We start from the raw sequence: 48,691 nt of genomic DNA, 5'->3' as shown, positions 1-48,691 counted from the left end.
ATGTTGGTTAAGTTCTTGTTGTTGCTCTGGAGTCATTTTTGTCTTTTCCCTACTCTTTTCTCTATCCCATACCCAATTGATGCTTTTGTCAAGTAGTTTATTTGTTCTTCAGCTTTGACTTGCTCCCGTAACAAACTTTTTGCCGCAAACTCTAATTCAACCTTTTGCTCCTGTACTTTTAGCAGCACAGGAGCAAAGCTGAAAATAAAAATTAATAACTGTCCTCATCGATGATAACTTCCACGGGAATCACTTCTTCTAACACTTTTTCCTGCATTTCTTGGCGACGAATTGGTATTTTAGTTTTTTCCAATTCTGGTAAAGCGACTAATTCCCGTTGTTTTTCCCGGACAGTATTGGGTAACAACATCGGTAAAGGTTCGGGAGTTTCTAACCAGTAGCTGGCCACCGGTAGGGTATGTTCTAAATCTTCCAATAAACGGGGAATAATCATCACCGCGTGCAGTTCACCGATTTTCTCTGCTTCCCGCATTCCTGCATCAATTGCCACGGCCACATTAGCGACGGAACCCCGGATAATGGCCGTACACAAACCATCCCCAATTGTTTCGTAGGAAGCTAACTGCACATCGGCCGATTTTAACATAGCATCGGCAGCCCCTACCATAGCAGGAAAACCCCTGGTTTCCAAGAGACCGATCGACATATTGCTCAGTTTGCTGAAACCCCGTTGACTTTGGGCAATTTCGGCTAAACGGCTACCAATTGGGAAAATTACCTCTAAATTGGGCATCGGTCGGGGAATAACCGATTTAGATACCAATTGTCCGAACTGTGCGGCGGTTTTTGCCCCTTCTTCCACTGCTAAACGCACATCGGCAATATTACCACGCACGATCGCCGTACAGTGACCACCGCCAATTTTTTCGTAACCCACGAGGGTAACTTCTGCGGATTTTAGCATCATATCCGCCGTCCCGACGATCGCTGGAAAGCTGAGGGTAGAGACTAAACCCAAGGCGCTATCTTTGGGGTGACGCTTGGTTTTCATCGTCCTTTGACTGGGGTTAGTTGTGGACGAGGGGGGAATGCTTCCATTAACTCTTAATCTAGACATTGAAGATAAACTTGCCCTAACAGGTACGAAGGGGGTGATTGTCAGCTATCCTGTTACTATCTAGTCTATCCTGTTAACCTTAATTGCTATTGAAGATTTTTGAGGGATTAGATAAATTTTAGTTATTGTAGCTTGACCAAGTTGTCTATGACAGAACAGCCTCGCAGTACAGATGATCGAATCAGCGAAACGGAAGCGACCGAATTAATGCGATCGCTGCTTCATAAGGAAGGAAATTGGGTGAATTGGGGGCAAAAATGTCAAAAACTGCAAAAAGCTGGCTACGATTCCCAGTTAATTTTTGAACAAACCGGGTTTCAAAATGCCCAACAAAATTTAATTATTGTCGCTGCCCAAGTTTTTGAGAGTTTAATCAAAGCGGGGGCAGATGAAGATTTATTAAGTTACTACATCGGGCCGCGCAGTGATGTGCTATACGAATTACGGATTCTCAACCAAGAACAAAGACTGGGAGCAGCGAAATTAGCGGCAGAAAAAAGGATTGAGGTGGCTGAAGCACACGATATCGCCAAAGCTATCCAAGATTTTTCCCGTTTATCCCAGATTCCCAGTGAATTTACCCGTCATCCTGGAGATGCGATCGCTTACCAATGTTGGAAACGGGGCAAACAAAAGCGAGATTTAGCCGAAAGAGCGAAATTAATCGCTAAAGGTTTGAGATTTGCCCATTCTGACTCGGCCAGACAGGCGATCGAGTCTTTACTACAAGATTTTACCGTTACTCCCACCCGTAGCGCACCGTTGCTGCCCGTCCATCGTTTACAGGATGAGGACGAATTAGCCAGAATTATTCCTTTAGTAGGAAGATTTCCGGTGACGGTAACTGATATAAAATGCACAGAAAGTTTGAGCGTCGAGGAACCTTTTAGATTGGTAACGGTGGGGGATAAACAAACGATTGTGCCTCTCCCCGGTTGGCAAGCAATTCTCAAGGCGATCGATCCTGTAGCTATTTTATGGCCTAGTGATCAATTACCTCGATCGATTGCCACCAGATCCGAGGAAGTGTTATTAGTGATCGATCGAGTTTTTGCCGAATGGGATGTGAACAATTATTATCTAGTGGAGAGAGATAATTCTGTCTTTTTACAATGGTTTGATAGTTCCCCCGATGTCACCATACTAGGTGAATTGATCTTGATTTTAAGAGCCAAAAATATCCTTGATGAAAAAAACATCACCGAACCCTGGCAAATGGACGACTAGGGACAAGTAAAAAGTAAGAAAGCGGACAAAGGAGACAGGAGACAAATTCAACCTACTTTTGCCTTTTGCCTTTTGCCTTTTGCCTTTTTCTAGCTAATAACTGACAACTGATAACTGAATATATGCGTGCAGTAATTTGTGGATATTATGGGAGAGGAAACGGAGGAGATGAGGCATTATTAGTGTCTCTATTGCAGATGTTGCCGTCAGAAATTAAACCTATTGTTTTGTCAAATAATCCCAGAGAAACCAGTCAACGTTATGGAGTGGAAACCTGTCCTAGTCGGGATTGGTGGCAAGTTTTTCAAACTCTTAAAAAAGCCGATATATTTATCTGGGGTGGTGGCAGTTTAATGCAGGATGTCACCAGTTTTGCCAGTCCAATGTACTACGGTGGGTTAATGGCTCTTGCTCAATTATTGGGCTTAAAAACTATTGCTTGGGGGCAAGGAATAGGACCATTAAATAGACCTTTTACCCGTTGGTTAACCAAAAAAGTCTTACAACAATGTAGTTTAGTTACTGTGCGCGATGATATATCGGCTCATTTAGTTGCTGATTGGGGTATTAGTCCCATTGTTGCCCCCGATCCAGTATGGGCTTTAGACGCTCAATCAGTCAAGGGATTATCGGATTTACCCGCCCCAAGAATCGCCGTCAATTTACGTCCCCATCCCCTATTAACCCCGGCAAAATTAGATAAATTAACCCAAGCTTTAATTGATTTACAAACCAGTACGGGGGCGTTTATTCTCCTAGTCCCTTTTCAAAAGTCGCGGGATTTGCCCCTCTGTGAAGCTGTAGCACGTCAATTGAGGGAAAATTATCAAATCATTAGTTTAGAGGATCCGAGACAGTTAAAAGGCTTATTTCGCGGGGTAGAAATGGTGATCGGAATGCGCTTTCATAGTTTGATTATGGCCGCAGCAGAAGATTGTCGTTGCTTTGCCCTTAGTTATGATCCGAAAGTGTCGCGATTAATTGCCGAAGTCCCGATGCCGGGTTGGGAATTAGATCAGTTACCAGAGGCAGTTAATGATATTAGTAACACTTGGATTAATTTTTATGCCAATGGAGATGGATTAACCAGCGATCGCAAACATTTTTTAATCGATCGAGCTTTAATTCATCGAGAAGTTTTATCTAGATTGGTGAGCTAATTTTTATGTCGAGTGCTATTACTGATGCTATCACGACTATTGCCCTAGCTGAGACAAGATTTAATCTCTCCTTAACAGAAGATAGGGCATTTTTTCCCGAATGGCAAAGTGATTTACTAGCCCTATCTAGCCATGAAAAAAAGAGTTTAGATGAACTAAGACAAAGGTATTTATACCAAAGATCGGCGGGACAGTTATTAGAAGGAACCGTGACCTTATTGTTAGTTTCTCCCTTACTAGCGATTGCGGGTTTTTACGATCCGCCTTTTCGAGTATGCGCAGAGGAATCGGTAAGCTTAACCATCGATGATGGGGAAGAAATACTATCGGGTAGAATTGATGTGTTAGTCTGGTTAAATCAGTTTTGGGTGGTAATTCTAGAATCCAAAAAAACCGCCTTATCGGTTTGGACTGCCTTACCGCAAACTTTAGCCTATTTGATGGCTAATCCCCGGACGGAAAAACCTAGCTTTGCCCTTGTCACCAATGGAGATGATATTTTATTGGTCAAATTGAGAGCTAATGTCCATCATTATGCCCTATCTAGGGTATTTGCTCCCTTTATTTCCAGAGAAGAACTATATAGGGTTTTGCAGATTTTAAAACATATCGCTGAGGCGATCAAATAAAATCAAGATTAGAGCTTATTAGCGAGAAAAAACCTAACCAGAAGAATTTTTGGGTAAATCCTAATTGAGATGGGAGTCTTTGGGAATAACATCCAAACCGAGGAGAACCTTTTGAGTATTGGACATATCGCCGATAATTCTTTGTAGGGGTGGGGGAAGTTGTTTGACTAAAGTAGGAGTTACGAGAATTTTATCCTGTTCCGCTAATTGGGGCTGTTCGAGAACATCAATTATTTCTACCGTATAAAGATCCGACAACTCCTCGCGACAGATACGAAAAATATTGGCGATCGCCCTCTGGGATTTACTGGAATCACCCATAATGTAGAGTTTGAGAAGATATTGACTCATGATTGCGTGTTATTGAACAGTTTAATGTTGCTGAGACCGATATAGTATTTACGATAGAAAGAGACGAGATAACCCATCAATTCCAAAACCATGAGACGACCTTCGCTAACGTAGGCCTGCGCTTTGGCCAGGGTGACATCCTGATTTTTTTGGCGTAGGGTGGTAGTATGAATGTCCACCACATCGCGAGGACTAGCTTTTAAGAATCCTAACTTATCGGCCAAGCTTCGCAGTCGTTCCGATAGATTATGTTCCACTTTGTATACTTGTTCTTCTAAAGCTAAATCTAATAAATCTCCGTAATTTTGGACTAATTCTTGAAAAATATCGGGAATACTCTGCCTTATTGCCTCAGAACCGAACATTTTCGCCGTGATGCTAGTTTGTCCTCCCTTGATTAACTGTTCCAGTTCGCGAAATTCCTCTTCCTGTTGTTGATGTTTAAGATTGAGAATATATTGCTGACGCTCGATCGCCACACGAATTTGATAGACTAAAAGACTACTATCGATATTATTTAACTGAATATAACCGTCAGCACCCAGTTGAAAGGCTTTAACGACTAATTTCTCATCATTGCTAGTAGTTTGAACCACTATCGGTATAGTAGAGGCTAATTCTCTGGTTTTGACTAGGATATTTAAACCGGGGGGGACAGAGATTTCCAAGCTTAAGAGGATGAGATCGAATTTCTCCCCTGCCAGTTTTTCAGCAGTTTCCTGTAGATCCTGAGCTTGGGTGAGGGTAAAAGTCAACCCCCCAGCCAGGGAACATTGGGGGGCCTTTAACAGCAATCTCTGGATTAATTTAACAGTCGTCGGCTCATCCTCTATCAATAAAATTCTACAGAGATCCCTGGTCATTGTTAATCGATCGCTAAAATTATCTTTTTTTCCCCTACTCTCATAGTAAGCCCATCTTTGGAAAACTCAAGGAAAGCTGCCCGCGCACTTAAATTGCTTGATGAGGCAAGGGGCAAGGGGTAACAATAAAAGGATAGGTGGTTAAAATGCGTCTTAGCTTATCTCCTGCAAAAGTCAGAGCCTAAGGGCGAAATCGCTCTTAAAGTCCTTAATTTAACGATTTTTCTGGAAAAATCGCTTTTATACCTGAAGAAAATAATCTATTTCTTTCTTATTCCCGCTCCCATTTCCCTTCTCCTATTTTGACTCAATTCGGCGAATTGCCACCACTGCCGGCCGGGGAGGTTGATTAACTTGACCACTGGGCCAATTCGACCCTAGGGGTACTTGTCGTATTTGTTCAAATTCCTGCCCATGAGTGGTTTTAATGGCAAATTTACGGTTTTCAAAGGCCAAATCCCGACGAATTCCCCCCGCTTCCCCCGGATGTTGTACTGCCAAAAATAACGTCTCTTGGTCGGGAGTAAAGTACAATCCCGTTAATTCCGCATCCATGGGAGCGATAGCAAAAGGATAGGGATGCTCTTGACCCTTGGCAAACACCCAAGCGCTATTATTGCCAAAAATCCCCAATAAATCCCGTTGACTAACTGGAACCCCTTGGGGATAACGAGTTTTCATCTCTCGATTTAACCCACCCGTGGAAATATCGCTAACCATCCAGAGATTTCCCTGTTGATCGAAAGCGAGGTTATCGGGATTAGAAAAACCCGCACCCTTCTCTGTCGGTTCCCCTCCGTAAGCGACCACATCCCAACGAAAACTTAAGGAAGCAGCATCGTTATTATCTTCCCTTAAGCTGATAATCCAACCAAATTCGTAGGGGATTTCACCATTTGGTCCATTAAATATCTCTTTATCAGCCCCTCCCTCCGTTTCACTGGGACTACCAGAGGTAAAGGTTATATATAAAGTGCCATTCTCGTCCACTTCCGTATCTTCCGGACGACCAGTACAAGTGACACCAACGGCGTTAGCGGCAAAATGAGCATCGATGAGAATTGCCCCCTGTTTTTCCGTCCCATTACCTTCATACAGGTCTGCGAGGGTCTTATATTTAGCTTTGTAGGCTAGAATCTCCTCATCGTCCTTAAATAGCAGTAATTTAGTCTCATTGACCGTTCTTTCGGGATTCGGTAAAGCTACTACCCCATCCCCGCGACTAGCGGCAATTTGACTCGGTAGGACGGGATTTATCTGCGTGTCGGGATTTAAAGGTATCCAATAACCGGTTTTATCGGGGTTGAATTTCGCCCCGTAGAGCATTCCTTTTTCTAGGAGTTTTGAGTTATTTTTGTCTTTAATATCGCTAATTTTGCCCTCGGAAACGAATTTATAGACATGACCGCCTCTGCGATCGCATCCTGAATAAACCGTCAAGGGTTGCCCCGTTTGAGCGAGAAAAGCGACCGCTTCATGGCGAAAACGCCCTAACCAAGTGTGTTTTGTGCCATAATCGTCAGGATTGGCCGGATCCACCTCCACCATCCAACCGTATTTATTTCCCGCTAACCCGAAAACGTTACCCCGGCCATCCACTTCCCAACTATTGAGAATAAAGGGAGTAGTATCTGGATGCAAAGAGGAACCATCTTTTAACACTACCTCGGTCACTTGGTCTTGAAAGTTTTCCTCGGCACTAAATACTGTCCCCCAAGGCGTTGTTCCCCCAGCACAATTTTGAAACGTTCCGATAATTTTTGCCCCTAATCCGTCATCGTAGCCAAGTTTATCGGTTTTGGTAAAAATTGCTACAGCAGGGCCGGTCGCTTTCAGGTAATGACCGTCCTTTAGTCCAGAAATACCAGTAATGCGGCGATCGGCTTTACTATGGGTACGTTGCCATTTTCCCGTTGCATCTTTCCCCAGGGAAATTACGCCAATTCCCTGATCAATTAAGCCTTCTAGGGATATTTCCTCAATTTTTGCCCTTAAGCTGGCATCTTGCAGGCGATAGGCGGCAATTTCACCCTTTTCGTTGGTTTTTTCCCGTAATTCCTTGACGGGTAGGGTTTTACCAATCACTTGTTCAAAGGTTTGTAGCCAAGTACGACCACTGATATATTCAAAATTAACGGTTAGATAACCTTGACCCGGACTGGTTTCGATAAAAGATAGATAATCATTGTTATAACCGAAACGGGAATCACCCACTTTATCCCCCCACTGTGCCAGCACATCATAGGTGAATCCTGGAGGAAGGACGAGATCATCTAGGACTTTATAGGTTTGATAGGCATTTTTTTGGCTTTCATCGCTCATACCGTCAATTTTTAAGGGAATCGGCAGTTTGACTGGGGCAAAGTTTAAGCCGAAACTATTAGCAGCGATCGCAGGACTGCTAATCAGAGAGGAATATTTTTTCTCTTGCAGACTGAAAAAAGAGACACCGGCAGTGGCAGTTAAAAAGGTGAGGAAATTACGGCGAGAAATACTCATATTTTCAGGAATAAAGTCAAAACTGCTGTTCTGACCTTGATTAGGTTAAATTTTATTACGGATACTTGACATAGGGATTATAAAGTATCCAAGTTATGACTAAGTTAACAGCCAGTTAAAAGTAATCAACCTCAGTTCGGGATAAGCTAAAACCCTGATGCTACCGTAGCCTGAAACTCCTATTCTTTCGTGGAAGTTATGGCAAAATTACCTTAAACCGAACTGGCGTTAATCAGTAAACAGTAAACAGTAAACAGTGCAAAGACAGCAGAAAACTGCCATTTAATACTGCTCACTTAATCCATACTGCACAATTAAAAATAAAATCTGATAACTGATAACTGAATAATCGCTTTGTTTGTCGCTATTTTTAGGAGGTGCGGCTAAACTTTTTGGGTTTTTCTCTCTTATTAATCTTTTGATAAAATTCCTTGTAAAAAAGCGGTAGTTTTTAAATCAATCCCTGTAATTGCCGTGCCAACAACTACGGAATATGCGCCAACTTCTAGTGCTTTTTTTGCTTCTTTTGGAGTCGATATTCCTCCTTCACAGATAACAGGAACTGATAACTTATTAACCAATTCTTCTAGGAAAGAAAAACTCGGCGGATGCAGATTTTTAGTGGCTTCTGTGTAACCGTAAAGAGTTGTACCGACAATATCAGCACCAGCTGCCACGGCATAAATAGCACTTTCGATCGAGTCTATATCTGCCATGACTAATTTACCAGTTTCCCGATGAATGTGATCGATAATTGTGGCTAAATTTTCATCATTAGGACGCTTTCTTGGGGTAGCATCCAAGGCAATTATATCGGCACCCGCATCGGCAATGGCGAGAGCATCTTGATATTTGGGAGTAATATATACCAAACAATCGCGATAATTGCGTTTCCAGAGTCCAATTATCGGTATATCCGGCAATTGTTGACGGGTAGCTTTCAGATGAGCGGGACTATCAATTCTTACCCCACAAGCACCCCTATCCACGCAAGCATGAGCCATGGCAGCAATAATTATAGGATCGTGCAGAGATGACTCTACTGGTGCTTGACAGGAGACGATTAAACCCGATTTTAAGGTTTCTATTCTCATAAATTGGGGTGTGGGGAGTATTGTCAGTGAACAGTGAATAGTAAACAGTAATCAGTGAAAAAACTCAAATCTAATCACTGATTACTGATAACTGATTTTGGACTTAGATTACTTATAGGCAGCAATACACTGTTCAACTAAAGCATTTACTGCGTCCACATCTTTCCAACCGAGAATTTCTGTGACTTTTTTCTCTAGATTTTTATAGGTTTTGAAAAACTCGGCGATTTCCTCCAAGCGATGGGGAGAGACATCTTTGAGAGATTTTACCTCTGCATAACGGGGATCTTTGGCGGGAACACAGAGAATTTTTTCATCGCGATCACCACCATCGATCATTTCTAACATACCAATGGGACGCGCCGTAATCACACAGCCGGGAAAAGTAGGCTGATCCATGATCACCATACCATCTAAAGGATCGCCGTCATCGGCGAGGGTATTGGGAACAAAACCATAATCACAGGGATATTGTACCGAAGAATAGAGAACGCGATCGAGAGCAAAGGCGTTTAAATCCTTATCAAACTCGTACTTATTCTTACTGCCGGCGGGAATTTCCACTAAAACGTTAATTAAACCGGGTTTCGGTTGAGCAGGAATGCGCGATAAATCCACAAGCTTTCTCCAAATACAAGACAATAGCGCCTTTAGAGTCACCTAAAAGCGCAAGCAAAATTAAAACACACTTTGATTGACTCCGATCCAAATTCTACCCATAAGGGGGATCGGGACGAAGAAAAAAAATTTTATCTTGGCAATCGCCTATCTCAATTCTGTCACCTCATTTGCCTCGTTAGGGAGTAGGATGTGTTACCGGTAAGGGGTTCTTCGGTATAGTTAGGCGTGGAGTTGTATCCAATCGCTAACAAGGGTAACGTTAGGGTCAGAATTGCGATCATGGTTCCGAGTAAATTGGCCCACCTATGACTAGGAGGTTCGGAAGTCTTCCCTGACGGGTTGCTTGATTCCATAAAGGGGTCGTGTTGAACTCGACAAGTAAAGAATACGAGAGATATATAGAGCAGTCAGCTATCTGCCTTGAGCTTTTAGCAAATTACTGCTATTTTTTGCCCTTGGGCTTGCTTAATGTCCCGTTAGAAAGCGAAACATTAACAGCAATATTCTCTCTGAGTAAGTGGTTCTAATCAAATAGAAGATAGATTTTGCCTTTGAGCCCCCACCTATCGGCGGGGGATTCTGACAATTTTTAACACCTACCTACTTACTAATTATATTTTACCCATTTTTTTCCAGGAGTTCACTCTGATACTTTTCTTGAGGCTCTCTCCAGATCATGGTCTGTTGATGTTCATCCCTGTTACATTGTGGGTGCAAGCACAGCTTCCTTGTCCGATCGCGAAATCAGGTTGTTTACTAATCAATCCACAAAAAAAATGTCTGAAAGGCTTAAATATTAAGCGATCCAAACATTTTTTCATTGCAATCGGAGGGTGATATTGACTTTATGTCTTAACTTCGAGCTTACGATAGAAAGCAGCCCGTTAATGTAGCCTATTTAACCAAAATATCGATTTTTTGCTTATTTATCCCAATAGACAATGACCTGTTCTTAAAATTATCTGAGTTTAGAGACAATTGGTTAGCTAATCTCCCCATAAGCCGGGCTCCAGAGACCAGCAAGGTATCCTCAAGCCTTGATTTGTCCTTCCCAGTCAGAGAGGGCGATCAGCGCAAGTGGGGTTAATCTATCACCAATATATAGCGTTTCTCACACCTATGTGGCACAGTTAAACCTTCGTTGATTAAGCTTTTAATCACCGGTCATGTACCTCTTGCAAACAGGAAACGCTATAGATGCACGCAACAAAATCGCTGAAAAATTGACGGATTTCCTGACCATTGCGATCGCAATGGTCAGGAAATCCACTGATGACGGGGGACAAAACCGCGCCAATTGGGGACACTGAGCCAACCTTCCCAACCCTTGACCATTTCCTCGCTGACCCGCAAAATACGCGGATTAATCATGGCAGTAGGTGGCATGATCGGAGCGTCGGGATAACGAGGATTGGGGAGAGAAGCAAGGATAAACAGAGGCAGAGACTGGACAAATTGGGGTGCGGCGATTCCCACCTTGTGAGCAGCTGGCACGGTGGTAATCAGGGAATCGATCAAATTTTGACGGTCAGAATCGAGAAGATTATCGATCGCTGGTGCTTTTTGCTGTAGAATTAGATTTCCTAATTGGGTAATTGTTAAAACTTGTGTCATCTGTCTAAAGATTAATTGTTTCCCTCTGAAAATCATTTTATCTTCAGGGGAAAAATCTCGCTAAACTGATAAGGTTTCCCCGCAGCAGCACTAGAGCAACTTTGTTAATCAAAATTAACCGTGGATAGCAGCACCCAACAACTTTGGCATAATCTCCTAGATCGTCTAAAATTACTATTAACCCGTCCCGCTTTTGAGACTTGGTTTCAAACAGCGACGGTTAAAGAATGGCACAATGATCGCTTAGTAATTCAGGCTGCCAATCCTTTTATTCTTAACCATCTTCAGAAAAATTATCTGTCAACAATTGCCGAAGTGGTGGAGGATATCGTCGGTTATCCCGTCGAGATTCAACTAACGGCACAACAGGGCGATTCGATCGCTATTTTCCAGCCTCACACTAGCTTAGAATCAGAATTATCACCCAGTAATCAACTTAACCCTAAATATAATTTTTCCCGTTTTGTTGTCGGGCCAACTAATCGCATGGCCCACGCGGCTGCTTTAGCGGTGGCGGAATTACCCGGACGCGAATTTAACCCGCTTTTTCTCTGTGGTGGGGTGGGATTAGGTAAAACCCATTTAATGCAAGCGATCGGTCATTATCGTCTAGAATTATATCCTCAATCCAGGGTTTTTTATGTATCGACGGAACAATTTACGAATGATTTAATCACCGCTATCCGTCAAGATAGTATGGAAAGTTTTCGTAATCATTATCGCCATGCCGATATATTATTAGTGGATGATCTGCAATTTATTGAAGGAAAAGAATACACTCAAGAAGAATTTTTTCATACCTTTAATACCCTGCACGAAGCGGGAAAACAGGTGGTTTTAGCCTCCGATCGCCTCCCTAAACAGATTCCCAGTTTACAGGATCGTTTAATTTCTCGCTTTTCTATGGGATTAGTCGCCGATATCCAAGCACCGGATATCGAAACTCGCATGGCAATTTTACAAAAAAAGGCCGAGTATGAAAATCTGCGTCTCCCAAGAGAAGTTATCGAATATATTGCCGTTAATTATACTTCTAATATTCGCGAATTAGAGGGGGCATTAATCCGGGCTACTACTTATATTTCTATCTCCGGATTGCCGATGACGGTAGAAAATATTGCGCCGGTTTTAAATCCACCAATGGCCAAAATTGCCACTTCTCCTGAGATTATTATGGCGGTAGTAGCGGAAAAATTTCAACTCTCGATCGCTGATCTAAAGGGAAATTCCCGCCGACGAGAAATTAGTTTTGCCCGACAGATTGGGATGTATTTGATGCGTCAACACACGGATTTAAGCTTACCGCGCATTGGCGAAGAATTTGGCGGTAAAGATCACACCACCGTTATTTATAGCTGTGATAAAATCAACCTTTCCCAACATCAAGACCGACAATTACAAGAAATCTTAGCCCAACTAATCGAGCGAATTAACTCCCTCAGTCGCAATCAGTAGTCGGGGGGAATGATGAATAATGAATTATGAATTGGGAAGTGGTGAGCAGGGGAGATGGGGAGACGGGAAGTATTTTCAGTGAACTGAAAACTCACATCTGAAAACTCACATCTGAAAACTCACATCTGATAACTCACATCTGATAACTGATAACTGAAAACTCACATCTGATAACTGATAACTGATAACTGATAACTGAGATTAACTACAGGGGAATAAACTGGCAATTGTAGCGAGGATACGAGAGGTCATGGGTAAACTATCGATCACCATAGCTGTACATAATAACATCATGTAAAGAATGGAATATTTAAACAGCGATCGAGCCATGTCCCGATCAAAAGGATTCTGTTTTAATTGCCAAGCTTTTTTCAGGAAAACAAACCCTAAAAATAAAGCCGCTACACCATAAACCACACCACAGGCAGCCAAGGGATAAATCAGGAGGAAAGTGAAAGGAACGACGATTAAAGTATAGAGCCAAATCTGATCGCTAGTGGCTTCTTCCCCTTTAACTACGGGCATCATCGGGATATCCACTTCCGCATAATCATCCTTGATCATTAAAGCCAAAGCCCAAAAATGAGGAGGAGTCCAGAGGAAAATAATGGCGAATAAAATCCAGGGAATCCAACCGAGATCACCCGTTACTGCCGCCCAACCGACGAGGGGAGGAATCGAGCCGGCTGCGCCACCGATAACAATATTTTGGATACTATGACGCTTGAGCAGATGGGTATAAATCAGCATATAAAATGCGATGCCGGTCATTGCTAAAAATCCGCTCAAAGTATTGACAAAAAAGACAAAAAGTGCTAGGGAAAGGGAGGCTAAAACGAGGGCAAAAATGAGGGCGTGGAGGGGTTGCACGCGACCGGAGGGAATAGGACGGGCGCGGGTGCGAAGCATGGTGTGATCGATGTCGCGATCATAGATGCAGTTTAAAGTTTGAGCGGCGGCGGCGGCGAGAGTGCCACCGAGGAGGGTAAGAAAGAGTAAGAGAGGGGAAACCTGACCTTTAGAGGCGATTTCCATAGAAGCGGCCGTGGTAATCAGCAGTAGAGGAATAATTCGGGGTTTAGTGAGTTGATAATAACTTTTAGCGACTTGTAAAAAATTATCGTGGTGGCGAAGGGCTTGAGTTCCAGTCATCGTGATTAAATCCTTAGAGATGGCTTATAAGTAATGGGACAAAATTAACTTCTTGGTTAGGATGGGCAATAGGCAATAGGTGGTTAGATATGTGCAATTAATTGTGTCTAGTTACTTAGGAGCGAAAGAACGATCGCGAAGGGCGAAAGTGGTAAAAGCGACGAGGGTTCCCACCAATAGCGCACCGATGCTGTGGTGGGTAATAGTTAAGGGTTCCACCTGGAGATGCAGTTTCAGGGTGGCAACGCCTAAAAACACCTGTAGGGCGACTAATCCGCCGGCGCTAAAAGCTAGTTTTTTGAGGAGAGGATGGATAGCGGCAGCTCGCCAAGCGAAGAAAACTAGGGTGAAAACCGAGATAGTGGCGGGAAAAACCCCGATAATGTGGCTATTCATCACCGTGCAGAGTTGCGAAACCGTTAAACACTGATGGGCAGCCCAACGGGAACCGACAAGACCGCCGAGAAGACATTGCAGATAAACTAGACCAGTGGCGACCATTCCCATCCCGGTTAGTTTCCCGACTGTACCTGTGCCACGGTAGGGAGTCAGACCGATAGCAATGACGATTAGGGTGGCAAAAAAGAGCAAAGCTGTGGCTAAATGGGCGGTTACGATGTCAAATCGCAGTAATTGGGTGACGGTTAATCCTCCCAGTACTCCTTGCAGGAGAATTAAAGCCAAGGCAGCGATCGCAGAGGGGAACAGCCAAGTAGGAAGATGGCGACGATACCACCAAGACAGACCGACGAGAGCGATCGTACTAAACCCGATCAAAGAGGCATCGAGACGGTGAAACCACTCCAGAAATACCTGTAGATTCATCTGCTGACTGGGAATCCATTGACCGTAACAGAGAGGCCAATCGGGACAAGCTAAACCGGCGTTCATAACTCTGGTGGCAGCGCCCACCACCATGAGGGCGAAAGTTGCGATCACAATTTTCCAGACTAAGCGGCGCATCCACACCTGAATATTGCCGGTTTCTCTTAGGGGTGTCGGGTTAAAAACAGATTCGGTCATCGGTTTGCCTGTTCTCAAGGAGTCTGTCATCAAAGATCATGGCTTTGTTTGCCAGTTAGTTATCACTGTGAATGAGTTTTTTTACGACAGGTAAAACCTTTTAGATATTCTTTAGATTTCTGTCCATTTCCGTTACATTTGTTTACATAAACTCAGAATAAGATATAAAAATTAGTTATTTAAAATACTTTCCCTGAAAACGATCCCAAAGAAAAGATGAAATTCTCAGAAGATGCTGGTTAAATTTCCCATCTATAGGGGAATCATGTTTTAGCCTTGAATAAGTAGCCACTATTAAAAATATTGAAAAGACCGTGAAAATTCCCAGCAGTATCCTGACGCTCGTACTCGGGATCACCTTAACCTTAATTAGTCTCTGGTATGGCCAAAATCATGGCTTAATGCCTGTGGCCGCTTCCGAAGATGCTCAGGAGATAGATAATATCTTTAATCTGATGATGACCATCGCCACGGGACTATTTTTAATAGTTGAAGGCGTGATTGTCTATATAGTGATTCGCTTTCGCCGCAAACCGGGGGATCAAACCGACGGGCCAGCAGTGGAGGGCAATGTCCCCCTAGAAATCTTCTGGACAGCCATCCCGACGGTAATCGTTTTTATCCTTGCCGTCTATAGCTTCGAGATTTATAACAATATTGGCGGTCTCGATCCCTTGATTTCCAAGGGTGGCAAAGGAGAAATCGCCCACCACGGTCATCACCACGGCACGATGATGGCCCTAGGCGGCGATCGCAGAGTAGCCCTAGGTATCGGCAATTCCTACGATGGTGAAGGAGTTCCCCCCCTAGTGGTCAATGTTAAAGGTATTCAATACGCTTGGATCTTCACCTATCCCGAAACTGGCATTGTTTCTGGGGAACTCCACGCCCCCGTCAATCGCCCCGTGCAACTGAATATGGAAGCGGGAGATGTGATCCATGCTTTCTGGGTTCCCCAATTGCGTCTAAAACAGGATGTTATCCCCGGACAGGAAACGGTGTTATCGTTCACATCCAACCAAATTGGTCAATATCCGATCATTTGTGCGGAACTTTGCGGGGCCTATCACGGCGGTATGAAATCTAGCTTTGTGGTTCACTCCCAAGCCGATTACGACCAATGGGTGCAGGACAACACGATCGCCGAAGTTGACAGCGATCGAACTGTAGCCATGACCACTAAAGATCGCTCTGATAGTCAATATTTGACCCCCTACACCGAAGAAATGGGCATCGACGCTGAAATCCTCGCCCAAGTTGCCCATCAGTAGCAAATGTAATTTTTCTTGTCATCTAAAATCTTGGTATTATGACAGCATCAACGGAAATAACCACCCCAGCAACCGTTCCCGAGGTGATCCATCACCGCAAGTGGACCGATTACTTTACTTTCTGCACCGATCATAAAGTCATCGGTATTCAATATCTGGTGACTGCCTTTCTTTTCTTCTTTATTGGCGGTGCTTTCGCGGAAGTGCTGCGGACAGAATTAGCCACTCCCGACCCCGATTTCGTCTCCCCAGAACTATATAACCAATTCATGACCATGCACGGAACGATCATGATCTTTCTTTGGATCGTTCCGGTTGGGGCGGGTTTTGCCAATTATCTGATTCCCCTGATGATTGGGGCCGAAGATATGGCTTTTCCTCGTCTTAACGCTGTGGCTTTCTGGCTTAATCCCCCCGGCGGGCTGCTATTATTATCCAGTTTCTTTGTCGGCGCACCCCAGTCCGGTTGGACTTCCTATCCACCTTTGAGCTTAATTAGCGGCAAATGGGGCGAAGAATTGTGGATTTTGAGCCTTTTATTGATCGGGACTTCTTCGATTTTAGGCTCGATTAATTTCATCACCACGATCCTGAAAATGCGGATTCCTGAGATGGATTTGTACAGTATGCCGCTATTTTGTTGGGCAATGCTGGCCACCTCGACTCTGGTACTGCTTTCCACCCCCGTTCTCGCTTCTGCTCTCGTTCTCTTGTCCTTTGATTTAATCGCTGGCACGAGCTTTTTTAACCCTGCCGGCGGCGGCGATCCGGTGGTTTATCAGCATATGTTCTGGTTTTACTCCCATCCTGCCGTTTATATCATGATTTTGCCCTTTTTCGGCACGATCTCGGAGATATTACCGGTTCACGCCCGCAAACCGATTTTTGGTTATCGAGCGATCGCCTATTCTAGTCTCACCATCTGTTTCTTGGGTTTAATCGTTTGGGCCCACCATATGTTCACCAGCGGCACCCCCGGCTGGTTACGGATGTTTTTCATGGCGGCAACTATGTTAATCGCCGTTCCCACGGGCATTAAAATCTTTAGTTGGTGTGCCACTCTTTGGGGGGGTAAACTGAGTCTCAATACGTCTTTATTATTTGGGATCGGTTTCCTGTCTTCTTTCCTCATCGGTGGTTTGACTGGGATTATGTTGGCTTCCGTTCCCTTCGATATTCATGTCCACGATACCTATTTTGTCGTCGGTCACTTCCATTATGTACTATTTGGTGGTACGGCAATGGCCCTATTTTCTGCCGTTTACCATTGGTTCCCGAAAATGACCGGACGGATGTATAACGAAACTCTCGGTCGTATCCACTTTGTTCTCACTTTTATCGGTTTGAATTTAACTTTCATGCCGATGCACGAATTGGGATTATTGGGTATGAACCGTCGTATTGCCCTGTATGATGTGCAGTTTCAGGATTTAAATGTTCTTAGTACCGCAGGGGCTTATATTCTCGGTATATCGAGTATTCCCTTCGCTATTAATATGGTCTGGAGTGCCTTTAAAGGTCAACCCGCCGGCCGTAATCCTTGGCGCGCTTTAACCCTAGAATGGCAAACCTCCTCTCCCCCAATTATCGAGAATTTCGAGGAAATGCCGATTCTTTGGTCCGGCCCCTACGATTACGGTATTGATATGGAAGAATCAGAAGCAGCGGAATCAGTACAAGATCTCCTCGCTGAAGTGGGCGCTGAATCCCAATAATTAGGGAGGATTAGCCCTGGGGTTAGGTGTTGGGGTAGTGGGGTAGTGAGGAATTTAGCTGAAATTTCCCTATCACCCTATCCCCCTAAATCCCTATCCCCCCATCTCCTCACTCCCCGTCTCCCGTGTAAACTAAGGATATTCAATTATGCAAGGTTCAACGCTCGAAGATTCTCAACTCTCTGTCAATTATCATCAGGAAACGGTGGAACACGGACATCATGGCCACCCAGATCATCGCTTATTCGGTGTGGTTTTGTTTCTAGTGGCGGAAAGTTCCATCTTTTTAGGCTTATTTGCCGCTTTCTTGTTCTATCGTACCATGTTACCCGTTTGGCCCCCCGCCGGCACGCCAGAATTAGAGTTAACTCTACCGACAATTAACACGATTATTCTGGTGTCCAGTAGTTTTGTTATGCACATAGGACAAAAGGCGATTAAACAAAACAATAATGCTGGTTTACAATTGTGGTTTGGCATTACTGCCCTGATGGGAATTATCTTCCTTTGTGGTCAAGGATACGAATATTATCACGCTGAATTCGGTCTGACAACTAATGTTTTCACCAGCGCTTTTTATGCCTTAACCGGATTCCACGGTCTCCACGTTACTTTTGGTTTAGTGCTAATTCTATCTGTCCTCTGGCGTTCTCGTCAAAAAGACCACTATTCTAGTCAATCTCATTTTGGTGTGGAAGCAGCAGAATTATACTGGCATTTCGTCGATGTGGTCTGGATTATCCTGTTTTTACTGGTGTATCTCTTGAGATAATTTTTGTTATTTAGTAGGAGAAAAGGGCGATCGCTTGATCGCCCTTTTTTGTATATTTCAATTTACCGCAGTTATCCCATAGATTATACTTCATCTTTATGAGAAAAGCTTTAACCGATAATTAACGACGACCGAATAAACTCCAACCTTTGCCACCACTAACGGCTGGTTCGGCTTTTTCAGCGACGGGGGCAACTTCTGCGGGGGTTTCCTCACAAGAAAGATTAGAAAGATCGTAGTTTTCTACTAGGAAAAGAGACGCTTTTTCAATAGTGGAATGATCCCAGAAAAGGGTAGAAGGTAACTCTTGACCAACCCAATCTTCTAGATCACCCACCATCGTTACCGCATCGATCGAATCTAAACCATAACGGGTTAAAGGTTCAGTCACATTAATCGTTTTTGCATCTAAAGACAACTGATCGGCTAACTGTTTGACTAACCAATTTTGTACGAGATTATTAAGATTGGAGCTGGAGTTCATGGGTTTTTTCCTCGGTAGTTTGTGAAGGGGCTAATTGAAAAGGTGCGATCGAAAAATGTTGATTTTCTCGATATAATTTCAGCAATTCTTGGGCAACATTTTCTACATATACCTCAGACAGAGTGTAAGGCAGCGGCCGGAGAGTTCGCAGTAATCGGTGTAAACTCAACACCAACCATTCCCCCCGGGCAAAAAATTCACCCAAGATGGAACGATTATAAAGCCAAGTGTGTAAACAAGCAGAAGCGGCGTGTAAAGTACAGTATTTCTTGGCAATCTCGAACAATTCGGGTGATTGGTCGTGACCATACTCGAATTTCGATTGACTAATCTGTTCATCGTGAGCATTTAGTTCCTCTAAAACTAAATTACTCAACATCAATAGATTTTCTAATACTTCCGGGTCCACCTCCTGAGAATCTTTCAATCCCTCCAGCATATCAAGGGCAATCTCTAAACCTTGCAGCGAATCATCCATTCCCCGGCCAAATAATTGTAAATTATTGGGTTCAAAGGGAGGAACCGACTTTTCTAGGCTAAAAATCGCCTCTAAACGGCTTTTTAACGCCGACATGGTGCGCGAGTTGCGTTTAGCCCGATATTTGGTTAAAGGACGCAATTGTAGGATTAAAGCATGAAGATTGACGATCGAACTGCCGTCAAACATACTGATAATCGAATTATCCCGCAGTAACTTCTGGAAGATGCCGAATTCGTGTTCTTCTCGCATATAAAAACGCGATCCCAAGACCACATAAACACTATTAACCATCTCCTCCAGACGGACGGTAACAAAATATTTTACCACCGAAGCCCAGACGCTAAACTGTTCGGGGATAATATGAAAACCTCTCGCGGCCGGAATCGTCTCGCAATCACAAATGAGGATGTCAAGGAAAGCATCCACGAGAGTGCGCCGGGGTTGGGGCAAATCCATCACAGTTTTGTTATAAATTACCCGATTAACGGCAAAACTGAGGGTAGTTCTTACAGCGGTATCGGCTGCCCCGTGGGAAAAAGCAGCGCACAACATTCGGGTAATCTGGAAACCTTTCAGGGCTAATTCTAAACCGTCTCCCTCCTCCCGTAAACGCATGGAATCGGGGACGAAACAATCCTTAAAACCAATGCCACTCATATCCGAGGCGCGCACGCCATGGGTGTATATTTTCGGCAAATTATAGTATTTTTCGGGGTCTAATTGCCGTTTATCGACCATAAATAGGGTTAAACACTTCGGCCCGCCGTTAGCATCGGTTTTCGCCAAAATAAAGGAAACTCCAGAGATAGTCGCCCGGTTAATCGGCCATTTCTCCCCATTGAGAATATAACCTCCTTCTACCTTCGTCGCAGTCAGATCACCATTGATCAGATCGCTGCCGTGTTCCTTTTCCGAGTAACCCAGACACATCGCTCCATAGTCATCCATGATAAAACGGGCGAGCTTCTGTTTCTGTTCTGGGGTTCCCGCCATCCAGTTTAAAAACGACCAGAATAGGGTAGTAAAAGCGATGCCGATAGTTTGATCCCGTCGGGAAAGTACCCGCACAAAAGCGACAAATTCCTCAAAAGAGGTAAATTCACCGCCGCAATCCGTGGGAATGTAGTAGTGTTGGAGTTTCCAGTCGTATAACCAGCGAATTTCCTCGTGGGGAAATTCTTCGCTCTCATCAATTTCGATCACCCGCTTGTAGGATAGAGGGTTATCGGGATTGAGAGGATCGCCTAAGTCTTTTTCCAGTGCTTCAGCAGTCCAGTATTGCTTAAGCTTTTTCATAGTGCCTCTAGGACAGATACAATGTGTTTTTTGTCAATGCCTTCGGTTAGAAGACCCGACCATGCACAAAAATTAATGACCATTCTAGACGTTTGGCCGTACAATGGCAACAATTCTTAATTTACCCTTTACCTTAAATGTGCTACAACCCACTTGGGTAGGGCGCTAGACTACCCTCTGCGGTAATTATGCCCCAATTGAGGTGATTAAACCGCCTGAGTTAAGGGGGTGTGAGACCTATGCAGGTGGGATAGTAGGATGGAGGCGGCTGCTAGACTGCGGGGAGGGGTATGATTAATATTTAAATGCCGCCATGGCTAACTTGAAGTGAGAGTATATGTTTACAGAAACTACTTATTTGCATAAGTTCAATTATTTTCTTGGATTGGTTCGAGAGATTGGTGGCTGGGATTTCCTATACCGCTATGTAGTACGAGCATTTTATAAAATAACCAAGCTCAATCAGAAAATGGTTCTATTTAATAATGTAGAAATGATTCTGCCCTACGATAGTCGATTCGGAACAGAAATTTTCCTTAAGGGAAGCAAGTTAGATTGGGGCTCTGAAATTATCCTTCATCGTTTCTTAGATATTAATAAAGACTTTATTGATGTTGGAGCTAATATTGGTTATTACAGTTTACTGGCTGCTCCTTTATCTAATCAGGTTTATGCCTTTGAACCCGATCCGAGAATGGTTGAACACTTAAAGAGAAATCTTTCCCAGTTTCAAAATTGTCATGTTCTAGAAGAAGCACTTTTTTCTGAGCCTGGCACTATGGATCTTAATTTGAACTCAATGCCTGAACTAAATTCCCTGGTCAGGCATAGTCCCCAAGAGAACAAGGTGACAGTCAAGGTAAATACTTTAGACCAATTGATGTCTGATTATCCATTACTAAGTGTTTCCTGTATCAAAACAGATGCTGAGGGAGCAGACTTCGATATACTAATAGGCGGTAAAAATCTTCTAATTCGAGATCAACCTTTGGTCTTGTCGGAAATTTATCCAACAAATAAGCTTCTTGAATTTATTAAATCTATTGAATTTACCTGTTTTGCTTTCGTCAAATCTAAGGATGAGGGGGGAGATAATTTGCGACCAAAATTCATGAAGATTGAAACAAAACCGACAAACTGTCATATTAAAATGATTTTCTTGGTTCCTAATAGGCTCTTGTCGAGGTTTGAAGAGCTAAAAGATGTCTAGGGGGCATCTCAGTGAAAGCAAAAATACTGAGTGTGGAAAGCTGACAATAGCTAAAATACTTATCTGTAGGGATTTACTGTAATGATTTGGTAGTATTGGTGAGCCTTGTTGCTTGTGTGGTATGAATTGAGTCAAATATTTATTAATAAAAATAATTGGATCAAATCAGTCCTTAAACCTCTAGCTTGATCATGACTTTTTCGATAAATATCTTGATTCTGGCTTACTCAAATATCAGCCTAGCACAGAACAAAATCACCCCCTCGCCTGTATTTACTTGTCTGGGGTTGTGGTTCTCACCATACTATCAAGAATGGTTCTATTCATAATGGTAAACCCAAAGGTCAATGTCAAGAATTTGGTCAACCGTTTGTGATCAATCCCACTAATAAAACTATCTCTCCCGATACCAAACAATTAATTGATCAACTCTTACTCGGTTGGTCATGGTTAGAAAATTACGTCAACGTCGAGCGAAGTCGAGACGTTAACCCTTCGACGTAGCTCAGGGTTAACAATAAATTGGCGGCTGTCCCGCATCAAGTAAAAGTTGGCTGAAAAATCAAAAGGCCAATTAATTATAGAGTGTGGTGAAATGTGGTCTTTGGTTTTTTATAAGACGATAAAGCTGTATATTTGGCTGGCAATTGATAGAAGAACAAGGGGAAATTATTGGCTTCTATTAATGCCCAATTAGCCAAGGTTTGAGCTATCAACACTACAATAAAATCACTACCCATTCTCGACCCCTAATAACTGAAGTTACCGACGCGGAACCAGATTTATCCGGCCTTCATCCATTTCATCCATGAGTAACTCTAGGGCCTCATAATCCACATCCGAAACATAGCCAAGACGACCGAGTAGTTCATTAATTCCGTTCTCGATTTCTGGCGTGATTTGACGATAATATAGGGCTTGTTCCACTAATTGGCGGATAGTCGGCTGGGTATCCACAATTTTCTTACTCTAGTTCAATAAATCTATTTTCTGTATCTTGCTTTACTTTATTCTAGCAAAAATACCAGTAGGATTTTGGGTCATCATCAGTCATTCGGGATTAGAGCTTAAACCTAACGACTTTTCCCTAGTGTTCGCCCTAGTAAGCCTTGATGACTGTTCCTCTTTACTGCCCAGACTACAAGGTTAACCTAAAAGTGGTTCCTTCCTACAGGGGGAAAGATTTAAAAAAGATTAATCTTGCTCGGGAGAGAGAAAATTGGTCAAGACCAAGGTTACAAAATCAGAAAGTTAGGACATAATAGCGGTATCTGATTTCCAGTTAAAAAGTACATTTTATGAATTTCAAAGCCCAGCCATGAAAAGTCCTGTAAAAGTCCCGGAAATTGCTCTATTTGAGCCAAACGGCTATATTACCGCCGCTAACGTCCTAGAATTTCAAGAGCAGCTCACCAATCTGGTTAACCAGAGTAGCTCTATCACTTTTCTCGTGGATATGAGTAGGGTGGAATTCCTCGACAGCGCTGGATTAATGGCTTTAGTTGCCGCCTTTCGTCTGGCTCAAAGTCAAGAAAAATCCTTCAATATCTGTTCTATTCCACCTTCAGTCAAGATTATCTTTGAATTAACCCAACTCGACCGGGTTCTCTCGATTTTCCCTAGCCGTGCTGACTTTGATACTGTCATCAACATCCCCCAAGCGGCGTAAGCCGACAAAATAGCGTTTCTCGCCCTAATTTCTTGGCTATAATCTGAATTCTACCCGTAAATCACCTCTTGACTGGGAAGATTCCCATTTACAAGATCGATTCTTCAGGACAACAATTTTTCTCAAGGAGAGCTATTATAATGTTGAGATGGCTCTCCTCCTTTTTGGATATTATTTCTAGGGACAAACTACCATACACCTGTTCCGAGCAGATAACAAAAGACTGTCTGTTAAGAAATTCCATGACTTTAGTGATGACAGAGGGGAAGGGGGGCAAGATGGTAGATAGGCAATGAGTAGTAATTTCCTAGAATCCATGACAGTCAACAATCTCCAGTATGCTTATTTTCCCGGTTGTGTCGCCCAAGGTGCCTGTCGGGAACTATATTTATCCACGGCAGCCCTGACGGAAGCTTTGGGGATTAATTTAGTCGAACTCAAAAAAGCTGCCTGTTGTGGTTCGGGAACCTATAAGGAAGATTCGCAACTGTTGGAAGATGCCGTCAATGCGCGCAATATTGCCCTAGCGGAAGCCCTCAATTTACCCCTGTTGACTCACTGTAGCACCTGTCAAGGGGTGATCGGTCATGTGGATGAGCGCTTGAAGGAAGCAAAGCATAATAATCCCAATTATGTCGAGGAAGTTAATAATTATTTACAGAAAGAACATTGTTCCCCCTACCAAGGTACGACGACGGTTAAGCACCTACTCTGGGCAATTGTCGGCGATTATGGCCTAGATAATCTGGCGGCCAAGGTGGTTCGTCCCTTATCAGGCTTAAATTGTGCCGGTTTTTATGGTTGTTATCTCCTTCGGGCCCAGGATACTCTCCCCTACGATAATCCTTTTCAGCCGGAATCCCTAGAAAATGTCTTTCGGACCGTGGGGGCCAATCCGATTTATTATCAAGGACGCACTCAATGCTGTGGTTGGCCCCTGTCCAGTTATGCCACCACCCAATCGTTCCAAATGGCAGGAAAACACATTTTAGAGGCCATGGCAGCGGGGGCCGATTGTTTAGTCACCCCTTGTCCTTTATGCCATCTTAATCTTGATTCCCGACAACCGGAAGTGGCAAAAGTGATCGATCGAAGTTTAGGTTTACCTGTATTACATTTTTCCCAATTAGTCGCCTTAGCGGTGGGAGTGAGTCCCGATCGTTTAGGATTAGATCGACACATCGTTTCAACGAAATCCCTTTTAAAGAAATTGGGGTTTTAGAACTCAATCAGGAGTGTTAGCAATGGATTGGTTAAAAAGAATTTTTGGCTTAGATAAACCGGCAGATGCCGCTAGTGCGATCACAGGGAAGGCCGCTGCTGCCGGTATTCCCCCCGAAAGAGTCGGATTAGATGGAAAATACGACGAAAGCGGCCTAGCTAAACGAGTAGTTTTAGCTTTTGACGAGACACCGGATTTAGCTGATGAAGACAAATTGTGGGTCGCTCAAACTGGTAGTAAAATTGTACTAAAAGGCAAGGTTTCCAATCAGGCGACTTTAAATAAAATGGTGGCCATTGCCGGTAAAGTCCATGGGGCAACCAGCGTCGATACCAGTCAAGTAACTATTGGGTGAAGTCGAACGGCTATATTCCCCGTGCAAATTAACCACTAAAACCCTATGGGTGAGTAAAACCCAGAGGGTTTTTGCTAGGGTAGATAACCCCAAGACTGGCAATCGCCCCCAGCCGGCTGCTGTAAAATGGGAGGGATAGATACAACTCAGGAGAAAAGACCCCAGTGCCGTACAACCCCGCAGAAATCGAACAGAAATGGCAGAAGATTTGGCAGCAAATGGGATTGGACAAAACCCCAGAAAACACCGATAAACCGAAATTTTACGCACTCTCCATGTTCCCCTATCCATCGGGCAACCTGCACATGGGTCACGTTCGCAACTATACTATCACCGATGTGATTGCCCGTCTGAAAAGAATGCAGGGTTATCGCGTGCTGCATCCCATGGGGTGGGATGCTTTCGGATTACCGGCAGAAAATGCCGCCATTGAAAGGGGAGTTCCTCCGGCAAAATGGACTGATCAAAATATTGCCCAGATGAAACGGCAATTACAACAGTTAGGATTATCTATCGATTGGGAAAGAGAAGTTGCCACCTGTTCCCCAGAATATTATCGTTGGACCCAATGGCTATTTTTACAGTTTTTTGAATCGGGATTGGCCTACCAAAAAGAAGCGGCAGTGAATTGGGATCCTATCGATCAAACTGTGTTGGCAAATGAACAGGTGGATAGTGAAGGAAAATCTTGGCGATCGGGTGCTAAAGTAGAAAGAAAATTACTCCGGCAATGGTTCCTAAAAATCACCGATTATGCCGAACAATTACTCACTGATTTAGATAAACTTACCGGTTGGCCGGAACGGGTTAAAACCATGCAGGCCAACTGGATTGGTAAATCGGTAGGTGCTTATTTAGAATTTCCTCTTGTTAACTCCACAGAAAAAGTTGCCGTTTTTACCACTCGTCCCGATACGGTTTATGGAGTCACTTATGTGGTAGTTGCTCCCGAACATCCCTTAACTTTACAAGTTACCACTCCCGAACAGAAATCGGCCGTAGAAACTTTTATTAAAGAGATAGCCAGCGAAAGCGAATTAGAAAGAACCGCCGAAGATAAACCCAAACGCGGTATTAAAACCGGAGGAATGGCAATTAATCCTTTTACTGGTGAAGAAATTCCGATTTTAATTGCTGATTATGTCCTCTACGAATACGGGACGGGGGCAGTGATGGGAGTCCCGGCTCACGATAGTCGCGATTTTAAATTTGCTCGGGAAAATAACCTGCCAATTAAGATAGTTATTACTCCAGAAAGTGGCGAAATTGAGTTAAAAGAGGCCTATACGGAAGCGGGAATTATGATTAATTCCGCTCAATTTAATGGACTAAATTCTACAGCAGGAAAAACCGCTATTATTGATTATGCCACTGCCCAAGGTTACGGCAAAGCTAGAATACAATATCGCCTCCGGGATTGGTTAATTTCCCGTCAAAGATATTGGGGTTGTCCGATTCCAGTTATCCACTGTCCCCACTGTGGAACCGTGCCAGTGCCTATCGATAATTTACCCGTTACTTTACCAGAAAATGTCGAATTTAGCGGTCGAGGTGCTTCTCCTTTAGCTAAATTAGAAGACTGGGTAAATGTGGATTGTCCTCGCTGTGGCACTCCCGCAAAACGGGAAACGGACACCATGGATACTTTCATCGATTCTAGTTGGTATTTCCTCCGTTATACCGATGCTAAAAATGAAGATATACCCTTTCAATTCGAGAAGGTTAATGATTGGATGCCCGTGGATCAATACGTCGGAGGAATCGAACACGCTATCCTACATTTACTCTATTCTCGTTTCTTTACCAAAGTTTTAAGAGACCGAGGTTTAGTTAATGTCGATGAACCTTTTAACCGTCTATTAACCCAGGGAATGGTACAGGGATTAACCTACAAAAATCCCGAAACTGGCAAATATGTCCCCGCAGAAAATGTTATCTATAAAGAGGATAAATATTGGGATAAAGACACGGGAGAAGTTCTTTCTTTCTTCTTTGAAAAAATGTCCAAGTCGAAATATAACGGCGTTGATCCTCTGAAAGTCCTTGAAAAATATGGGGCCGATACTGCCCGAATGTTTATACTTTTTACTGCACCCCCAGAAAAAGATTTACAGTGGGAAGATGCGGGGGTAGAAGGACAATTTCGCTTTCTTAATCGGGTGTGGCGTTTAGTCAGCGAATATATTGAAAATAAACCCAAGCAAGTCAAAAAAATAGAGACTTTCTCGAAAACTGACAAGGATTTAAGACGGGCAATTCACACCGCTATTAAAGAAATCTCCGACGATTTAGAAGGAGATTATCAATTTAATACCGCCATTTCCGAATTGATGAAACTCAGTAACGCTTTAGGGGATAATAAGTGTTTTGCATCCCCCATTTATCGGGAAGGAATCGAAACCTTATTAATCTTACTTTCCCTTTTTGCTCCCCATCTTAGCGAAGAATTATGGCAAGCTTTAGGTCATAGCCAATCAATTCACCTGCAACCCTGGCCAAAAGTTGATTCTACTGCCCTGATTGTGGACGAGATTACCCTTGTCATCCAAATTTTGGGAAAAACCAGAGGCACGATACAAGTTCCCGCTAGTGCCGATAAAAGCACCCTAGAAACCCTCGCCCTGGAATCGGAAATCGCCCAACGTTATTTAGAGGGTAAGGAAATCAAAAAAGTGATTGTTGTCCCGGGCAAATTAGTTAATTTTGTCGTGGGTTAATTGGCTTGGTTTCGGCTAATCCTTGAGCGATAGTGCGTCTTGGCATCTAACTTAAGAGGGAAATTTCGAGAAATCAATAAAATTAAAGTGATGGAGGGCTTCGAGAATACCACCAGCACAGGGGGATTTTGCCAGATAATGCCAAGGACGATCGCCATTGTAATACCACTGGAGGAGTTCCGACTGGGCATTTCTGACGATCACACCTCTGGCTGGCTGTTGGAACAAACTGATGTCATTGCCAGAGTCACCGCAAACGAGAGTTTTCTCTGGCGGAATCCCCAGCCATTCCCGTAGGTAGGTTGCCGCTTGTCCTTTGTTACTGCGACAGGGAAGGATATCCACATCTCGCCCACTGCTAAAAATAATCTGGGCATTGAGTCGAGCTTGCTGGAATTCTCTTTTTAACCGCTCGATCGCCTTGATATCCGCCGTTTCCTCCAGCCAAAAGCTGACTTTCCATGGATTTTGTTCGCTCTCGGGCTGGGGCAACAAGAATGGCAGCTGCTGTGCGATCGCTACAACCGCCTCCCGATTCCAATCTTGGGAGAGGTGTTTAGCCCATTGGGGATCGACTTCACCCCGATAATAGATTTCGCTGCCGACGGAGGTAATCCAGTAATCCGGTTCTAAAAGTCCCGCTTGCTGCTGCAAGCGACGGGCGGAAAGGTAAGAGCGCCCCGTGGCATAAACGAGATAAAATTGCTGCCGTTGAGCCATTAAGGATCGATTGAGTCGTTCCGTCGCCGGAGCGTCTCCCACTAGAGTATTATCCAGATCGGTAATCAGCAGAAATTTACTCATGGTCGTTTATCTTTGTCCGTGGAGTTCTAGGAGATGTTGCGCCCTGGGTTTAAAGAGGAGATAGAACAGGGTTTCGATATAGCGCAATAGTTCCTCGCGATTTTCTTGGGAAGTATGATTCCAGAAGCCGTAGATACGGGCGAGGGAAAGTAGACGCGTGGTGTGAATTTTCCAAGTATAGTGGCTGTAGACCCTTTGGATCGCCCGTTCAGAAATTTCTTGCCAGTAATCGGGATATTGCTGGCATTTAGCCAGAAAATCGAGGATCATAGTGGCGGTTTCTTCCGGATGAGTGGGATTAATCAGAAAACCGTTGGCCCCGTGTTGAATGATTTCCCGCGGCCCCCCGAATTCGGTGGCGAAGATCGGCAGTCCCGTGATCATTGCCTCCAAAACGGTTAAACCGAAGGCTTCAAATAGGGCGGGTTGGACGAAGATACCCTGGCGATCGGCAATAATACGATAGATTTCCCCGGCATCGGCTTTGGGCAACATTATCCCCAACCAGCGAATTTTGCCCTCTAGGTTGTACTGGTCGATGAGGTGGTACAGTTTATTGATCTCACTAATTTCCTCCCGATCCGTACTATCTTCGGCTCGCACCTTGCCCGCCACTAAAATCAGGTTGCACTGTTCCTGAAGTGCCTCGCTTTTGCCAAAACACTCCGCCAATCCCGTCAGGTTTTTGATTCGGTCGAGTCTGGCAAGGGAAAAAAGCGGGCGCTTGTCGGGGTTGTCCAGATGACCGAATACCCGTCTGGGAGCTTCTAGGGTAAAAAGCAGTTCTTCCAGACGCTCCCCTTCTCCCAGCAGACGTTCTTCCCGGTTGGTATAGGGGAAAAAGTAACTTTCATTCACCCCTGGGGGGACGACATTGAACTTGGGACTAAATAGCTCGATGCCACTGACCACATGGTACAGTTCAGGCATGGTAAAACACTGATAGGATTCGTACTGACCGACGCTATCGCTGGTTCCCACGATCTCCTGATAGGTGCTACTGACAATAAAGTTAGCGGCGTTCATGGAAATTAAATCCGCCGTAAATTGCAGGGAAAAGTGATATTGTTCCTCTAAGTCCTGCCAGTAGAGGTTACTGAACAGATATTTCGACTTTTCCAGGGCGTGGGCGATATTACACTGAGTCACCTTCAATTTGCGGGCAAGGAGAAAGGCGACGAGATTGCCGTCGGAATAGTTACCGATGATCAGGTCTGGTCGTCCCTGAAATTCCGCTAATATTTCCCTTTCAGCATCAAGGGCAAAGGTTTCTAAATAGGGCCAGATTTCAAAGCGAGAAATCCAGTGTTGGGTGAGTTTGGGATTAAATTCCCGGAAGGGAACCCGCAGGATCCAGGCATTATCCGTCCCGTAGACCTTTTCTAGTCTTTGATCGCAGCGAGTCCCCTCACTGTTAGGGAGCAATCGGGTCAGAATAATAATCTTCGGCTCGATGCCTAAGCCCTCCAATCCCGCCAAAAAGATATCTTCTCGCAATTGTTGCTCCAAGCTGCGAGCTTGGTCGAGGACGTAAACCACCTGACCGCCAGTATCTGGCCGTCCTAATACCCCCTCCTGTCCGAACCAACCGTGGACGGATACCAGAACAATACGGAAAAGCATAGGAATACGAGAGAGGAAGGCTTCTAGGGATTGGTGGTCGGGGGCATCGATCAATCCGTCGAGCAGTTCTAGGCTTTCCCGAATTCTGCTGGCTGTATTTCCCCAACCCGGCTCGAACCCCAGGTACTGAAGTTCAAAACGCAAGTTACTATAGGGTTCTTCGCTGGAATAGCTTTCCAACAAGTCTAGGGCTGTCTTAACCTGTTGGGATAGTTGCCGTTGATTAACGATGCGATCATTAATTAGCAGGGGAATACTATTGTATTGGTGCAGTCTCAAGAATTGAAAGGCGGATTCGAGCCACTGTTCTCCTGTTTGTTCGGCTTGAAAAAGCTTACTAGACAGGAACCGGTTCAAGAACTGCACCCCCTTGCCAATATTTTTCGGATCCCGAATGATGGGAGAGTAGTCATAAAAGGGACGGAAATCCAACTCTAGCAAGTCTCCCTCCTCTGGATGGAAGCGGTGGACTAGGCGATCGCGCAAGTCCAGCAGCTCCTGTACGCTTATCGGTTCACAGGTGAGGTCATCCGTCAGGCGAAAGGCTTGGGAGAGGGCAATCTGGGGTCGTACCACCAGACAGAAACTCTCGCTTTCTAGGATCGTTTCTTGGGTATAGTAGATCAGTTTAGCCAAAAGGGAGGACTGCCGAAACGATGCGGGTTTATCTAGACGTTGGCAGTAGTCGGCAAAGGCCGTAAGAAGATCATTTCTGAGCAGGTAAGGTTTTTCCTGTTGTCTGAGTTGGTGCAGAAATTGTTGTAGATCTTTTTTTTCATTGCTGTTGGCGACGGCTTCAATTAATTCAGCCATGGTGACTCCTTAAAAAATCGCTAGTTTGCTGGTTCGCAGAACCAACAGGGATTTTAGTTGGCAGATGCCCTTTATTCAAAAATTATAGAGTTGGTCCCTGGACACCTTTACCCCTTCCTGGAGAACCAAGATTAACTTTTCCATGGCGGCCAGATGCCCCGATTCACCCTCTTTGTTGCCCTTTTTTAATCCTAGCTCTTGCTGTATTCGCTTTTGTAAAGCTGTAATTAAACTTCGAGTCGGCAGAACACCTTCTAGGGCGGATTTTTCTGGGCTTAGAGATTGATAAAGGGAGAGGATTTGTTTGGCTACTGCCCCACTGCTAAAACGGGACTCGACCCACTCGCGGCCTGAGCGACCCAAGGACTGCAGCTTCTCAGGCTGGGCTAGTAGTTCCCCTAGGGCTTTCCCGAGGGCTTCCACATTCCGAGGGGGGACGAGCAGGCCTGTGCGATTATGGACGACCGTATGTCGGAGACCGCCCACATCACTGGCAACCACTGGCGTTCCCGCCGCCATAGCCTCGATGGCCACTAACCCGAAAGGCTCATAGTAGCTAGGCACGACACACACATCGGCGGCGGCGTAGTAGGCGGGTAAGTCGGTTTGGGAGACCCGACCAGTAAAGATAATTTTCGATTCTAAACCGAGAGTTTTCCCTAGGGAACGGATTCGTTGCTGTTCTTGGCAATCACTGCCCCCGTCCCGGCTACCTCCTACCAAGTACAATAGGAAGGGGCCAGATAATCGAGCGCAGGCTTTAACTAAGGTTTCGATGCCCTTGCGAGGATCGAAACGACCCACATAGAGAATGACTGGCATCTCTGGGTCGATGTTTAATTTTTGGCGGGCAATTTCTTGACTTACCGAACCGAAATGAGCAGCATTAATTCCACAGGGAACTATCTCGATTCTGCCTTGAGCCGACACTAATTGACGCAGATTTTCTGCTTCTTGGGGACTGGTGGCCACGACACAATCGGACTGTTCTAAACAGGCCCACTCCACCCCGTGGCGGATGGTGGCGATGGCAGGGGGAGTTTCCATATCCCGATACTTGATCGCCCCGAGGGAATGATAGGTGTGAACTTGCGGTAGTCCCAGCCGGAATTTTAGCTGCAAGCCGACCCAACCGGATAACCAGTAGTTGCTGTGGATCAGACTATAGGAAAGGTGAGAACGACGTTGGAAGTCCAACCAAGCCTCCACGAAGGCTGGTAGATGGTTAAATAACTCGGTTCTGGCAATGAATTGCGCCGGTCCAGCCGTTAGGCGGATTGTGCGGCAACCGGGGGCTAATTCTTCAATTTCAGGTTGATTTGGAGCTTCTCTGCGCGTGAACATATCCACTTGACATCCCTTTTGGGCAAGTCCTAATCCCAATTCGCGCACATAAATATTTTGACCTCCTGCCCCTTCTTGGCCAATTTCGGCGGTGGGATCTCCGTGGACGGATATCAGGGCATAGCGACGGGAACAAGAATTTTCCCTTGTAATCAATTCTCTTTCTGGTTGACTGGAAGATTTAGGTTTCATAAGTGTATTAATCGTGGATTTTCAAGTTTTCCAACGGTAAACACCACTAGAGCCGATAGGTAAAGTCGGTTTCGAGAAGGATGAAGACGGTCTTTTCCGACCCCTAATAGTAAATGAGCTAAGTGTCTTCGGTAAAAATAATACCGATATTTTTTCCTAATCTCAGAAAAGTTATTTTCTGGGTAAAAACGCCTATCTACCAGTGATATTTCCCTTTAGTGGGCTAACCTGACAGCTATTTAAGCTCTAAAGCTTTGCTTTATTGAACCCTCTCGGTCAAGTATGCTTATTCTCCAAAAGATTAAGTATTTTCAGGAATTTCTGGAGGAATATAACATCTTGAGATTAGATTAGGTTTGTGGTGATTGCGTCCATTTAAACATCTATTGAGCGCTTTTGTCAAGTTTCTTTCTCCTGCCAGAGTTCGCTGATCAATTAATCTCAGAGTAATTTCGGGAAAATAAGCAAGATTATTCCTGAATAACGGGGCTTAAATCCTTTAAAATCAAGAATTTATCTCGATAATAGCTATTATTATCTTGAAGAATGCTTGAGATCGATAGATCAAATTGGTTTTCGAGAAGAAAATAAATTGATTTTACCTCAAAACCAAGCTTTATATAGTTTTAATAGGCTGATAAATCTTAATTGCTTTACCTAGCTATCATCTACTACTTATTATTCACTTTTACTATCTAGTTCAGATTAAATACACGTCTCCCAATCCGATGAATTGCATAGAGCAGGTACAACATTTTTCAGTTGATCGCTTCTTTTCTGGGATTCGATCGCCTAGAAAATGGGTGTGAAGGGATTCCCGATTGATTTGCTAATGATGAGCTAACTGAAGGGGATTATTAAGTAACGTCAGTTCAGGCCTGCGGAAAATGTCGAGAACATAGGAGTCTGGGAACCAGAATCCCGAATTCAGGAGAAAGGAGCGACTTCCCCCCGCCGACTGGGACTAGAGACGATTCTCGCTGCGGAAATCAATAATTTTCGCTCTTTGAGTCAGAACTCCGCTCCCTCCCTTGACTCCTGACTCGGAGACTCCCTGACAACTTGAAGAATTCTCTTATCCCGAACTAAGGTTAAATAACTATAGTCTAGGTAATAGTAATTTAGCCCGATAATAAAGAAAAATTGTCCTAATAACTCTTGGTTTGCCTTGTTCTCAAGTCACCATTAATGAGGAAGTGAAACAGACCAAGCAGCAAAGATAAAAAGCGATTAGGCTAATCCTTTCTCAGCTAACCATTGAGGATTATATAAACGGGATTGATAACGCGCCCCGCCATCACAAAGAACAGTAACTATGGTGTGGCCCGGTCCCATTTGTTTAGCTAAAGCTACGGCAGCACCGACATTAATGCCCACAGAACCCCCCATAAATAAACCATCTTTTTGTAATAACTGATAGACCACTTTTATCGCTGTGGGATCATCAATTTGAATTGCATCATCAATCGGCACACCTTCCATATTAGCCGTAATACGACTATTACCAATTCCCTCAGTAATTGAACTACCTTCGAGGGTAATTGTCCCAGTTTTCACATAACTATATAAACCGCTACCCATCGGATCTGCCACCACACAGCGCAGGTTCGGATTTTGGTCTTTTAAAAACATCGCCACTCCCGCATAGGTTCCCCCAGTTCCCGTGGCAGCCACCCAAGCGTCAATTTTACCGTCGGTTTGTTCCCAGATTTCCCGGCCTGTGGTTTCGTAGTGAGCGCAACGATTAGCCAGATTATCAAATTGATTAGCCCAAATGGCATTTTCCATCTCGCTGGCCACTCGACCCGATAATTTAACGTAATTATTGGGATCCCGGTAGGGAACGGCGGGAACAGTACGCACTTCAGCCCCTAGGGTTCTCAATAGGTCGATTTTCTCTTGGGATTGGGTATCTGGGATAATAATCAGGCATTTATAACCTTTAGCATTGCAGATATGGGCTAAACCGATGCCCGTATTGCCAGCAGTTCCTTCTACCACTGTTCCTCCCGGTTGGAGAGTCCCAGCTTTTTCCGCTTCTTGAATAATATATAAAGCGGCGCGATCCTTGACCGAACCACCGGGGTTAAGAAATTCGGCCTTACCGAGAATCTCGCAGCCAGTCTCCTCACTAAAACTATTGAGACGAATTAGAGGAGTATTACCCACCGCATCGACGAAACCATTTTTAATATCCATAATCTTTTATTTTTCGTGCTGTTCGTAAGCTGAAACGATTTTTTGTACTAAGGGATGACGCACCACATCCGCTCGCGATAGGTAACAAAAAGCGATCCCTTCTACTGATTTTAGGATTTTTTGCGCCGCCATTAACCCCGATTCCTGTTGTGGCGGTAAATCGGTTTGGGTGACATCGCCGGTTACTACCATGCGCGAACCGAATCCCAAGCGCGTCAAGACCATTTTTAACTGTGCTGGGGTGGTATTCTGGGCCTCATCAACGATGACAAAAGCGTTGGTTAAGGTTCGTCCCCGCATATAAGCTAAGGGGGCAATTTCGATTTTACCCCGTTCCATTAAATCGGGAATTTTGGCCGCTTCGATAAATTCGTATAAAGCATCGTAGAGAGGACGCAGAAAAGGATCGACTTTTTGCTGGAGATCTCCCGGTAGAAAGCCGAGTTTTTCCCCCGCTTCCACGGCCGGACGGGTGAGGATAATCCGTTCTACTTTATCTTCTAATAAAGCTTGTACGGCTAAAACGGCGGCTAAAAAGGTTTTACCCGTGCCAGCCGGTCCAATACAAAAGGTGATATCGTGGCTTTGAATGGCTTGGATATATTGACGCTGACGGAAGGTTTTCGCCCGAATTAGCTCCCCGCGACGGGTACGAGCAAGAATATCCTGTTGAAGTTCTTTATACTCGCTAGAACGACCCGTATCGAGGGCATGGATAGCGGTCATAATATCGGCTTCGGCGATTAATTTGGCCTCTTGCCATAAAGTGCTTAAGGAGCGTACAATCGCTGTCGCACGCTCCCTGGGGGTGGGTTGCCCCGAAATCTGTAATTCTAGGCCTCTGAGGACTAAAGTTGCCCCAGTTTGCCGCGCAATCAGTTTTAGGTTAGCCTCTTGATGACCAGCCATTGCGATCGCACTTGCTAAACTGGGGAATTCAATGGTCTGCCAAGTTTCCGTCATGCTGTGGGCTAGATTTATCCTTTGGCTAGTTCTACCACTTTCGCAAAAGCGACGGGATCGAGGACGGCCAATTGGGCTAACATTTTGCGGTTTAATAAGATATTAGCTTTTTTCAGTTGTCCTGTCAGTTGGCTGTAACTAATGCCTTGTTGACGGGCTGCCGCATTAATCCGGGTAATCCAAAGACGGCGAAAATCGCGTTTGCGTTTGCGACGGTCTCTATAGGCATTCCGCAAGGCTTTCATTACTTGCTGATTAGCGGTACGGAATAAGCGGGAGTGGGAACCGCGAAATCCTTTGGCTAGTTTGAGAATTTTTTTGCGTCGCTTGCGGGCGACATTCCCCCGTTTTACTCTAGACATGATAATCCTTTAGACAATTTTTCTGGAAAACTTACAAGTAGGGCAACATTAAGCGCACTTCCTTCTCGTCGCTCTCGTGTACCAGGGTAATCTGGGACAAACGGCGGCGTTTGCGTTCGGCACTTTTATGATCGAGTAGGTGATTTTTGAAGGCTTTGCGACGTTTGATTTTTTTGCCGCTTCCTGTGGCCTCGAATCGTTTGGCCGCCGCCTTTCGCGTTTTTAGCTTGGGCATAAACTCCGTTTTATTAAATCGACACAATCACTAATACTATCACAAATAAAGGACTTTGGGCAAGGAGTGGCCAAAAGATTCCCCGGCTCATCCCGACTTTGGCCAGGTCTGTGCTTGGGAATTAAATCAATCGGGAATTTTTCCCCTTCCTCTCGATCGAATCGCTAAGATCCAGATAAAGTCTTGCGTTAACACGCATCTGGAGAAGTCATGGCTAAAACCCTACTAGAACAATTACGGGAATTTACAGTGGTTGTTGCCGATACCGGCGATATCCAAGCGATCGAAGCTTTTACCCCCCAAGATACCACCACTAACCCCTCCCTGATTACGGCCGCGGCCCAAATGCCCCAATATCAGCCCATTGTCGATCAAACCCTGCAAGCGGCCAGAAAAGAATTAGGAGAACAGGCCACCCCAGAAGATGTGGCCAAATTAGCTTTCGATCGCCTAGCGATCGGTTTTGGCCTACAAATCCTGCAAATCGTCCCCGGCCGCGTCTCCACCGAAGTAGATGCCCGTCTTTCCTACGATACCCAAGCTACCATCCACAAGGCCCGTTATCTCATTTCCCAGTATGAACAAGCAGGTATCTCTAGAGAAAGAGTCTTAATTAAAATTGCCTCGACGTGGGAAGGGATTAAAGCCGCAGAAGTCCTCGAAAAAGAGGGAATTCACTGTAATTTAACCCTATTATTCGGTTTTCATCAGGCGATCGCCTGTGCAGAAGCGGGAGTAACCTTAATTTCTCCCTTTGTCGGTCGGATTCTCGATTGGTATAAAAAAGAAACTGGTAAAGACTACGTTGGCGCTGAAGATCCAGGAGTCCAATCCGTTACCCAGATCTATAACTACTATAAAAAGTTTGGTTATAAAACCGAAGTTATGGGGGCAAGTTTCCGCAATATCGGTGAAATTTGCGAGTTAGCTGGTTGTGATCTTTTAACCATTTCTCCGAAACTTCTGGAACAATTGCAAGGGACAGAAGCCGATTTACCCCGTAAGCTCGATCCGGCACAGGCCGCAACCCTTGATATTGTCAAAATTGCCGTGGATCAAGCCACTTTTGAGAAAATGCACGCCGAAGATGCCATGGCTTCCGAAAAACTAACGGAAGGTATTCAAGGTTTTACCAAAGCTTTAGAATTATTAGAACAATTGCTGATTCAACGTTTAACCCAGTTGGAAGGTCAGTCAACCCTAGAACACGCCGCCGAAGATATTTTCCGAGTCTATGATCATGATGGGGATGGTTTCATCACCCGGGAAGAATGGGCGGGAACCGATGCGGTATTCGATGCGATCGATATTAACCATGATGGGAAAATTTCTCCCGATGAGATCGCTGTCGGTTTGGGTGCGGCTTTTCGTTTAGTGGAAGCTTAGAATTAGTCGTGAGTTGAACTAACCGGCATCAGTCCCCACCCGCACTCACCCACCGGTGGGGAAAATGCAGGGAGTGGGGAGTTTTTTGTTGTGAACAGTCAACAGTAACCAGCAATCAGTAAACAGTAATCAGTGGGGTGTGGGGAAGTGGAGCATTTGGCTGAAATTTCCCTAAACCCCTAAACCCCTATCACCTTATCACCCTATCTCCTGTCTCCTGTCTCCTGCCTCCTGATTAAGCTGTCTCTTGGGCAGCGGCTAATTCCGCCAGTTTTCCCTGTTGATCCTTGGCGATACAGGATTGGATCACCTCTTCGATGTCGCCGTCTAAAATGCGATCGAGGGAAAAATTCTGATTTAAGCGATGATCGGTGAGACGATTATCCTTATAGTTATAGGTGCGAATTTTTTCCGAACGGGAACCAGTTCCCACCTGAGAGCGTCGCATGGAACTGACCGCTTCCTGTTGTTCCTGCAACTTCATATCGTACAGTTTCGCCCGGAGAATCTGCATAGCTCGTTCCCGGTTTTGCAATTGCGATCGCTCTTCGGTGCAGAAAACTCGGATTCCCGTGGGTTTATGGATTAAATCGACGGCAGTTTCCACTTTATTGACATTTTGACCGCCTGCACCCCCGGATCTAGCCGTGGTTAACTCAATGTCCTTGGGATCGATATGCACTTCCACATCGTCCACTTCTGGCATAATTGCCACGGTAGCGGTGGAAGTGTGGACGCGACCACTCGCTTCCGTCAGAGGAACCCGCTGCACCCGATGGACTCCCGCCTCAAATTTCAGCTTACTATAGACGTTATCGCCTTTAATCTCTAAAATTGCCTCTTTAAATCCCCCCATATCCGCCGGAGATTCACTCAAAAGGCTAACTTTCCAGTTTTGAGTTTCGGCATATTTTGAGTACAAGCGAACTAAATCCCCCGCCCAAATACTGGCCTCATCACCTCCAGTCCCGGCGCGAATTTCTAGCATGATATTCTTTTCATCGAGGGGATCCCGGGGCAGCAGCAGGATCGTTAATTGGTCTTCCAATATGGCGATTTTTTCCTCTAACTCTGCCACTTCTAGGGCGGCCATTTCCCGTAATTCGGGATCGCCGGCGGATTCTTTGAAGATTTGTTTCGCACCGATTAAATCCTCTTGACTTTTTTGCCAAATTTCGTAGGTGTTGACCGTTTCCTCTAGGGAAGCGCGGGATTTGGCCAGACGATGCAATTCACCCGGATTACTGGTAACATCGGGATCCGCTAGACGACGGGTTAATTCTTTGTAGGTCTGTTCTACAGATTGCAGTTTGTTTAATAAATAACTTTCAGCCATAATCGATAGCCACCAATAGGGTTAAAGGGGGTGAATTTGAAGATAACCCGCAAATTCACTGGATTGGAAGCGTCTGACAGATAATAGAGACGCAATCCTTTTAATTGTCTTAGTTTTCTTTGTCTGGAGTTCTTCGAGCTAGGAAAAATCCCGCCCAACTGCTGACAGTCAGTCAGTTTTGCTAATACTTAGAAATATTTTTGGGCCAGCAAGCGGCAAGGGAAGACATTTTTTTTCTTAAACAGATTATTCCTATATCTGAAACTATCATTTTTTGGCTGGTTTGAGCAAGTAATCTTAAATTCTGTTTAAAAGTGGGGAAGTGGGGTAGTGGGGTAGTGGCGAGTATTTTCAGTTATCAGTGAGCAGTAACCAGTTATCAGTGGGGTAGTGGGGTAGTGGGGAGACCACTTCGTGCGCGACGTTCGGACGTTCCGCGAAGCTCAGTCGAGCCGTTGCGGGGGAGCAGGGAGAGGGGGAGCTTTTTTGCTGTGATCAGTAAACGTTAAAGAGTAATCAGCGAACTGAAAAGTCAACTCTGATAACTCAACTCTGATAACTGATCACTGATCACTGAATACTAAACCTTTCGGAAAGGGGGACAAAAAATGCTAGGATTGCCACAGCACAGAGAAAAGTGAAAGAAAGGAATATAACTTTACATGGAAGAGTTTGACAAGTCAATATCCTTTGATGGCAGGGATATTCGACTAAAAATAGGGCTTTTAGCCCCCCAAGCTGGCGGTAGTGTTCTGATCCAATCGGGAGAAACGGCAGTTTTAGTGACAGCAACCACCGCCAAAGCCAGAGAAGGAGTAGATTTCCTGCCCTTAACCGTTGATTACGAAGAAAGATTATACGCCGCTGGGCGCATACCGGGAGGATTTTTGCGTCGTGAAGGTCGTCCCCCGGAAAAAGCAATTCTGACGGGTCGTTTGATCGATCGCCCCCTGCGGCCCCTATTCCCCAGTTGGATGCGGGATGATATCCAAGTGGTCGCTACGACCCTCTCGATGGACGAGGAAGTACCCCCAGATGTTTTGGCCGTTACTGGAGCTTCTGTGGCGGTTTTGTTGGCAGGGATTCCCTTCCAAGGACCGATGGCAGCGGTGCGCGTCGGTTTACTAGGGGATGAATTTATCATCAATCCCACCTACAAGGAAATCCATAACGGAGAATTGGATCTAGTGGTGGCTGGTAGTCCCGAAGGGGTGGTGATGATCGAAGCGGGAGCCAATCAGTTACCGGAACGGGATATTATTGAGGCGATCGATTTTGGTTATGAAGCAGTCCGCGACCTGATCACCGCTCAACGGGAATTGATCGATCAGTTGGGTATTCCCCTCGTCACCCGAGAAGCACCAGCAGTAAACGAAACCGTGCAGAATTTCCTGAGAGAACAAGCTAAAGAGGAAATCAAACAGATTCTCTGTCAGTTTACCCTCAGCAAAACCGAACGGGATGAGAAATTAGACGCGATCGAAAATCGGATTAAGGAAACTATAACCGCTCTCCCCGATGAAGATCCCTTAAAATCTCCAACGCTGGAAGAGCCGAAGTTAATCGGTAATCTCTTTAAGGATCTGACCAAAAAACTGATGCGCGCCCAAATTATCGAGGATGGGGTGCGGGTTGATGGTCGCAAACTGGACGAAGTACGGCCGATTTCTTGCCGGGTGGGAGTTTTACCCCGTCGGGTTCACGGTAGCGGTTTGTTTAATCGCGGTTTAACCCAGGTGCTTTCGATCGCCACCCTAGGCACCCCCGGGGATGCTCAGGATTTGGGGGACGATCTCCATCCCGAAGACGAAAAACGCTATCTTCATCACTACAATTTCCCACCCTTTTCCGTCGGTGAAACCCGTCCCATGCGTTCTCCCGGCCGTCGAGAAATCGGTCACGGTGCTTTAGCGGAAAGGGCGATCGTGCCTGTCCTTCCTCCCCAGGAGGAATTTCCCTATGTGCTGCGGGTAGTGTCAGAAGTCCTCTCTTCTAATGGTTCCACCTCCATGGGTTCCGTGTGCGGTTCTACCCTGGCGCTGATGGATGCCGGTGTTCCCCTGAAAAAACCCGTTAGCGGTGCGGCCATGGGTTTAATTAAAGAAGGGGAAGAAGTGCGGATTTTGACCGATATCCAAGGTATCGAGGATTTTCTGGGAGATATGGACTTTAAGGTGGCTGGCACTGATTCCGGCATCACCGCTCTCCAGATGGATATGAAAATCCCCGGTTTAACCATGGAAGTGGTGGCCAAGGCGATCGAACAAGCTTTACCGGCCCGCAAACATATCCTCGAGAAGATGTTAGCGACCCTAGAAAAACCCCGCACGGAATTATCTCCCCACGCACCCCGGTTATTGACGATCAAGATCGATCCAGATCTGATCGGATTAGTAATCGGGCCGGGTGGTAAGACGGTTAAAGGGATTACTGAACAGACCGGCACGAAAATCGATATCGATGACGATGGGACTGTCACCATTTCCTCTACCGATGGGGAACAGGCCGAAAAAGCTAAACGACTGATCTACAATATGACCCGCAAACTCAATGAGGGTGAGGTCTATCTCGGTCGTGTGACTCGCATTATCCAAATCGGTGCTTTTGTGGAAGTTTTGCCGGGGAAAGAGGGAATGATCCATATTTCCCAATTGGCCGAGGGACGCGTCGGTAAGGTGGAGGATGAAGTGGCCGTGGGGGATGAGGTGTTAGTCAAAGTACGGGAGATCGATAGTAAAGGTCGTCTCAATCTCACCCGTCTCGGTATTCATCCCGATGAAGCCGCCGCTGCCCGTAAAGCTGCTACTGTAGTCTAGGTAAATTTTTTGTTGATGGTTAACCCTCGATCGAGCGATCGAGGGTTTTTGTTTGATCCCTAAAATCGCCTGAGTAGGGTTTGCTGAATAAATCTAAAAACCTGGCAGCATTGACTATAAACCTTCTAAAACCTCTTTAGCGGCGGCCAGAGTCCGTTCGATATCAGCCTCTGTGTGAGCTAAAGAGGTAAAACCAGCTTCAAACTGGGAAGGAGCTAGATAAACGCCTCTTTCCAACATTCCTCTGTGAAAACGACCGAATTTAGCCACATCGGCCTTTTTGGCATCTTCATAGTTATGCACGGGGTTGCCAGTGAAAAACATTCCGAACATGGCACTAATATAACCTCCAGAAACGCTATGACCAGCATCTCTAGCCACTTTCAGCAGCCCTTCAGTTAAGGATTTGGTCACTTTATCGAGATATTCGTAGGTGCCAGGGCGCTGGAGTAACTCGAGGGTTTTAATTCCCGCTGTCATGGCCAAAGGGTTGCCAGATAAGGTTCCCGCTTGGTACATCGGGCCGGACGGAGCCACCATCGCCATAATATCGGCCCGACCGCCGTAGGCCCCCACCGGCAGCCCACCACCGATAACTTTGCCGAGGGTGGTTAAATCGGGGGTGATGCCGAATTTTTCCTGAGCGCCACCGTAGGCGATGCGGAATCCGGTCATTACCTCATCAAACATTAATAGAGCCCCGTATTCCTTGGTTAATTCCCGCAATCCTTCCAAAAAGCCGGCATCCGGCACGATAAAGCCGGCATTACCCACCACTGGTTCTAAAATCACCCCGGCGATCGAGTCGGGATTTTCGACAAAGAGGGCTTTTACCGCTTCCAGGTCATTGTAGGGGGCGGTTAAAGTGTTGTTAGTGGTGGTTTTGGGAACCCCCGGCGAGTCGGGTAAGCCCAGGGTGGCTACACCAGAGCCGGCTTTAACCAGGAACATATCGGCGTGACCGTGGTAACAGCCCTCGAATTTGATGATTTTATCCCGGCCGGTAAAAGCCCGCATTAAGCGCAGGACGGACATACAGGCTTCGGTGCCGGAATTGACAAAACGCACCATTTCAATGCTGGGAACGGCATCAATCACCATTTCAGCGAGAATATTTTCCTGGACACAGGGAGCGCCGAAACTGGTCCCTTTGTCTAGGGCCTGGTGCAGGGCGGCAATCACTTCGGGATGGGCATGACCACAGATAGCTGGCCCCCAAGTTCCCACATAGTCGATGTATTCGTTACCGTCCACGTCGCGAATATAGGCCCCTTTGACGCTTTCAAAAACGATGGGTTGACCACCGACGGATTTAAAAGCCCGCACGGGGGAACTTACACCCCCCGGCATTAATTTTTGAGCGGCTGTAAAGATTTCTTTCGATTTTGTTGTTTGATACGAAGATGTGCTAACCAATCCTGTCTCCTTGTCTATTTGAGTCTATTGTTTCCGGGGGATGCCCGGAGTTTTGTTTTGTTAACTTCCTGCTGCTTGTTCCATTTTAAAGATCGCCGGCCTACATTTGACGCAATTTTTTCCCGAAGAACAGCAATGGTCGGCTAAAGTCTCGCTATTCTTGACTTGTAGCTTGATGGTTAACAACCTATGTAATTGGGTGAGAAGGGGCAAAAATTTCACTGTTGACAATTTTTCCACAATCTCTTCAGAATTGCTTAAAAAAACCTAGCAATGGGCGAAGTTATTGCTATTGATAGATTTTAGCCCGGAAAGAGCGCTCAAAAAAAGCTCCGGTTTTCCACAGATTTTCCACAGGGGAATTCTTGCTATTATTTTTTAGCGTACAAAAAAACTATTCCTGCTATGAAATTTACCAGTAGTCAAAGCGAACTCAACAGCAATTTATCCCTAGTTAGTCGGGCGGTTGCCAGTCGTCCTACCCATCCGGTTTTGGGCAATGTTCTCTTTTGCGCCGATGAGGAAAAGGGCGAAATTAGCCTGACTGCTTTTGATTTGAGTTTAGGGATTCGCACCAGTTTTCGGGCCGAGGTGGTGGAAGGGGGTAAAATTACCCTGCCGGCAAAATTGCTTAACGATATTGTCTCTCGTTTGGGAGAAGGGGAAATCACTATCTCTGTGGAAGAAAACGAGGATGATGGGGAGCATAGTCTCGCTTTCCTGAAAACTGCCTCGGCACAGTTCCAAATTCGCGGCATGAAGGCCGATGAGTTCCCAGAATTGCCCACGGTGGCCGATGGAGAAATTGTTAATTTACCTGTGGTTGCCTTGACAGAAGGGCTAAAAGGTGCATTGTTTGCCGCTAGTGGCGATGAAACTAAACAGGTGTTGACGGGGGTACATTTAACTAAAACCGTCGATTGTCTAGAATTTGCCGCTACAGACGGTCATCGTTTAGCGGTGGTACAAACTCCCCTAGAGGAGGTGGAAAGTGCCTCTGGTGGCTTTAATGTCACCATTCCGGCCCGGGCCCTGCGAGAATTGGAAAGAATGATGGCAACAAAACAAAATATCGAGACTATTACTCTGCATGTGGATGATTCTCAAGTCGTCTTTGAAATGGGGGAACAGAGGTTAACCAGTCGTAAGTTAGAAGGGGCCTATCCCACTTATAATCAGTTAATTCCTAAATCCTTCGAGCGCTCTTTAACTTTAGACCGCAAACAATTAATCCGTTGTTTGGAATTGGTGGCGGTTTTATCGGACCAAAAGAATAATTTAGTCAAGTTTAGTCTCGATAGCGAAAACGACCGTTTATCCCTAGCTGTGGAATCTCCCGATTTAGGTAGCGCCAAAGAGTCCATGGCGGCGGAAATTCAGGGAGAAAGTGGCGATATTGCCTTTAATGTTAAATATTTGATGGATGGTTTGAAGGCTTTGCCTAATAATGATATACAAATGCAGTTAAATGCTAATACCCAGCCGGTTATTTTTACTCCCTTGGGAGGTTTAAAGATGACCTATTTGGTAATGCCGGTACAAATTCGTCAGTAATTCTGACTTAATCGAGACCCTGGGATGTGTTTTTAACCTATCCCAAGGACTTGATTGTGTTGACTCAATCTTATTTTCTAGCCAAAGGATTGGGTTTATTCTCTCTATTTTGGCGATATAATTGAGAATATTTTTTGGCAAAATCAACTAGAATCGGACAACGAAATTGAGGAAGAAAATTTTAGATTTATCTCACTTCCGTCACAGCCCAGCTATGCAGCAATTGTCAGCATCGGACAACCAGAAGTTGGGCAATTAGCTGAACTTTATTATCCCTGTCAGGACTGCTTCTAGGGAATAAGTTACGGTTTCGTTAGACATTTTGGTAAACTTTCACTTTTGCTTATTTTATCTCTAAAGGATAACTTTTAGGGATTAGGGAAAAAGACGATTTTTCCCAGAATGCCTAGTATTCCTGTCACCAAAATTCCGACAATGCCAAGAAACCCATTAGTGGTAATATTCACCCGTGCATTCAGGTCGTCAATACGCTTTTCTATTTCCATAACTTTAGAATCTAGGGCTTTAATATCCCCTCTTATTTCTGATTGTCCTATCTCTAGCTTAGTTAGACGCTCATTAACATCTCTTTGTAAAGAGTCGATTTTTCCCTCAATCCTTGTCAGGACCGTTTCAAGGGAATAAGTTACGGTTTCGTTAGACATTTGCTAAACTCCCAGAGTTATGCTGCCGCTATCTTAATTATTAATCTTTTTTCTATTTTAAGATGGCTTACGGTTCACTGCCACGATTGCGCCAGACTTGCCAACCGACGTAACCGAGGAGGAGAGTCGCACCAAAGGCAAAACCCCAACCACTGGGAACATTCGAGAAACCGAGGGCTAAACTGCCCACCCAGAGAGTTAGGGCGTAGATAAATAATACTGTCAGACGGTGAGAGATACCCGCTTTGAGTAAACGATGGTGTAAATGACGTTTATCAGCCACAAAAGGGGATTTTCCGCGTTTGAGACGGGAAATAATCACCGTGGACATATCGAGGAGAGGAACCGCGAGGATGAGATAGGGTAATAGGACGGCGGTAACGGCAACGGTAGTCACAGCAGTGGTTTTAGCCAATCCAATCACCGCCACACCCGCCAGGGTAAAACCCATAAAATAAGCCCCACCATCCCCCATAAAAATTTGGGCGGGGTTAAAATTGTAACGCAGAAAACCCAAGGCCCCACCCGCTAAAGCGGCGGCGATAATAGCGGCGGCCGGTTGTCCCATCACCAAAGTTACAATAAAAATAACCACGGCAGATATCCCGGAACCCCCCGCCGCTAATCCATCTAAACCGTCAATCCAGTTAATCGCATTAGCCATCCCCACTAACCAGAGGAGAGTAACCGGTAAACTTAGCCAATGAATTTGTAATAAATCGCCGAAGGGAATAGAGAGAAAATCGATCCTAACGCCGGCTTGCCAAGCTAGAAAAGCGACGCTAAACTGCATTACCAGACGATTGAGGGGGGAAAGATTAAAAAGATCATCCGCTAGACCGATGAGAAAAAAGCCCAAACCGCCTAGGGTTACGCCCCACACTTCCCATTCTCGATCGCTGTTTAAACCGGCAAACCCTCCCAACCACCAAACGATCAGGAGGGCAGTTAAAGCGCCGATAAAGATCGAAACTCCCCCCAGTCGAACCATGGGCTTTTCATGGACTTTCCTTTCGTTGGGTTTATCGACGTAACCGCTTTTCAGTCCGACGGTTCTGACGAGGGGGGTACTCCAAAGCACCACGGTATGGGCGATCAGAAAAGCAATCAGATAGTATAAATCTCCGGACATGGGAATTGGGGGGGGCGATTTAATTCACAATTGGCAACTGACAGGCAATCAGCAATTATGAATTTTTATTATCTCTCGTTTCAGGCCAAGGCGGGGACGGAAATATGGAGATGGGGATAGAGGGGGAAGCTTTCACAGAGTTTCGCTACCCGTTGACGGCAAGTAGTTCTCAGGGCTTCATCCCCTGGATTAAGGAGAATATCGGCGATAATGTTGCCAATCTCGATAAATTCCGTTTCTCCTAGTCCTCTGGTGGTCATAGCTGGGGAACCCAAGCGCAGACCACTGGTGACAAAGGGAGACTCGGGATCGAAGGGAACGGTGTTTTTATTAGCGGTAATATTGATGGTACTCACCAAGCGATCGGCTTCTTTCCCGGTCATGCCCACGGATCTCAAATCGAGTAACATCAAGTGATTATCCGTACCATCGGTGACAATTTTAATCCCTCTAGCCTTCAACTGACCAGCTAAAGCTTGGGCATTAGCGATTACTTGGCCCGAATAGATTTTAAACTCTGGTTTCAGGGCCTCCCCAAAAGCCACCGCTTTCGCCGCGACCACGTGTTCTAGGGGTCCGCCTTGGGTACCGGGGAAAACGGATTTATCGAATTTTTTGCCTAATTCCTCGTCTTTGGTCATAATTAACCCCCCCCTAGGACCGCGCAGAGTTTTGTGAGTGGTGGTAGTGACCACATCACAGTGGGGTAGGGGGTTAGGATGATGACCAGTGGCCACTAAACCGGCAATATGGGCGATATCTGCCATCAGGTAGGCCCCCACTGCGTCAGCGATGGCGCGGAATTTCTCGAAATCAATCCGGCGCGAGTAGGCAGAATAACCGCAGATAATTAGTTTTGGTTTTTCTTTGCGGGCGATGTCAAGGATGAGATCGTAGTCGAGGAGTTCGCTTTCGGGACTTACTCCATACTGTACCACTCGGAACCATTTCCCGGAAACGTTAACGGGGGAACCGTGGGTAAGATGACCACCGTGGGAGAGATCCATGCCCATAATCGTATCGCCTGGCTGCAAGAGGGTCAGGAAAACGGCGAAATTAGCTTGGGCCCCGGAGTGGGGTTGTACGTTAGCGTGGTTTGCCCCAAATAGTCGTTTAACCCGATCGATCGCTAATTGTTCCGCTTCGTCAACGTATTCGCAACCGCCATAGTAGCGTTTTTTGGGCAGTCCTTCCGCGTATTTGTTGGTTAAAACCGAACCCTGGGCGGCCATGACGGCAGCCGAGGTAAAGTTTTCACTAGCGATTAATTCTAGGTGATCTCTTTGACGTTGCAGTTCTTTTTGCAAAATTCCTGCGATCGCTGGATCCGTCAGGGATAGTATATCTAGGTTGGTATCAGTCACGGTTACTCGATCCTTTTTTTAACAATTTACCTGTAATCATTGGGTCACTTTCTCCATTTTGGCACAATCTCTAATCTTCCGACACACCGGTGAGCTTAATTGCTTCTCTTCGGGATCGATCTTCGATTGTCAACTGTTAGGGGTCAAATCTTCATTTTTAGTCAATAAGTGATAGTAATATTAGCCAATAGGCTCTTCTCGACTTTGTGTGATAATTTTTGCTTATAGAACGCAAAATGCTTACCGGACAAGACTTTTAAGACTATTTTGCGGAAGAAACTATTAGTATAGATTTCGTTTCCACACAGAAACCAGAAGAGCCGCCAATAGAATCCTTCAAGGTGGGGATTGAGTGATAAAATCGGAAGTAATACTAAATCTGGTTATTAAAGACTGATTATTTATAGCGGTATGCACTTGCATGAGGTACAATAGAAGAGGACAATAAATTATAGACCTAGGCAGGAGCCACGACCCGATGAAGCCCTATTCTTTAGACTTGCGACAAAAGATCATCGAGACCTACGAG

Annotated in this window: 39 protein-coding genes and 3 pseudogenes; 17 read left to right on the top strand and 25 right to left on the bottom strand. The window is 45.2% G+C overall.

Features of this window, described 5'->3' with window-relative positions:
• Positions 1-211: 211 nt before the first annotated feature.
• Complete coding sequence (locus MiAbW_RS14625; protein WP_002787918.1) at positions 212-1,012, bottom strand: carbon dioxide-concentrating mechanism protein; 801 nt, start codon at positions 1,010-1,012, stop codon at positions 212-214.
• A gap of 213 nt (positions 1,013-1,225) precedes the next feature.
• On the opposite strand from MiAbW_RS14625, the gene raf1 reads away from it, so the two are divergent.
• The 3 genes from raf1 to MiAbW_RS14610 all read left to right on the top strand — a co-directional run bounded on the left by raf1 (position 1,226) and on the right by MiAbW_RS14610 (position 4,094).
• Complete coding sequence (raf1, locus tag MiAbW_RS14620) at positions 1,226-2,305, top strand: RuBisCO accumulation factor 1 (RefSeq protein ID WP_151696704.1); 1,080 nt, start codon at positions 1,226-1,228, stop codon at positions 2,303-2,305.
• 122 nt (positions 2,306-2,427) lie between these two features.
• Entirely contained in the window at positions 2,428-3,465 is a 1,038-nt protein-coding gene (gene csaB, locus MiAbW_RS14615) for a polysaccharide pyruvyl transferase CsaB (RefSeq protein ID WP_151696703.1), read from the top strand.
• A gap of 5 nt (positions 3,466-3,470) precedes the next feature.
• The gene (locus tag MiAbW_RS14610; RefSeq protein ID WP_151696702.1) at positions 3,471-4,094 is read left to right on the top strand and encodes a type I restriction endonuclease subunit R; all 624 of its coding nucleotides are present in this window, start codon (positions 3,471-3,473) and stop codon (positions 4,092-4,094) included.
• Between the two features lie 60 nt (positions 4,095-4,154).
• Here MiAbW_RS14610 and MiAbW_RS14605 read toward each other — a convergent pair whose 3' ends face one another.
• The 6 genes and pseudogenes from MiAbW_RS14605 to MiAbW_RS14575 all read right to left on the bottom strand — a co-directional run.
• The gene (locus MiAbW_RS14605; protein WP_002752661.1) at positions 4,155-4,445 is read right to left on the bottom strand and encodes a circadian clock KaiB family protein; all 291 of its coding nucleotides are present in this window, start codon (positions 4,443-4,445) and stop codon (positions 4,155-4,157) included.
• Positions 4,442-5,308, bottom strand: coding sequence for a response regulator (locus MiAbW_RS14600; RefSeq protein WP_151696701.1), 867 nt, complete (start codon positions 5,306-5,308; stop codon positions 4,442-4,444). The genes MiAbW_RS14605 and MiAbW_RS14600 overlap by 4 nt, the downstream gene beginning before the upstream one ends.
• 297 nt (positions 5,309-5,605) lie before the next feature.
• On the bottom strand, positions 5,606-7,807 hold the full coding sequence (locus MiAbW_RS14595; RefSeq protein ID WP_151696700.1) for a PhoX family protein: 2,202 nt from the start codon (positions 7,805-7,807) through the stop codon (positions 5,606-5,608).
• Between the two features lie 410 nt (positions 7,808-8,217).
• Positions 8,218-8,901: an N-acetylmannosamine-6-phosphate 2-epimerase gene (locus MiAbW_RS14590; protein ID WP_151696699.1), complete on the bottom strand. Its 684-nt coding sequence runs from the start codon at positions 8,899-8,901 to the stop codon at positions 8,218-8,220.
• 108 nt (positions 8,902-9,009) lie between these two features.
• Positions 9,010-9,519, bottom strand: a complete 510-nt coding sequence (locus MiAbW_RS14585) for an inorganic diphosphatase (protein WP_151696698.1) — start codon at positions 9,517-9,519, stop codon at positions 9,010-9,012.
• Positions 9,520-10,715: 1,196 nt separating this feature from the next.
• A pseudogene (locus tag MiAbW_RS14575) lies at positions 10,716-11,172 on the bottom strand (peptide deformylase); the annotation flags it as partial.
• Between the two features lie 84 nt (positions 11,173-11,256).
• Between MiAbW_RS14575 and dnaA the strand changes: the two are divergent.
• Complete coding sequence (gene dnaA / locus MiAbW_RS14570; RefSeq protein ID WP_151696697.1) at positions 11,257-12,591, top strand: chromosomal replication initiator protein DnaA; 1,335 nt, start codon at positions 11,257-11,259, stop codon at positions 12,589-12,591.
• A 201-nt stretch (positions 12,592-12,792) separates the two neighbouring features.
• On the opposite strand, the gene MiAbW_RS14565 is transcribed toward dnaA, so the two are convergent.
• The gene (locus tag MiAbW_RS14565; RefSeq protein WP_151696696.1) at positions 12,793-13,743 is read right to left on the bottom strand and encodes a heme o synthase; all 951 of its coding nucleotides are present in this window, start codon (positions 13,741-13,743) and stop codon (positions 12,793-12,795) included.
• A gap of 111 nt (positions 13,744-13,854) precedes the next feature.
• Positions 13,855-14,766, bottom strand: coding sequence for a COX15/CtaA family protein (locus MiAbW_RS14560; RefSeq protein ID WP_151696695.1), 912 nt, complete (start codon positions 14,764-14,766; stop codon positions 13,855-13,857).
• 314 nt (positions 14,767-15,080) lie between these two features.
• On the opposite strand from MiAbW_RS14560, the gene MiAbW_RS14555 reads away from it, so the two are divergent.
• The 3 genes from MiAbW_RS14555 to MiAbW_RS14540 all read left to right on the top strand — a co-directional run bounded on the left by MiAbW_RS14555 (position 15,081) and on the right by MiAbW_RS14540 (position 18,524).
• Positions 15,081-16,037, top strand: a complete 957-nt coding sequence (locus tag MiAbW_RS14555; RefSeq protein WP_151696694.1) for a cytochrome c oxidase subunit II — start codon at positions 15,081-15,083, stop codon at positions 16,035-16,037.
• 38 nt (positions 16,038-16,075) lie between these two features.
• A complete protein-coding gene (gene ctaD, locus MiAbW_RS14550; protein WP_151696693.1) occupies positions 16,076-17,752 on the top strand; it encodes a cytochrome c oxidase subunit I in 1,677 nt (558 codons plus the stop codon).
• Positions 17,753-17,900: 148 nt separating this feature from the next.
• Positions 17,901-18,524 (top strand): cytochrome c oxidase subunit 3, encoded by a 624-nt coding sequence (locus MiAbW_RS14540; protein WP_052277060.1) that lies wholly within the window; start codon positions 17,901-17,903, stop codon positions 18,522-18,524.
• A gap of 121 nt (positions 18,525-18,645) precedes the next feature.
• Here MiAbW_RS14540 and MiAbW_RS14535 read toward each other — a convergent pair whose 3' ends face one another.
• Together MiAbW_RS14535 and MiAbW_RS14530 are read right to left on the bottom strand one after the other, a co-directional pair.
• On the bottom strand, positions 18,646-19,008 hold the full coding sequence (locus MiAbW_RS14535; RefSeq protein ID WP_151696692.1) for an acyl carrier protein: 363 nt from the start codon (positions 19,006-19,008) through the stop codon (positions 18,646-18,648).
• Positions 18,986-20,785, bottom strand: coding sequence for an acyl-CoA dehydrogenase family protein (locus MiAbW_RS14530; protein ID WP_151696691.1), 1,800 nt, complete (start codon positions 20,783-20,785; stop codon positions 18,986-18,988). Before MiAbW_RS14530 ends, MiAbW_RS14535 begins: the two co-directional genes overlap by 23 nt.
• Positions 20,786-21,122: 337 nt before the next feature.
• On the opposite strand from MiAbW_RS14530, the gene MiAbW_RS14525 reads away from it, so the two are divergent.
• The 3 genes and pseudogenes from MiAbW_RS14525 to MiAbW_RS20720 all read left to right on the top strand — a co-directional run.
• A complete protein-coding gene (locus MiAbW_RS14525; protein WP_151696690.1) occupies positions 21,123-21,995 on the top strand; it encodes an FkbM family methyltransferase in 873 nt (290 codons plus the stop codon).
• Between the two features lie 208 nt (positions 21,996-22,203).
• Positions 22,204-22,413: pseudogene (locus tag MiAbW_RS20725) on the top strand (ISNCY family transposase); the annotation flags it as partial.
• Between the two features lie 92 nt (positions 22,414-22,505).
• Positions 22,506-22,656 (top strand): annotated as a pseudogene (locus tag MiAbW_RS20720) (ISNCY family transposase); the annotation flags it as partial.
• A 101-nt stretch (positions 22,657-22,757) separates the two neighbouring features.
• On the opposite strand, the gene MiAbW_RS14520 reads toward MiAbW_RS20720, so the two are convergent.
• Entirely contained in the window at positions 22,758-22,952 is a 195-nt protein-coding gene (locus tag MiAbW_RS14520) for a hypothetical protein (protein WP_151696689.1), read from the bottom strand.
• Between the two features lie 361 nt (positions 22,953-23,313).
• On the opposite strand from MiAbW_RS14520, the gene MiAbW_RS14515 reads away from it, so the two are divergent.
• The 4 genes from MiAbW_RS14515 to leuS all read left to right on the top strand — a co-directional run bounded on the left by MiAbW_RS14515 (position 23,314) and on the right by leuS (position 27,958).
• A complete protein-coding gene (locus MiAbW_RS14515; RefSeq protein ID WP_151696688.1) occupies positions 23,314-23,664 on the top strand; it encodes an STAS domain-containing protein in 351 nt (116 codons plus the stop codon).
• A gap of 292 nt (positions 23,665-23,956) precedes the next feature.
• Positions 23,957-24,886: a CoB--CoM heterodisulfide reductase iron-sulfur subunit B family protein gene (locus tag MiAbW_RS14510; RefSeq protein ID WP_151696687.1), complete on the top strand. Its 930-nt coding sequence runs from the start codon at positions 23,957-23,959 to the stop codon at positions 24,884-24,886.
• 22 nt (positions 24,887-24,908) lie between these two features.
• Positions 24,909-25,241 carry a BON domain-containing protein gene (locus MiAbW_RS14505; protein ID WP_151696686.1) on the top strand — a complete coding sequence of 111 codons (333 nt, stop codon included), beginning with the start codon at positions 24,909-24,911 and terminating at the stop codon, positions 25,239-25,241.
• Positions 25,242-25,405: 164 nt separating this feature from the next.
• Positions 25,406-27,958, top strand: a complete 2,553-nt coding sequence (gene leuS / locus MiAbW_RS14500) for a leucine--tRNA ligase (protein ID WP_151696685.1) — start codon at positions 25,406-25,408, stop codon at positions 27,956-27,958.
• Between the two features lie 51 nt (positions 27,959-28,009).
• On the opposite strand, the gene MiAbW_RS14495 is transcribed toward leuS, so the two are convergent.
• The 7 genes from MiAbW_RS14495 to rpmI form a co-directional block, all read right to left on the bottom strand.
• Positions 28,010-28,762 carry a sucrose-phosphate phosphatase gene (locus MiAbW_RS14495; protein ID WP_151696684.1) on the bottom strand — a complete coding sequence of 251 codons (753 nt, stop codon included), beginning with the start codon at positions 28,760-28,762 and terminating at the stop codon, positions 28,010-28,012.
• A 6-nt stretch (positions 28,763-28,768) separates the two neighbouring features.
• The gene (locus MiAbW_RS14490) at positions 28,769-31,198 is read right to left on the bottom strand and encodes a sucrose synthase (protein ID WP_151696683.1); all 2,430 of its coding nucleotides are present in this window, start codon (positions 31,196-31,198) and stop codon (positions 28,769-28,771) included.
• A gap of 75 nt (positions 31,199-31,273) precedes the next feature.
• The gene (locus MiAbW_RS14485) at positions 31,274-32,734 is read right to left on the bottom strand and encodes a glycosyltransferase (RefSeq protein ID WP_151696682.1); all 1,461 of its coding nucleotides are present in this window, start codon (positions 32,732-32,734) and stop codon (positions 31,274-31,276) included.
• A gap of 1,230 nt (positions 32,735-33,964) precedes the next feature.
• Positions 33,965-34,933 (bottom strand): cysteine synthase A, encoded by a 969-nt coding sequence (locus MiAbW_RS14480; RefSeq protein WP_151696681.1) that lies wholly within the window; start codon positions 34,931-34,933, stop codon positions 33,965-33,967.
• 6 nt (positions 34,934-34,939) lie between these two features.
• The gene (locus MiAbW_RS14475) at positions 34,940-35,896 is read right to left on the bottom strand and encodes a PhoH family protein (protein ID WP_151696680.1); all 957 of its coding nucleotides are present in this window, start codon (positions 35,894-35,896) and stop codon (positions 34,940-34,942) included.
• A gap of 14 nt (positions 35,897-35,910) precedes the next feature.
• Positions 35,911-36,258: a 50S ribosomal protein L20 gene (gene rplT / locus MiAbW_RS14470; protein WP_151696679.1), complete on the bottom strand. Its 348-nt coding sequence runs from the start codon at positions 36,256-36,258 to the stop codon at positions 35,911-35,913.
• A 31-nt stretch (positions 36,259-36,289) separates the two neighbouring features.
• Entirely contained in the window at positions 36,290-36,493 is a 204-nt protein-coding gene (rpmI, locus tag MiAbW_RS14465) for a 50S ribosomal protein L35 (protein WP_151696678.1), read from the bottom strand.
• Between the two features lie 210 nt (positions 36,494-36,703).
• Between rpmI and MiAbW_RS14460 the strand changes: the two genes are divergently transcribed.
• On the top strand, positions 36,704-37,879 hold the full coding sequence (locus tag MiAbW_RS14460) for a transaldolase (RefSeq protein WP_151696677.1): 1,176 nt from the start codon (positions 36,704-36,706) through the stop codon (positions 37,877-37,879).
• 235 nt (positions 37,880-38,114) lie between these two features.
• Here MiAbW_RS14460 and prfA read toward each other — a convergent pair whose 3' ends face one another.
• On the bottom strand, positions 38,115-39,215 hold the full coding sequence (gene prfA, locus MiAbW_RS14455; RefSeq protein ID WP_151696676.1) for a peptide chain release factor 1: 1,101 nt from the start codon (positions 39,213-39,215) through the stop codon (positions 38,115-38,117).
• Positions 39,194-39,373: a hypothetical protein gene (locus tag MiAbW_RS20580; protein ID WP_151696675.1), complete on the bottom strand. Its 180-nt coding sequence runs from the start codon at positions 39,371-39,373 to the stop codon at positions 39,194-39,196. The genes prfA and MiAbW_RS20580 overlap by 22 nt, the downstream gene beginning before the upstream one ends.
• Positions 39,374-39,877: 504 nt before the next feature.
• Between MiAbW_RS20580 and MiAbW_RS14445 the strand changes: the two genes are divergently transcribed.
• Positions 39,878-42,031, top strand: a complete 2,154-nt coding sequence (locus MiAbW_RS14445; RefSeq protein WP_151696674.1) for a polyribonucleotide nucleotidyltransferase — start codon at positions 39,878-39,880, stop codon at positions 42,029-42,031.
• Positions 42,032-42,145: 114 nt separating this feature from the next.
• Here MiAbW_RS14445 and hemL read toward each other — a convergent pair whose 3' ends face one another.
• Positions 42,146-43,447: a glutamate-1-semialdehyde 2,1-aminomutase gene (gene hemL, locus MiAbW_RS14440; protein ID WP_151696673.1), complete on the bottom strand. Its 1,302-nt coding sequence runs from the start codon at positions 43,445-43,447 to the stop codon at positions 42,146-42,148.
• 405 nt (positions 43,448-43,852) lie between these two features.
• Here hemL and dnaN point away from each other — a divergent pair, with 405 nt between their 5' ends.
• Entirely contained in the window at positions 43,853-45,001 is a 1,149-nt protein-coding gene (dnaN, locus tag MiAbW_RS14435) for a DNA polymerase III subunit beta (RefSeq protein WP_151696672.1), read from the top strand.
• A gap of 368 nt (positions 45,002-45,369) precedes the next feature.
• Here the strand turns inward: dnaN and MiAbW_RS14430 are convergent, their stop codons facing one another.
• From MiAbW_RS14430 to glyA, 3 genes are all read right to left on the bottom strand, one after another.
• Complete coding sequence (locus tag MiAbW_RS14430) at positions 45,370-45,666, bottom strand: DUF4164 family protein (protein WP_002751121.1); 297 nt, start codon at positions 45,664-45,666, stop codon at positions 45,370-45,372.
• Between the two features lie 67 nt (positions 45,667-45,733).
• Positions 45,734-46,798 carry a glycosyltransferase family 4 protein gene (locus MiAbW_RS14425; protein ID WP_151696671.1) on the bottom strand — a complete coding sequence of 355 codons (1,065 nt, stop codon included), beginning with the start codon at positions 46,796-46,798 and terminating at the stop codon, positions 45,734-45,736.
• A gap of 80 nt (positions 46,799-46,878) precedes the next feature.
• Positions 46,879-48,162 carry a serine hydroxymethyltransferase gene (glyA, locus tag MiAbW_RS14420; RefSeq protein ID WP_151696670.1) on the bottom strand — a complete coding sequence of 428 codons (1,284 nt, stop codon included), beginning with the start codon at positions 48,160-48,162 and terminating at the stop codon, positions 46,879-46,881.
• Positions 48,163-48,691: the final 529 nt, after the last annotated feature.

Origin of the sequence: Microcystis aeruginosa NIES-4325 (assembly GCF_008974145.1) — a bacterium.
Lineage (GTDB): Bacteria > Cyanobacteriota > Cyanobacteriia > Cyanobacteriales > Microcystaceae > Microcystis > Microcystis aeruginosa_G.
Note: the sequence above shows the minus strand (reverse complement) of the source record. Positions and strands in the feature narration are given on the sequence as shown.

Excerpts from the sequence above, each read along its gene's own strand:
- MiAbW_RS14625 (WP_002787918.1), bottom strand. The coding sequence starts at position 1,012 with ATGAAAACCAAGCGTCACCCCAAAGATAGCGCCTTGGGTTTAGTCTCT.
- raf1 (WP_151696704.1), top strand. The coding sequence starts at position 1,226 with ATGACAGAACAGCCTCGCAGTACAGATGATCGAATCAGCGAAACGGAA.
- csaB (WP_151696703.1), top strand. The coding sequence starts at position 2,428 with ATGCGTGCAGTAATTTGTGGATATTATGGGAGAGGAAACGGAGGAGAT.
- MiAbW_RS14610 (WP_151696702.1), top strand. The coding sequence starts at position 3,471 with ATGTCGAGTGCTATTACTGATGCTATCACGACTATTGCCCTAGCTGAG.
- MiAbW_RS14605 (WP_002752661.1), bottom strand. The coding sequence starts at position 4,445 with ATGAGTCAATATCTTCTCAAACTCTACATTATGGGTGATTCCAGTAAA.
- MiAbW_RS14600 (WP_151696701.1), bottom strand. The coding sequence starts at position 5,308 with ATGACCAGGGATCTCTGTAGAATTTTATTGATAGAGGATGAGCCGACG.
- MiAbW_RS14595 (WP_151696700.1), bottom strand. The coding sequence starts at position 7,807 with ATGAGTATTTCTCGCCGTAATTTCCTCACCTTTTTAACTGCCACTGCC.
- MiAbW_RS14590 (WP_151696699.1), bottom strand. The coding sequence starts at position 8,901 with ATGAGAATAGAAACCTTAAAATCGGGTTTAATCGTCTCCTGTCAAGCA.
- MiAbW_RS14565 (WP_151696696.1), bottom strand. The coding sequence starts at position 13,743 with ATGACTGGAACTCAAGCCCTTCGCCACCACGATAATTTTTTACAAGTC.
- MiAbW_RS14560 (WP_151696695.1), bottom strand. The coding sequence starts at position 14,766 with ATGACCGAATCTGTTTTTAACCCGACACCCCTAAGAGAAACCGGCAAT.
- ctaD (WP_151696693.1), top strand. The coding sequence starts at position 16,076 with ATGACAGCATCAACGGAAATAACCACCCCAGCAACCGTTCCCGAGGTG.
- MiAbW_RS14540 (WP_052277060.1), top strand. The coding sequence starts at position 17,901 with ATGCAAGGTTCAACGCTCGAAGATTCTCAACTCTCTGTCAATTATCAT.
- MiAbW_RS14535 (WP_151696692.1), bottom strand. The coding sequence starts at position 19,008 with ATGAACTCCAGCTCCAATCTTAATAATCTCGTACAAAATTGGTTAGTC.
- MiAbW_RS14530 (WP_151696691.1), bottom strand. The coding sequence starts at position 20,785 with ATGAAAAAGCTTAAGCAATACTGGACTGCTGAAGCACTGGAAAAAGAC.
- MiAbW_RS14525 (WP_151696690.1), top strand. The coding sequence starts at position 21,123 with ATGTTTACAGAAACTACTTATTTGCATAAGTTCAATTATTTTCTTGGA.
- MiAbW_RS14515 (WP_151696688.1), top strand. The coding sequence starts at position 23,314 with ATGAAAAGTCCTGTAAAAGTCCCGGAAATTGCTCTATTTGAGCCAAAC.
- MiAbW_RS14510 (WP_151696687.1), top strand. The coding sequence starts at position 23,957 with ATGAGTAGTAATTTCCTAGAATCCATGACAGTCAACAATCTCCAGTAT.
- MiAbW_RS14505 (WP_151696686.1), top strand. The coding sequence starts at position 24,909 with ATGGATTGGTTAAAAAGAATTTTTGGCTTAGATAAACCGGCAGATGCC.
- MiAbW_RS14495 (WP_151696684.1), bottom strand. The coding sequence starts at position 28,762 with ATGAGTAAATTTCTGCTGATTACCGATCTGGATAATACTCTAGTGGGA.
- MiAbW_RS14490 (WP_151696683.1), bottom strand. The coding sequence starts at position 31,198 with ATGGCTGAATTAATTGAAGCCGTCGCCAACAGCAATGAAAAAAAAGAT.
- MiAbW_RS14485 (WP_151696682.1), bottom strand. The coding sequence starts at position 32,734 with ATGAAACCTAAATCTTCCAGTCAACCAGAAAGAGAATTGATTACAAGG.
- MiAbW_RS14480 (WP_151696681.1), bottom strand. The coding sequence starts at position 34,933 with ATGGATATTAAAAATGGTTTCGTCGATGCGGTGGGTAATACTCCTCTA.
- MiAbW_RS14475 (WP_151696680.1), bottom strand. The coding sequence starts at position 35,896 with ATGACGGAAACTTGGCAGACCATTGAATTCCCCAGTTTAGCAAGTGCG.
- rplT (WP_151696679.1), bottom strand. The coding sequence starts at position 36,258 with ATGTCTAGAGTAAAACGGGGGAATGTCGCCCGCAAGCGACGCAAAAAA.
- rpmI (WP_151696678.1), bottom strand. The coding sequence starts at position 36,493 with ATGCCCAAGCTAAAAACGCGAAAGGCGGCGGCCAAACGATTCGAGGCC.
- MiAbW_RS14460 (WP_151696677.1), top strand. The coding sequence starts at position 36,704 with ATGGCTAAAACCCTACTAGAACAATTACGGGAATTTACAGTGGTTGTT.
- prfA (WP_151696676.1), bottom strand. The coding sequence starts at position 39,215 with ATGGCTGAAAGTTATTTATTAAACAAACTGCAATCTGTAGAACAGACC.
- MiAbW_RS14445 (WP_151696674.1), top strand. The coding sequence starts at position 39,878 with ATGGAAGAGTTTGACAAGTCAATATCCTTTGATGGCAGGGATATTCGA.
- dnaN (WP_151696672.1), top strand. The coding sequence starts at position 43,853 with ATGAAATTTACCAGTAGTCAAAGCGAACTCAACAGCAATTTATCCCTA.
- MiAbW_RS14430 (WP_002751121.1), bottom strand. The coding sequence starts at position 45,666 with ATGTCTAACGAAACCGTAACTTATTCCCTTGAAACGGTCCTGACAAGG.
- MiAbW_RS14425 (WP_151696671.1), bottom strand. The coding sequence starts at position 46,798 with ATGTCCGGAGATTTATACTATCTGATTGCTTTTCTGATCGCCCATACC.